General features: G+C 71.3%; 42 protein-coding genes, 2 rRNA genes, 2 pseudogenes and 1 riboswitch (2 of these 47 only partly in view). Of the genes and pseudogenes, 20 read left to right on the forward strand and 26 right to left on the reverse strand.

Annotated elements, in window-relative coordinates:
- A protein-coding gene (locus tag HB370_RS07910; protein WP_030775004.1) for a MerR family transcriptional regulator crosses the window boundary here: on the reverse strand, positions 1–27 show its start. 765 nt of this gene lie to the left of the window's left edge; 27 of the gene's 792 nt are visible here — the first part of the coding sequence; it begins with the start codon at positions 25–27; its stop codon lies beyond the left edge, outside the window.
- 211 nt (positions 28–238) lie between these two features.
- Between HB370_RS07910 and HB370_RS07915 the strand changes: the two genes are divergently transcribed.
- On the forward strand, positions 239–1405 hold the full coding sequence (locus tag HB370_RS07915) for a serine hydrolase domain-containing protein (protein ID WP_030775002.1): 1167 nt from the start codon (positions 239–241) through the stop codon (positions 1403–1405).
- Positions 1406–1602: 197 nt separating this feature from the next.
- Here the strand turns inward: HB370_RS07915 and HB370_RS07920 are convergent, their stop codons facing one another.
- Positions 1603–1758 carry a hypothetical protein gene (locus tag HB370_RS07920; protein ID WP_157855523.1) on the reverse strand — a complete coding sequence of 52 codons (156 nt, stop codon included), beginning with the start codon at positions 1756–1758 and terminating at the stop codon, positions 1603–1605.
- Between the two features lie 97 nt (positions 1759–1855).
- Entirely contained in the window at positions 1856–3148 is a 1293-nt protein-coding gene (locus HB370_RS07925) for an MFS transporter (protein ID WP_063766398.1), read from the reverse strand.
- 227 nt (positions 3149–3375) lie between these two features.
- On the opposite strand from HB370_RS07925, the gene HB370_RS07930 reads away from it, so the two are divergent.
- Positions 3376–3840 (forward strand): Rieske (2Fe-2S) protein, encoded by a 465-nt coding sequence (locus HB370_RS07930; protein WP_030774999.1) that lies wholly within the window; start codon positions 3376–3378, stop codon positions 3838–3840.
- Between the two features lie 11 nt (positions 3841–3851).
- Here the strand turns inward: HB370_RS07930 and HB370_RS07935 are convergent.
- Positions 3852–4320 (reverse strand): annotated as a pseudogene (locus HB370_RS07935) (isochorismatase family protein).
- A gap of 105 nt (positions 4321–4425) precedes the next feature.
- On the opposite strand from HB370_RS07935, the gene HB370_RS07940 reads away from it, so the two are divergent.
- Positions 4426–4896 carry a pyridoxamine 5'-phosphate oxidase family protein gene (locus HB370_RS07940; RefSeq protein ID WP_030774997.1) on the forward strand — a complete coding sequence of 157 codons (471 nt, stop codon included), beginning with the start codon at positions 4426–4428 and terminating at the stop codon, positions 4894–4896.
- A gap of 3 nt (positions 4897–4899) precedes the next feature.
- Here the strand turns inward: HB370_RS07940 and HB370_RS07945 are convergent, their stop codons facing one another.
- The gene (locus tag HB370_RS07945; protein ID WP_030774996.1) at positions 4900–5802 is read right to left on the reverse strand and encodes a LysR family transcriptional regulator; all 903 of its coding nucleotides are present in this window, start codon (positions 5800–5802) and stop codon (positions 4900–4902) included.
- Positions 5803–5840: 38 nt separating this feature from the next.
- Between HB370_RS07945 and HB370_RS07950 the strand changes: the two genes are divergently transcribed.
- Positions 5841–6830: a DMT family transporter gene (locus HB370_RS07950; RefSeq protein WP_037700012.1), complete on the forward strand. Its 990-nt coding sequence runs from the start codon at positions 5841–5843 to the stop codon at positions 6828–6830.
- A 152-nt stretch (positions 6831–6982) separates the two neighbouring features.
- On the opposite strand, the gene HB370_RS07955 is transcribed toward HB370_RS07950, so the two are convergent.
- A complete protein-coding gene (locus HB370_RS07955; protein WP_106980557.1) occupies positions 6983–8314 on the reverse strand; it encodes an aminotransferase class I/II-fold pyridoxal phosphate-dependent enzyme in 1332 nt (443 codons plus the stop codon).
- Positions 8315–8337: 23 nt separating this feature from the next.
- On the opposite strand from HB370_RS07955, the gene HB370_RS07960 reads away from it, so the two are divergent.
- The gene (locus HB370_RS07960; protein ID WP_244405468.1) at positions 8338–9042 is read left to right on the forward strand and encodes a pyridoxamine 5'-phosphate oxidase family protein; all 705 of its coding nucleotides are present in this window, start codon (positions 8338–8340) and stop codon (positions 9040–9042) included.
- A gap of 114 nt (positions 9043–9156) precedes the next feature.
- On the opposite strand, the gene HB370_RS07965 is transcribed toward HB370_RS07960, so the two are convergent.
- The 3 genes from HB370_RS07965 to HB370_RS07975 all read right to left on the reverse strand — a co-directional run bounded on the left by HB370_RS07965 (position 9157) and on the right by HB370_RS07975 (position 12102).
- Entirely contained in the window at positions 9157–10104 is a 948-nt protein-coding gene (locus HB370_RS07965; protein WP_030774991.1) for a DMT family transporter, read from the reverse strand.
- 194 nt (positions 10105–10298) lie between these two features.
- Entirely contained in the window at positions 10299–11303 is a 1005-nt protein-coding gene (locus HB370_RS07970) for an EamA family transporter (protein ID WP_030774990.1), read from the reverse strand.
- 46 nt (positions 11304–11349) lie between these two features.
- The gene (locus HB370_RS07975) at positions 11350–12102 is read right to left on the reverse strand and encodes a Clp protease N-terminal domain-containing protein (RefSeq protein WP_244405470.1); all 753 of its coding nucleotides are present in this window, start codon (positions 12100–12102) and stop codon (positions 11350–11352) included.
- 267 nt (positions 12103–12369) lie between these two features.
- Between HB370_RS07975 and HB370_RS07980 the strand changes: the two genes are divergently transcribed.
- Positions 12370–12804 carry an SRPBCC family protein gene (locus HB370_RS07980; protein WP_030774983.1) on the forward strand — a complete coding sequence of 145 codons (435 nt, stop codon included), beginning with the start codon at positions 12370–12372 and terminating at the stop codon, positions 12802–12804.
- Positions 12805–12871: 67 nt separating this feature from the next.
- Here the strand turns inward: HB370_RS07980 and HB370_RS07985 are convergent, their stop codons facing one another.
- Positions 12872–13507: a PadR family transcriptional regulator gene (locus tag HB370_RS07985; protein WP_030774982.1), complete on the reverse strand. Its 636-nt coding sequence runs from the start codon at positions 13505–13507 to the stop codon at positions 12872–12874.
- A gap of 253 nt (positions 13508–13760) precedes the next feature.
- On the opposite strand from HB370_RS07985, the gene HB370_RS07990 reads away from it, so the two are divergent.
- From HB370_RS07990 to HB370_RS08005, 4 genes are all read left to right on the forward strand, one after another.
- Positions 13761–14441 carry a class I SAM-dependent methyltransferase gene (locus HB370_RS07990; protein WP_030774980.1) on the forward strand — a complete coding sequence of 227 codons (681 nt, stop codon included), beginning with the start codon at positions 13761–13763 and terminating at the stop codon, positions 14439–14441.
- A 167-nt stretch (positions 14442–14608) separates the two neighbouring features.
- Positions 14609–15421 (forward strand): class I SAM-dependent methyltransferase, encoded by an 813-nt coding sequence (locus HB370_RS07995; RefSeq protein WP_037700008.1) that lies wholly within the window; start codon positions 14609–14611, stop codon positions 15419–15421.
- Between the two features lie 211 nt (positions 15422–15632).
- Positions 15633–16046 (forward strand): hypothetical protein, encoded by a 414-nt coding sequence (locus HB370_RS08000; protein ID WP_037700007.1) that lies wholly within the window; start codon positions 15633–15635, stop codon positions 16044–16046.
- 362 nt (positions 16047–16408) lie between these two features.
- A complete protein-coding gene (locus HB370_RS08005) occupies positions 16409–17221 on the forward strand; it encodes a PhzF family phenazine biosynthesis protein (RefSeq protein WP_030774975.1) in 813 nt (270 codons plus the stop codon).
- A gap of 24 nt (positions 17222–17245) precedes the next feature.
- Here HB370_RS08005 and HB370_RS08010 read toward each other — a convergent pair whose 3' ends face one another.
- The gene (locus HB370_RS08010) at positions 17246–18046 is read right to left on the reverse strand and encodes a type II CAAX endopeptidase family protein (RefSeq protein ID WP_030774974.1); all 801 of its coding nucleotides are present in this window, start codon (positions 18044–18046) and stop codon (positions 17246–17248) included.
- 190 nt (positions 18047–18236) lie between these two features.
- Entirely contained in the window at positions 18237–19754 is a 1518-nt protein-coding gene (locus HB370_RS08015; protein WP_030774972.1) for a hypothetical protein, read from the reverse strand.
- Between the two features lie 570 nt (positions 19755–20324).
- Between HB370_RS08015 and HB370_RS08020 the strand changes: the two genes are divergently transcribed.
- The 4 genes from HB370_RS08020 to HB370_RS08035 all read left to right on the forward strand — a co-directional run bounded on the left by HB370_RS08020 (position 20325) and on the right by HB370_RS08035 (position 25081).
- Positions 20325–20927 carry a hypothetical protein gene (locus HB370_RS08020; RefSeq protein WP_030774970.1) on the forward strand — a complete coding sequence of 201 codons (603 nt, stop codon included), beginning with the start codon at positions 20325–20327 and terminating at the stop codon, positions 20925–20927.
- A gap of 321 nt (positions 20928–21248) precedes the next feature.
- Positions 21249–21455, forward strand: a complete 207-nt coding sequence (locus HB370_RS08025) for a DUF5999 family protein (RefSeq protein WP_030603474.1) — start codon at positions 21249–21251, stop codon at positions 21453–21455.
- 421 nt (positions 21456–21876) lie between these two features.
- Positions 21877–22434: a hypothetical protein gene (locus HB370_RS08030; RefSeq protein WP_030774968.1), complete on the forward strand. Its 558-nt coding sequence runs from the start codon at positions 21877–21879 to the stop codon at positions 22432–22434.
- Between the two features lie 694 nt (positions 22435–23128).
- Positions 23129–25081, forward strand: coding sequence for an APC family permease (locus HB370_RS08035; RefSeq protein WP_030774966.1), 1953 nt, complete (start codon positions 23129–23131; stop codon positions 25079–25081).
- A 123-nt stretch (positions 25082–25204) separates the two neighbouring features.
- On the opposite strand, the gene HB370_RS08040 is transcribed toward HB370_RS08035, so the two are convergent.
- Complete coding sequence (locus HB370_RS08040; RefSeq protein ID WP_244406016.1) at positions 25205–25825, reverse strand: DUF1707 domain-containing protein; 621 nt, start codon at positions 25823–25825, stop codon at positions 25205–25207.
- A 118-nt stretch (positions 25826–25943) separates the two neighbouring features.
- On the opposite strand from HB370_RS08040, the gene HB370_RS08045 reads away from it, so the two are divergent.
- The 5 genes from HB370_RS08045 (at position 25944) to HB370_RS08065 (ending at position 29775) form a co-directional block, all read left to right on the forward strand.
- The gene (locus HB370_RS08045) at positions 25944–26348 is read left to right on the forward strand and encodes a helix-turn-helix transcriptional regulator (protein ID WP_030774962.1); all 405 of its coding nucleotides are present in this window, start codon (positions 25944–25946) and stop codon (positions 26346–26348) included.
- A gap of 215 nt (positions 26349–26563) precedes the next feature.
- Positions 26564–27385, forward strand: a complete 822-nt coding sequence (gene modA, locus HB370_RS08050) for a molybdate ABC transporter substrate-binding protein (RefSeq protein ID WP_030774960.1) — start codon at positions 26564–26566, stop codon at positions 27383–27385.
- The gene (gene modB, locus HB370_RS08055; protein ID WP_030774959.1) at positions 27382–28242 is read left to right on the forward strand and encodes a molybdate ABC transporter permease subunit; all 861 of its coding nucleotides are present in this window, start codon (positions 27382–27384) and stop codon (positions 28240–28242) included. Before modA ends, modB begins: the two co-directional genes overlap by 4 nt.
- Positions 28239–29327, forward strand: a complete 1089-nt coding sequence (locus HB370_RS08060; RefSeq protein ID WP_030774958.1) for an ABC transporter ATP-binding protein — start codon at positions 28239–28241, stop codon at positions 29325–29327. Before modB ends, HB370_RS08060 begins: the two co-directional genes overlap by 4 nt.
- A gap of 28 nt (positions 29328–29355) precedes the next feature.
- The gene (locus HB370_RS08065) at positions 29356–29775 is read left to right on the forward strand and encodes a TOBE domain-containing protein (protein ID WP_030774957.1); all 420 of its coding nucleotides are present in this window, start codon (positions 29356–29358) and stop codon (positions 29773–29775) included.
- A 66-nt stretch (positions 29776–29841) separates the two neighbouring features.
- On the opposite strand, the gene gcvP is transcribed toward HB370_RS08065, so the two are convergent.
- Positions 29842–32727, reverse strand: coding sequence for an aminomethyl-transferring glycine dehydrogenase (gene gcvP / locus HB370_RS08070; protein WP_030774956.1), 2886 nt, complete (start codon positions 32725–32727; stop codon positions 29842–29844).
- Between the two features lie 175 nt (positions 32728–32902).
- Positions 32903–32997, reverse strand: a riboswitch (glycine riboswitch).
- A 119-nt stretch (positions 32998–33116) separates the two neighbouring features.
- Between gcvP and HB370_RS08075 the strand changes: the two genes are divergently transcribed.
- Positions 33117–33488, forward strand: coding sequence for a PRC-barrel domain-containing protein (locus HB370_RS08075; protein ID WP_030774948.1), 372 nt, complete (start codon positions 33117–33119; stop codon positions 33486–33488).
- A gap of 290 nt (positions 33489–33778) precedes the next feature.
- Here the strand turns inward: HB370_RS08075 and HB370_RS08080 are convergent.
- From HB370_RS08080 to HB370_RS08135, 12 genes and pseudogenes are all read right to left on the reverse strand, one after another.
- Positions 33779–35107: pseudogene (locus tag HB370_RS08080) on the reverse strand (DNA polymerase IV); the annotation flags it as partial.
- A gap of 157 nt (positions 35108–35264) precedes the next feature.
- Entirely contained in the window at positions 35265–35948 is a 684-nt protein-coding gene (locus tag HB370_RS08085) for a MerR family transcriptional regulator (RefSeq protein ID WP_106980549.1), read from the reverse strand.
- Between the two features lie 262 nt (positions 35949–36210).
- The gene (locus HB370_RS08090; protein ID WP_026253112.1) at positions 36211–36684 is read right to left on the reverse strand and encodes a bifunctional nuclease family protein; all 474 of its coding nucleotides are present in this window, start codon (positions 36682–36684) and stop codon (positions 36211–36213) included.
- An 85-nt stretch (positions 36685–36769) separates the two neighbouring features.
- Entirely contained in the window at positions 36770–37507 is a 738-nt protein-coding gene (locus tag HB370_RS08095) for a MerR family transcriptional regulator (protein WP_030774943.1), read from the reverse strand.
- Positions 37508–37552: 45 nt separating this feature from the next.
- On the reverse strand, positions 37553–38383 hold the full coding sequence (locus tag HB370_RS08100; protein ID WP_189754592.1) for an FHA domain-containing protein: 831 nt from the start codon (positions 38381–38383) through the stop codon (positions 37553–37555).
- Between the two features lie 190 nt (positions 38384–38573).
- The gene (locus tag HB370_RS08105; RefSeq protein WP_037700066.1) at positions 38574–39455 is read right to left on the reverse strand and encodes a DUF881 domain-containing protein; all 882 of its coding nucleotides are present in this window, start codon (positions 39453–39455) and stop codon (positions 38574–38576) included.
- Between the two features lie 5 nt (positions 39456–39460).
- Positions 39461–39793 carry a small basic family protein gene (locus HB370_RS08110; protein ID WP_003988855.1) on the reverse strand — a complete coding sequence of 111 codons (333 nt, stop codon included), beginning with the start codon at positions 39791–39793 and terminating at the stop codon, positions 39461–39463.
- A complete protein-coding gene (locus HB370_RS08115; RefSeq protein WP_106980548.1) occupies positions 39790–40707 on the reverse strand; it encodes a DUF881 domain-containing protein in 918 nt (305 codons plus the stop codon). The genes HB370_RS08110 and HB370_RS08115 overlap by 4 nt, the downstream gene beginning before the upstream one ends.
- 166 nt (positions 40708–40873) lie before the next feature.
- Positions 40874–43369, reverse strand: a complete 2496-nt coding sequence (locus HB370_RS08120) for a mannose-1-phosphate guanyltransferase (RefSeq protein ID WP_030774936.1) — start codon at positions 43367–43369, stop codon at positions 40874–40876.
- Positions 43370–43482: 113 nt separating this feature from the next.
- Positions 43483–44091: a CDP-alcohol phosphatidyltransferase family protein gene (locus tag HB370_RS08125; RefSeq protein WP_030774935.1), complete on the reverse strand. Its 609-nt coding sequence runs from the start codon at positions 44089–44091 to the stop codon at positions 43483–43485.
- A 107-nt stretch (positions 44092–44198) separates the two neighbouring features.
- Positions 44199–44315: ribosomal RNA gene (gene rrf, locus HB370_RS08130) — 5S ribosomal RNA — on the reverse strand.
- Between the two features lie 84 nt (positions 44316–44399).
- Positions 44400–46653: ribosomal RNA gene (locus HB370_RS08135) — 23S ribosomal RNA — on the reverse strand (it continues 869 nt past the right edge of the window).

Raw genomic sequence — 46653 nt, forward strand, 5'->3', positions numbered from 1 at the left:
CCCGTTCGCCGGGTTGCGGTTGATCACAGCGGGGAGGGTAGCGGGCTTCCGCGCCAGTGCGGCACCCCCTTCGGGGACGCCGGCAGCGCAAGGTCATGGAAGAGGTTGACCTTGACCTCGGGTCAGGGTGAAGGCTCGTCTCATCGCCGCTTCGAAAGGGCCGGTGGCCGCCTTCCGCAGTCTCGTCACGCGGCCCGAGCGCTGCCGCGTACCTGCTGGCCTGAGACAAGGAATGACCATGAGCGAGTCCCTCCGCACCGCCCAGAACCCCGTCGCCGGACCGGATCGCCCGGAGCTGCGCAAGGCCCTCCAGGAGATCGTCGATTCCGGTATCACCGGAGTGCACCTGCGCGTGCACGACGAGCGGGGCGGGTGGGCCGGCAGCGCCGGGGTGGCCGAGTTGGGCGCGAACGCCGAGCCGCCGGCCGACGGGCACGTGCGGATCGGCAGCAACACCAAGACCTTCACCGCGACCCTGGTGCTGCAACTGGTGGCCGAGGAAAAGGTCGCGCTGGACGTCCCGGCAGCCGTTTACCTGCCCGGGTACGGGCTGGACGAGCGCATCACGGTGCGGATGCTGTTGCAGCACACCAGCGGGGTGTTCAACTTCACCGGCGAGTACTACGAGGACGGGACGGTGGCGCCGGGAATCATCCCTGCCACCGTCTCGGGCAAGGAATGGGTGGACAACCGGTTCCACACCTACCGGCCCGAGGAACTGGCACGGCTGGCGCTGTCCCGGCCCGCGCGGTTCGAGCCGGGCACGGACTGGAGCTACTCCAACACGAATTACGTACTGGCCAGACTGCTGGTCGAGAAGGTCACCGGCCGCTCGTGCGCCGAAGTGACACAGGAGCGGATCGTACGGCCGCTCGGTCTGTCGGGCACCAGCGTGCCGGGCACCTCACCGGAGATTCCCAGGCCGTACTCCCACGCGTACTACCGGTACGAGGACGCCGGCCGCCAGGAGACGGTCGACGTCACGCGCCACAATCCCTCCTGGATCTCCGCCGGCGGTGACATGATCTCCACCACCCAGGACCTCCACACATTCATCTCCGCACTGGCAGGCGGCCGGCTCCTGCCCGCCCCGCTGCTGGCCGAGATGGCGAAGCCGCACCCCAAGAGCGGTTTCGGTCTGGGACTGCGCGTACAGGAAGCGGGCCCCGGCGGCGGCACGCTGCTCTTCCACAACGGCGGCGCCGCCGGCCACGCGGCGCTGATGTACAGCACGTCCGACGGCGGCAAGACCCTGACCGCCTCGCTGAACTATGTGGACGACGCCGCATTGTCCCTGACCGGAGCATTCCTCAAGGCACAGGACAGGCTCGTGCAGGAAGTGTTCCGCGGCGGGCGGACCGGACCGGCCGACGAGGCGGCCGGGACCGCTCAGCCAGCGGTCTGAGGGCGGCGGGCCGCCTCCTGGGTGGGGCTTCCAGCCGCCCGGCCTGGTGGAGGGCGACGATCTGCGCACCTACGTCACGGAGTTGTCCGGTCGGAGGCGCGGACCTGCGAGATGTCGCCGGTCACAAGACCGCCGGGCAGGGCCGTGCCCGGCACTCAGGCTCAGGATGTCGGCCCAGGGCCGGCAGGGCAGGTCGGTCACGTTTCTCGTGGACGGTCAGCCGGATCGGCCGGGCGGGAGACCGCTGCCCGCACCGTCGGCACCTTGGAGTCCAGCCAGTAGTCGGCCCCTACGGCCACGGCCTTGGTGTCGAACTCGCTCTGCGAGTAGAGGGCGAAGGGCTGTCGGCGCACGCTCCTGATCAGCCGGTGGCCGTCGGATGTCTGGCTCTTGCGCTGTTCCTGGTGGAGGTCTTGTCCGGACAGGGCGCGCCGGGCGCCGGCACCTGTCTCACGGATCAGTCCGCTGGGCGGCGGCACGTGGGCGGGCGGCGCGGAGATGGGCGACGGTGACGACGGCGCTGACCGCGAGGGGCACCAGCAGCGCCGCGTTCATGGACTCCCAGCCGAGGGCGTCCAGCACCGGTCCCGCGGCCAGCGCGCCGACGGCGGACCCGCCGAGGGTGAAGACCTCGCCGATGCCCTGGACCAGGGAACGTTCCCGCGGCCGGTAGGAGTGGGCGACCAGCGCGGAACCGGAGACGTACATGAGGTTCCAGCCCACGCCGATCAGCCCCAGGGCGATCATGAAGTGCGTGTGGGACAGGCCCGTCAGGGCGGTCGCGGCGCCCAGTGCGCTGACGGCGGCGCCGATCAGAAGTGTCCGTCCCGCGCCGATGGACCGGGTGAGCGGTCCTGAGGCGAAGGCGGTGGCGTACATGCCGACCATGTGCCACTGGATGACCTGGGCGCCGTCGTGAACGGAGTGCCCGGCCCTGACCGCCGCGATGGGGGCCGCGGCCATCAGTGAGGTCATCGTGAAGTACCCGACGCAGGAGCCCGCGACGCCGGCGAGGAACACCGGCTGCTTCGCGATCTGCCCGAGGGTGCGCGGGGCCGCGTCCTCGGCGGCAGCCTGGGGCCCTGACGGGGCAGCGGCGGCCGCTTCGGTGTCCTCGGCCGTCAGCGTGGACAGCACACCGAGGGAGATCAGCGCCAGCACGGTGACCAGTGCGTAGGAGCCCGTGAACTCCACGGGACCGAGGTCCTTGACCGCCGTGGCGAGGAAGGGGCCGGCGACGGCCGCGATCACCCCGCCGGACAGAACGGTCGAGATGGCCTTGCCGCGCTCTTCGGGCGGGAACATGTCGGCGGCCGCGTACCGGTAATAACCCGCGAACGCCTGATGGACGCCGATACAGGCGATGCCGAAACAGAAAAGCACGAACTGCTCGGTGAGCAACGCGGTGACCGAGGTGATACCGCCGGTCAGCGCGGCACCGGAGCCGACCAGGAACCCGGCCTTGCGTCCGCGACTCCTCATGAAGCGGGACGCGGGGTAGGTGGCGGCCCAGGAGCCGACGCTGATGAGGGCGAACGGCAGGGTCGCCAGCGCGGGCACGGGAGCGAGTCTGAGGCCGGCCAGGCCGGTGAGCGTCAGGTCGATGCTGATGCCGAAGTAGTAGAGCATCTGGGCCGACGTCAGCACCGTCATGGCGCGGCGCCGGTGCGGAGTGCCGGGCACGGCCAGCGGCGTACCTCCTTCGGTGTCTCTCTGCTCGACTTCCTGGGAGGGCTGTGTCATCGGATTCACCGGATCGGGTGCAGTGACGCGAGGTCTGACAGTGCTGCGAGATCAAACGTGATTGGAACTCCCATCGAAAGGATAGGGAAGCGGGGCAACGCTTCTCGGAGAACGAGACAGTTGGACGCGGGAGCTCCCGCGCACCTGCTCCGCCTTCTGAACGGCCGCGGTCGTACGCCCGTATCCCAGGGCGGACCATGACCAGCTCCGCCGAAGGGAAACGTCCTATGAGCAGCGCCTCGTCCCACCCCAGCGCCGGTCCGGACCGTCGTACCGTCGTGGCAGCGGTCGGAGCCGCGGGGCTCGCCGCCGCGCTGACCGCCTGCGGCTCGGGCGACGACTCCTCCGACGCCGGGTCGGCCGACGCCGGTACCACGGCCACCGGGGCCGCGTCGGACGGCGGCGGCACCGCGCTCGCCAAGGCCGCCGACATCCCCGAGGGCGGCGGCAGGATCTTCAAGGACCAGGGCGTGGTGGTCACCCAGCCGACGGCGGGCACCTACAAGGCGTTCTCCGCCGAGTGCACCCACCAGGGCTGCGCGGTCGGCAGCATCGCGCACGGCATGATCGTGTGCCCGTGTCACGGCAGCGAGTTCTCCGTAGCGGACGGCAGCGTGAAGAAGGGACCGGCGACGAAGGGGCTGGCCCCGGCGCGGATCACCGTGTCCGGCGACGACATCAGGCTGGCCTGAACCGGCCCGGCTCAGCGCCGTTCCCGCGGCCCGCCGAGGCAGCCCGGTATCTCGTCGGTGGTCGTGACCGTGGCGACCAGCGCCAGCGTGTGGCGGAGCACCGCGGCCGTTGTAGTCGGCGGGTACGCCCGCGATGGCGTCGGCCGGGACCACGGCGGTGCAGCCGAGGTCGACGGCGTCGAACACCGCGTTGGGGACGGTCACGTTGGCCGACACCCCGGTGACGATCAGCACCCGGCAGCCGAGGTTGCGCAGCGGGGACAGCCCGTGCGGCCGCCGCAGAACGAAGTCCTCCTCGGCGACCTCGGTCGGCGGCGCGACCCGGACCGCCGCGGTACCGGCCGGCTGCCGCACGGGCAGCCGCTCGGCGGCCCGGAACAGCCGGGCGTTGCGGCCGACGACCCCCTGCTGGCACTCCACGGTGAGCAGGACGGTACCGGCGGGCTCGAGGAGTTCGCCGAGCTGCTCGTACGACGGCATGACGCGCCCCTTGAAGACGACCCGTTCTCTTTTCTGACGTCATGCCAGAGGATCGGCGGGAGCCGATAAGTCTCCGTTCCGACAGGGGAGAAGAGAGGGGGCCGCATGTCCGTCGCCCGTCAGCGCCGGGGCCGCAGGATCATGATGTCGCCGGCCGAGCTGGACGAGTTCCTCGCCACCCGGCGCACCTGCCGGATCGCGACCGTCTCGGCCGACGGCACACCGCATGTCAGCGCGCTGTGGTTCGCCTGGGACGGCACGTCGATGTGGCTGTACTCCGTGGTGCGCAGCCGGCGCTGGGCACAGTTGCGCCGCGATCCCCGGGTGGCGGTCGTGGTCGACTCCGGGGAGGAGTACGGCGAGTTGCGCGGGGCGGAGCTGTCCGGCCGGGTGGAGTTCGTGGGCGAGGTGCCGCGCCGGGGTGAGCTGTGCGCCGAACTCGACACGGCCGAGACGCTGTTCGCGCGCAAGAACTTCGGCCTGGAGGAGATGCCGCACGACGGCCGGCACGCGTGGGCCCGGCTGACCCCGGAGAAGATCGTGTCCTGGGACTTCCGGAAGCTGGGCGGGGCGTAGGGCTCAGTCGATCCGCCGGGCCGCCGTCCGCAGGGCCTCCACAGCCGCGCGGATGGAGGGCCGGCGGTCGGCGTCCGCCCGCCAGATCACGTACACATGGCGGCGCACCCGCTGCTTGAGCGGCACGAAAACCACACCGTCGGGCACCGGCTGCCGGCCCAGCCGCGGTGCGATGCACACGCCCAGCCCGGCGGCCACCAACCCGAGTTGGGTGTGGGTCTCACCGGCGCGGTGGCCGACGATCGGCTCGACGCCCTTGGACCGCAGGGTGAACAGCAGCCACTCGTGGCAGAACTCGCCCTCGCACCAGGTGATCCACTCGTCCTCGGCGAACTCGGTCAGGTCCACCTCCTCCCGGTCCGCGAGCCGGTGCCCCACGGACATGGCGACATCGGCGGGATCGTCCAGCAGAGGTGCCTTGACCAGGCCGTCGGGGACGGGCATCGGCTTGTTGTACCAGTCCAGCACCACCGCCAGGTCGAGATCGCCGCGGACGACCCCGGCGATCCCCTGCTCCGGTTCCAGCTCGCTGGAGCGCACCCGCAGCCCCGGGTGCTCGGTGCGCAGCGCGCCCAGCGCGGCGGGGAACAGGCCCCGGGCCGCGGTCGGGAACGCCGACAGCCGCAGTTCGCCGACGACCTGGCCGCGGTGCGCCTCCAGGTCGGACTCGGCCAGCTCGACCTGGGACAGGATGCGCGCCGCGTGCTCCGACAGCAGCCGCCCGGCGTCGGTGAGCCGCACGCCCCGGCCGTTCTTGGCGAGGAGCCGCTGGCCGACCTCCCGCTCCAGCTTGCCCAGCTGCTGGGAGACCGCGGACGTGGTCACGTGCAGCGCGTCGGCGGCGGCACTGACCGAGCCGTGCCGGGCCAGTGCGTCCAGGGTGCGCAGGCGCTCAAGGTTCAACATGTAAGTGATCCTAAGAGGTACCAGGTGGGAAATCTCGATTGTGCTACGAGGTTGCCTCCAGCATCGTTGTGGGCATGAGCACGATCAGCACCCGCGCCCGCAGCCGTACCCCCTCCCCCGCCACCGCCCCCGGCCCCGCCAGGAGCCGCGCCCGCCTGGACTGGCGGCTGCGCTTCGGCGTCCTGTCCCTGATCTGGGGCTTCAGCTTCCTGTTGATCAAGGTGGGCACCGAGGGGTACGCGCCGTTCCAGGTCACCCTCGGGCGGCTGGTGTTCGGCACGGCGGTGCTGGCGGCGACGATGGCCGTGAAGCGGGAGCGACTGCCGCGCGGGGCCCGGCTGTGGGGGCATATGGCGGTCGCCGCGTTCCTGCTGAACGCCCTGCCGTTCTCCCTCTTCGCCTACGCCGAGCTGACGATCCCGTCCACCCTGGCCGGCATCTGCAACGCCACCTCCCCGCTGTGGGGCATGGCCCTGTCCCTGGTCGCGCTGTCCGAGGACCGGCCGACCCGGGTACGCGTGGCCGGGCTCGGGCTGGGCTTCCTGGGCGTGCTGACCGTGCTCGGCGTCTGGCAGGGCTTCCACGGGCTGGACGCCGCGGGCACGGCGATGGCACTGCTGGCCTCGCTGAGCTATCCGGTGGGCTGGATCTACGTCCGGCGGACGCTGGCCGGTACGGGCAACTCCCATCTGTCCATGACCGGCGGGCAGTTGCTGCTCGCCACGGCCCAGCTCGCCGTGGTGACGCCCCTCTTCGCCGGCGTGCCCGGGCACTTCCCGCTCGTTCCGCTGCTGGCCGTCGCCGCGCTGGGCGCGCTGGGCACGGGGCTGGCGGTGCTGATCCAGTACGGGCTGGTGGCCGAGGTCGGGCCCACCACCGCCCAGATGGTCACGTACTTCATCCCGGTCATCGCCACGGCGGCGGGGGTGGCGATCCTCGGGGAGTCGCTGCGGTGGACGACGCCGGTGGGAGCGGTGATCGTGCTGGCGGGCGCGGCGCTTACCCAGGTGCGGGGGAAGGGTGCGTGAGGGAGTCGGGCGCGGGGGGGGCGTGCGCGGGTGCGAGTGCGGGCTCGCCGTGGCTCGTCGCGCGGTTTCCCGCGCCCCCTCTCCCGGTTCCCCAGTCCCCCGGTTCTCCCGTCCCTCCGGCTCTCCTCGCTCTCCCGGTCTTCCCGCCCGCCTCAGCCGTAGACGCGGGCCGGGGACGGGCGGATGGCCGCCGCCACCGCGTCGGCCAGCACGGTGATGTCCGCCTCGGTCAGCGGGGAGACCGTGATGCGCACGCCCTGCGGGGAGGCCAGGCGGAAGCGGGCGCCCGGGGCCACCGCCCAGCCTCTCTGGAGCAGCCGGGCGAGAGCGCCCGTCTCGTCGGGGACCGGGACCCAGACGTTCATGCCGCTGCGGCCGTGGGCGGTGACGCCGCGCTCCGCCAGCGCGTCGACGAGGGCGTCCCGCCGGGCGCCGTAGGACCGGGCCACCGCCGCCCGGTCCACCGCGCCGTGCGACCACAGGTGGGCCACGGCGCGTTGCAGCAGCAGGCTCACCCAGCCGGGGCCCAGGCGCTGGCGGCCCCGGAGCCGGTCCACGGTGACCGGGTCCCCGGTGAGGACGGCGAGGCGCAGGTCGGGGCCGTAGGCCTTGGCGGCGGAGCGGACGAAGGCCCAGTGGCGGGTGACGCCCGCGAGGGGGTGCAGCGGCAGGTCGACGATGCCGTGGCCGTGGTCGTCCTCGATGAGCAGGGTCCCCGGGTGCTCGCGCAGCACCGCGCGCAGGGCACGTACGCGGGTGGCGGTCACCGAGGCGCCGGTCGGGTTCTGCGCCCGGTCGGTGACGATCAGGGCGCGGGCCCCGGACTCCAGGGCGCGGCGCAGGTCCTCCGGGCGCGGTCCGTCGTCGTCCACGCCGACCGGGGCGGTGTGCAGGCCGAGCGCGGGGACGAGGTCGAGGAGGCTGCCCCAGCCGGGGTCCTCTACGGCGACCGTGTCGCCGGGTCTGAGGTGCGCGGTGAGGACGCGTTCGATGGCGTCGAGGGAGCCGGAGGTCACGGTCAGCGGGCCCGCGGGGACGCCGTCGGCGTCGAGTTCGGCGCGGGCGAGCCGGGCGAGGTCCGCGTCCACGGGGTCGTCGCCGTAGCGGACGGGCCGCCGGTCGCCCTGTTCGGCCGCCGCGGCGAGGGCCGGGGCCAGGCTGGGCAGCAGGGCCGGGTCGGGGTTGCCCGTGGACAGGTCGCGGCCGCCGGGGGGCACCTCGACGCGCAGCTCCTCGCGGCCGGTGGTGGCCGGCTTGGGGCGGACCCGGCTGCCCCGGCGGCCGGCCGTCTCGATCACCCCGCGTTCACGCAGGATGCGGTAGGCGGCGGCGACCGTGTTCGGGTTCACCCCCAGCCGCTCCGCCAACTCCCGCAGCGGAGGAAGGAGTTGCCCTGGCTCCAGCCCGCCCGATCCGACCGCCCGTTCGACGCTGGCCGCGATCTCGGCTGCGCCACGCCCTTCGATCCGATACTCTCCTAGCACAAAGCCCATTATGCACTAGTGCAATGAAGTTCGCCATGGAGGGGACCATGCAGGACGCCACCGAGGAATCGCGGCCCGCCGCCTACGCGCCGACCGACCGGACCGTGCCGACGCGTTCCGCGAAGCGGGCGTCGTACGACAAGGCGCTGGTGCACGCGATCCTGGACGAGGGGTACGTCTGCCACCTCGGCTTCGTCCGGGACGGCGCCCCCGTGGTGCTGCCGACGCTGTACGGCCGGGTCGGCGAGCGGCTCTACATCCACGGCTCGACCGGCTCCCGGCCGCTGCGGATGACCGGCCAGGCCGACCCGGGCCTGCCGGTGTGCCTGACGGTCACCCACGTCGACGGGCTGGTGCTGGCCCGCTCCACCTTCCACCACTCGATCAACTACCGCTCGGTCGTGGTGCACGGCATCGCGCACGAGGTCACCGACCCGGAGGAGCGGTGGCTGGCCCTGGACGCGCTGGTCGACCACGTCGTACCGGGCCGGGCCGCCGACTCCCGGCCCGCGAACAGCAAGGAGCTGGCCGCCACCGCGGTGATCCGCCTGGACCTGGAGGAGGTCTCGGCCAAGGTCCGCACCGGCGGTGCCAACGACGAGCCCGAGGACCTCGCTCTGCCGCACTGGGCCGGCGTCATCCCGCTCCGCAAGGGCTACGAGGCCCCCGTTCCCAACGACGACCTGACTCCCGGCATCGAGCTGCCGGACTATCTGGCGACGCTGTAACGGCGACGGCCCGCCCCGGGACCCACGGTCCGGGGCAGCCACCGGTCACACCACGGTCGGCTCCGGGGCGGCCGGGCAGTCAGACCCGGTCGCCCAGGAGGGCCGACCGGCCGGTCACACCACCGTCGGCTCCGGGCGGCCGGACGCGCGGGCCTCGCTCACGGCCAGGCCGGCGACGGCGCCGAGCATCAGCAGGGTGCCGGCCGCCGTGGCCGCCGTGAGCCGCTCGCCGAGCAGGAGCACGGCCAGTGCGGCCGCGGTCACCGGCTCCAGCAGCATGATCACGGAGACGGTGGCGGACCGGACGACCGCCGCTCCCGCGAAGTAGAACGCGTACGCGAGGGCCGTCGGCACGGCGGCGATGTAGAGCAGCAGGCACAGCAGCCGGACCGGGTGGGCGGTGTGCGGGAGCAGTCCCTCGTGGACGGCGAGCGGCAGCAGGCACAGGCTGGTCACGGCGAAGGCGCCCACCGTGGTGCCGGCGGTGTCGCCGCCGCCGTCCCTCCCCCACCAGCGGGTGAGCAGGGTCATGGCGCCGTAGCCCGCCGCCGAGACCACGGCGAGCAGCACCCCGGCCGGACGGACGGTCGCGGCGGAGCCGCCCAGGGTGAGCACGGCCAGCCCGGCGAGCGCGCCCACGACGGCCGCGGCACCGCCCGCGCCCAGCCGCTCGCCGAGCAGCAGCCGGGCACCCAGCGCTATCAGCACGGGACCCGCGCCGAGGGTCACGACGGTGGCCACGGCCAGCCCGGTCGACGCCACCGCCGCGAAGTACGCCGTCTGGAACACGGCGAGGGCGACACCGGTGGCCAGGACCCTCCTGACCGCGCGGCGCGCCGGCCGGGCGGGGGCGGTGCGGCCGGCGCGCGGACGCAGCAGGCGGCCGGCCAGCAGCAGGGCGAGCCCCAGCGCGCAGCGCCAGAAGGAGAGGGCGACGGCGCCCAGGTCGCTGGTCCGGTAGACCAGCGAGCCGGCGGCACCCGCGGTGCCCCAGGTGGCACCGGTGATGATCAGGTAGAGCAGGCCACGCCCGACGGGCAGGCCGGAGGAAGTGTTCGACAACAGAATCTCTCCGCAGAAGCGCGCATGACAGCGCGGAAGTTCGAAGGCGTCCCGGTTCGGCGGGGCGCGCTGACTTCATCTGCGGGCAGCACCGTCCAGCCCGGCGCGTGCGCGCGTCGGGCGAGTGTCCCGGAGGCCCGCCTCAGGCGGCCGGGGGCGGAAGGACGAGTGCGTTCTGCGGCATGATCGGGACTCTAGGCCGCGGTGCCCCGCGCGGACAACTCCCTTTCCGCGCCACCGGCGGCCACCGGCTCGGGAGTGCCCTTGCCGGAGCCGGCGAACTGGGCGATGAACGCGCCGACGAGGACGACCGCGCCGCCGGCGACCTGCGGCGCGGAGAGGTGCTCGCCGAGCAGCACCCAGGCCAGCACGGTCGCGATGACCGCCTCCAGGCAGGCGACGACGCCGGCGACCTGCGGCGACAGCCGGCGCACGGACAGCACCCCGGTGACGTACGCGATCACCGTGGCGACGAGCACGATCCAGGCGAGCAGGGCGGCGGCCGGTACGGCGGTGCCGTTCAGGTCGGCGGAGCCGCCCAGCACCGACCAGTCCATGTTCCAGGGGCGGGCCACCGCCGTCAGCACGGCGGCGCCGACGAGCAGCCCGTAGGCGATGACCCCGAGCGGGTCCGGTGCGGTCTCGCCCGCGTCGCCGCCCTGGTCGGCGAGGATGAAGTAGCCGACCTGGCAGCAGGCGGCGCCGAGGGCGAGCACCAGGCCGAGCGCGTCGAAGCTCAGCCCGGACCAGACCTCCACCACGCAGGCGAGGCCGCCGGCCGCGAGGACCACGCCGAGCGCGGCGGCGCGGGTGACGGGCCGCCGCTGCACGAACCGCACCCAGCCCAGCACCAGGGCGGGCGCCAGGTACTCGATGAGCAGGGCGACGCCTACCGGGATCCGGGAGAGCGCGGCGAAGTAGCAGGCCTGGACTCCGGCGACGGCGAGCAGTCCGAAGCCGGCGAGCAGCGCGGGCCGGCGGCGCGGCAGGGCGCGGTGGCGCACGGCGAGCGGCAGCATCACCAGGGCGGCGCCCGCCACCCGCAGCCACACCACGTGCAGCGGGTCGAGGCCCGCCTCGATCAGCGGCTTCGCGGCCACACCGGATCCGCCGAAGGCCAGCGCGGAGGCGAGGGCGAGGCCGAGCCCGGCTCCCTTGCCGGGACTGTCCTGACTGCTCACAGACGTATGCACCGGCACATGATGCCAGGCGCCGACAGGAGCGTCACCCCTGTTGACACCTGTCTCAGCCGGTGGACGGTCCGGGCCGTTCGCCGTCCGTCCGGTCGTCGTCGGCGCGTGTCCCGGTCCCGGCCTCGATCCGCGCGATCAGGTCGTCAGCCGCGATGCCGGCGCGTCCGAGCACCTCCACGGCCCGGGACCCCGGGTCGGCGGCGAGCGCCGCGAGCAGATCGGTACCGGCGACGCGGTGGGCGTTCCGCCGCCGGGCGCGGGCACGGGCGTCGACGAGCGCGGCGGCAGCAGCGGGCGACCAGCGGCCGGCGTCCCGGCCCGTGGCGTCGGCGTACCGGCCGACGGCGACGGCGTACCGGCCCATGCCGTCGGTGTCCCGGCCGGTGGCGTCGGTGTCCCTGCCCGCGGCGTCGACGTTCCGCTCCGTGGCGTCGGCGTACCGGCCCGTGGCGTCGGCGGGCGGCTGTCCGGAACGGGGGCCGGCCGGAGCGGTTACGACGGGGAGCGCGCCGGAGTCCTCGACGCCGGCCCGCCAGCGCAGTCCGTAGCCGATGCTGCGCTGCACGAGGTAGCCGAGGAGCCGGGCGAGCCGCCGCGGTTCGCCCACTGCGGCACGGACCTCGGGGTCGTGTTCCAGCAGGGCGTGGAGCAGATGGGCGGTGTCGGTCTGCCGGTCCCCGTCCCGGACGGCCCTCCTGCGGGCACCGGCGACCACCGCCGCCAGCTCCGCGTCGAGCCCGGCAGCGCCGTCCTGGTGCGGAACCGCTCGGTCGGGGGCGGTCCGGTCGGCTGTACGCGGTTGCACATCCCCTACCTCATCAGCCCCAACGGGACGGGACATCCGCGACAGGAACCATTTTCGCGTCCCACGCGGAGTGGACATCACCGGCCCGGATTTCATCCTCACGGAGGAGATCCGGCCGATGTGGCACGATTCCGCGCGCGCCGCCTTGCCGTACGTGCGCCGGCCCCGGAGTGCGGCTGACGGTTCGTCAGTGTTGAATGTTCGCGCCCCTGCGGCTACGTTCCGCGGCACCGCAGCCCGGTACGCCCGATCCGGAGGGGTGGTCGCATGGCCGAAGTCAGCACGGAGGCACGCGTCCAGGCGCCGGCCGGGGAGGTGTGGGCCCGGCTCACCGACTGGCCGTCGTACGGGGAGTGGAACGCGACCCACACCGGTTTTCCGCGGGGCGGCCCGGCGAACCTGGCCGCGGGCGGGACGTTCCGGGAGGACATGAAGCTGATGGGCTTTCCGGCGGAGGTCGACCGGACCATCGGGGAACTGGAGCCGGCCCGGGTCCTCGCCGCCCGCGGCAAGGGCCCGATGGCGGTGACCGTCGCCACCCGCCACACGCTGACCCCGGAAGACGGGGACGCCACGAAGGTCCGGATCGACGGCGAGTTCACCGACACCACCGTGTCCCTGACGGCGGCCAGGCTCGAGGACTCGGCGACGGCCGCGCTGACCGAGTCACTGCGCCGGCTCGGCGACCTGGTGACCTGGTGACCTGAGGGGGAGCTTCCACCCGGCCGGACCGCCAGGCGCCCAGCCGGGACCGGTCGCCGTATAAGCCTCAGTGCTCGTCGGCGAGGATCAGATACAGCTTCTTGCGGGCGTCGTTGAGGACGGTCAGCGCCTTCTCCCGCTGTTCCTTGCTGCCGGTCTTCCAGACCTGGCCGAAGGCCTCCATCAGACCGAAGCCGGCCTGACGGATCTCGCCGAGGGCCTCCCAGTCGACCCCGCGCGTGGCCTCCTCCCAGGGGGCGTCGGGACCCTCCTCGGCGGCGACGCGCCCGCTCTCGGTGAGCGCGAACAGTTTCTTGCCGCCCTCACTCTGGCTGGCGATCAGGCCCTCGTCCTCCAGCAGCTGGAGGGTGGGGTAGACCGAGCCGGGGCTGGGCTTCCAGGCGCCGCCGCTGCGTTCGGCGATCTCCTGGATCATCTCGTAGCCGTGCATGGGCCGCTCCTTGAGCAGGGCCAGCAGCGAGGCGCGCACATCACCGCGCCGCGCCCGCCCCCGCGGCCCGCCGCGCCCACGCGGCCCCCAGGGACCGGCCCCGAACCCGGGCCCACCGGGTCCGAACCCCGGCCCACCCGGACCGAACGGCCCGAAGGCCCCCCGCCGCCCCTCGAAACCGCCCATACCCCACCGCGCGGAACCCTCGTGCCGATGCCCACGCTCGAATCCCTCGAACCCATGGCCACGCATCATGATCACTCCATCCCATCGCTGATCAGTCACGTACGCATCGCGTATCGTTCGCGATGACTCAACGATATATCGGAAGAGAGGGAGTGCCAAGACCCCGCGTCCGCCCGGTGACCTGTGACAGCGGACCTCGCCCGAGTGCCACCGAAGTGCCACCGGAGATTGATTGACGACGGTTTGTGCCAGGGACGCCGTTTTGCAGGAGCGGCAACAGGAGTGGCGTGACCGGGCCGCGATGGGTGACGTTGGGCCCGTGACCGACAACATCACAGCGGGATCGCCCGCGTCTGACACTTTCTTGCCTGGCGACGGATACGTCGGAGACCCCGCGGTGCGGGCGGAGTGGGACAACCGGTACGCCGACCGACAGCAGCTGTGGAGCGGCCGGCCCAACGGTGCGCTGGTGGCCGAGGTCGCCGGGCTCACGCCCGGGCGGGTGCTCGACGTCGGCTGCGGCGAGGGCGCGGACGCCGTCTGGCTCGCGCGCGGCGGCTGGGACGTGACCGCCCTCGAGGTCTCGGGTGTGGCGCTGGAGCGGGCGGCCGGGCACGCGCGGGACGCGGGCGTCGCCGTTCGCTGGGTGCACGCCGAGCTGACGGAAGCGGCGCTCCCGCCGGCCTCCTTCGACCTGGTCTCCGCGCAGTATCCAGCCCTGCTGCGCACCCCCGACGCCGCAGCCGAGCGAGCGCTGCTCGCGGCCGTCGCGCCCGGCGGCGTGCTGCTGCTCGTACACCACGCGGGGATGGACGCCCAGCAGGCGCACGACAGCGGCTTCGACCCGGCTGACTACGTCTGGCCCTCGATGGTCGCCGCCCTGCTCACCGACGACTGGAAGGTGGAGGTGAACGAGCAGCGACCACGCGTGGCACCCGAAGGCGGCGCCGGCGCGCACCATACCGACGACCTGGTGCTGCGTGCGCGACGGCTGCGCTGAGCCCCTCCGCTCGCAGCACCCCGGCATCTGGGCAGAGTGGATGACCGAGCCGCCGAAAACGGGCTGCGGCCTCTCAACCTTCGGTGGCGATCGGCCACGGTTCGCCGTCACAGGTCATCTAGGCTGACGCGGTGACTGATGAGCAGCAGCGGGTGCGGCCGTCGGGAGTGTGGGCCACGGCGGTGGGGGTGGCCAGGGTGCGGGCGTTGGAGAACGAGCGGAAGAACGCGCTGTTCCGCGATCCGCTGGCGCAGGCCTTCGCCGCCGCCGGCGGCCTGTGGCCCTGCTCGCCGCCACCCGACGACGAGGCCGCGCGCCGCCGTCGGCTGGCGGTGTCGTTGTCCATCGTCATCAGGACGAAGTTCCTCGACGACCTGTTGCGGCAGGCCTCCGCGTCCGGGGTCCGGCAGGTCGTGCTGCTCGGCGCCGGGATGGACAGCCGGGCCTTCCGGATGGACTGGCCCGAGGGCACCCGGCTGTTCGAGGTCGACACCGCCGCACCACTGGACTTCAAGGCTTCGGTACTGCGCCAGGAGCGGGCCGTCGCACGCTGCGAACGGATCACCGTCGCGGTGGATCTGCGCGAGGACTGGCCGGGCGCGCTGGCCGCCGCGGGGCACGACCCGGCGTCGCCGACCGTGTGGATCGCCGAAGGACTGCTGATCTACCTGCCCGAGGACGCGGTCGAGCTACTGCTGGCCCGGATCAGCGCGCTGTCGGCGGCCGGCAGTCGGATGGGGCTGACCTTGGGCTCGCGCGGCGTGATCGAGCGCTTCGGCGCGGACGCCGAGCCGGGATCAGCGGCGTCCATGTGGGTCTCGGAGATGCCCGACGACCCGGTGGGCTGGCTGGCCGGGCACGGCTGGGAGGCCACCGGCCACACCCTGCGCGAGCGCGCCGCCGCCTACGGCCGCCCGTTCGACACCCCGCCGCAGCGCGAGGAGGGGCCCGGCGGGCTGATCTCCGCGGTCCGCCGGTAGCGCGCCCCCGGGCGGCGCCGCGCACACGACGCCGTCGGGCCGGGCTCGAGGCGAAGCGGGTGATGCCCCGCTTCCCTGCCTCGCCGCGCCGTTCAGCGCCCCGCCCTCCTCGAGTTCGCCGGGCTCGAAGCTCGTGGTTCCGCAACCCGGCCATGGGACAGGGGGCGGCGCCCGGCCGAGGTCCGCCCGCCGCGCCGATACGCTCGGCTGCGTGGCCCGTCATCGGAAGAAGCCCCGCCGCCTGGTCGCCGACGGGCGCGTGTACCTGTGGACGCTGCGCCACGGCCACCGCGTGCCGTACGGCGGCCGGCCCACGGAGTGCCGCCAGATCCTCACGCTGTACCCGCAGCCGGCCGGCACCGGCGGCCCGCTGCGCATCGTCTTCGCCGCCGGCCCGGGCCGGTATGTCCCCGGCGGGTTCCCCATGGGCTCGGGGGACGTGGGGCACGTACGGGGCGGTTCCCTGAACCTGCACGAACCGGGCGCCGTACGGGCCCTGCTCGACGCGGTGTCGGCCCAAGACCGGCGGCCGGGCGAGCGAGGGGCGGTGGAGATCGACGGCTGGCCGCTGCTGGAGGCGGTGACGGCCACGACGGCCGAAGACGCCGGCTCCCCAAACTCATAGGTTCCGTGGCGAGGGCCCGGCCGTCGGCGGTCCGGCGTCCCAGGTGGGGAATCCCCCCTGCGCGGGCGCGTCACGAGGAGTTCCGCGGACCGTACCCCGAATGCGTACACACGTTGCCCAATCGGACGTTTCCCCGAGACCGTAGCCGAACCGTGTCGCCGCTCTCGTGGCTCCACGCAGTCACCGGACCGCCACCACAGCGGCCGGCCGAGCCTCGCCGCGACCGACGTCCCCGCACCGGACGCCCACACCCGCCACGGCAGCCCGGAGAAACCCGGTCTGGCCCGTGGCCCGGAAAACCAGTCCGGTCCTCGTGAATTGGCCTTGGTCCCGGGGCCGTCGCTGCCGCTAGCGTCGGCGTCATGCGCATTCGAATCGTGGACGCCTTCGCCGACCGCCCGTTCACCGGCAACCCGGCCGGAGTCCTGCTCCTGGACGACGTCTTCCCGGACGACGACTGGCTCCAGAACGTCGCGATGGAGGTGAACCACGCGGAGACGGCGTTCGCCCACCCGCTGCCCGAGGGCGGTGACGCCGACTGGGCGCTGCGCTGGTTCACCCCCGTCACCGAGGTCGCCATGTGCGGGCACGCCACCCTCGCCACGGCCCACGTCCTGCACACCACCGGCGCCCACGAAGGGCCGGTGCGGTTCGCCACCCGCAGCGGCGTGCTGATCGCCACGCCCGGCGCGGACGGCTCCCTCACCCTGGACTTCCCGACCGCCCCGCTCACCCCCGCCGAACTGCCGGCCGGGGTCGCCGAGGCGCTGGGCGCGCAGCCGCTCGCCGCCTTCGACACCGGGCCCGGCATCGGCGACCTGCTGGTGGAACTGGCCGACGAGAAGACCGTGCTCGGGCTCTCCCCCGACCACAAGGCCCTCGGCGCCTACTCCGCGCGCGGCCTCATCGCCACGGCCCGCGCCGAGGAACCGGCCCGCGGCTACGACTACGTCTCCCGCTGCTTCTTCCCCAACGTCGGCATCGACGAGGACCCGGTGACCGGCAGCGCCCACACCGCGCTCGCCCCGTACTGGTCGCCCCGGCTCGGCAGTGACGACCTCACCGGGCTCCAGGCCTCCCGCCGTACCGGACTCGTCCGTACGGGCCTGCGCGGCGCGCGGACGCTGCTCACCGGCCACGCGGTGACGGTCATCGAGGGCGACCTGCGCGCCTGAGCGGCTCGCCGGCGGCCCGCGCGGTCAGGCCGTCGGCAGCCAGCCCACCTTGCCCGCGAGGAGGGCGTAGCCGACGAACGCCCCGATGTCGAGCAGGGAGTGGGCGACGACCAGCGGGCCGACGCGCCCCCAGCGGCGGTACAGCCAGACGAACACCACGCCCATGGCCATGTTGCCGAGGAAGCCGCCGACGCCCTGGTAGAGGTGGTACGAGCCGCGCAGGACCGAGCCGGCCAGCAGGGCGGCGCCCGGCCCCCAGCCCAACTGGCCCAGTCTGCGCAGCAGATAGCCGACGACGATGACCTCTTCGAGGACCGCGTTCTGCACCGCCGACAGGATCAGCACCGGGTACTTCCACCAGACGTCCGGCAGCGCCTCGGGTACGACGGTGAGGTTGAAGCCGAGGCCGCGGGCGGCCAGATAGAAGGCGATGCCGGTGCTGCCGATCACGGCCGCGACCCCGGCGCCCCGGGCCAGGTCGGGCCAGGGGCGGGTACGGTCGAAGCCGAGGACGCGCAGGCTCGCGCCCTCGCGCAGCAGCAGGTGGGCGACGAGGGCCACGGGGACCAGCGCGGTGGCGATGCCGAACAGCTGCCAGGCCAGGTCCAGCCAGGGGCGGCCCGGCGCGGCGGAGGCGTTGAGGGTGGCCGCCTGGTCCTTGAGACCGCCCGGCTTGGTGACCGAGCCGATGAAGCTGATCAGCGCGGACACCCCGCTCGCCCCGAGGGAGAGCGCCAGCACGAGCAGCGTCTCGTCCCGCAGCGTCCGCCGCGGGTCACGTGCCCGCACCGGGGAATCGGCCACCGCGTCAGCCTCCACCTGCACTCCCGCCTCCAGCCGGCTCATGGACCCGTGGCCCATCTTCGCCTGGCAAGGATCGCAGAAGCGCACCCGGACCCCACACACCAGCCCACACCCGAACGCACCCGACCCACGCACCAGCCGACACCCGGACCCCCGGCACCGGCCCGTACTGGTGGCCGGGCGGCGTCACGGTGCGACGGCCCAGCCGCCGTCACCCCAGCGGTACCGGCTCCGGCAGGCCCACCGGCCAGGTGTGGACCGGTTCCCCGCCGTGCATCAGCTCGGCGTACCGGCGGGTCGTCGCCGCCAGGGCCGCCTCGCGGGACAGGCCCCTCTCCAGCGCCCGGTGGAAGGTGGCCGCCTGCCAGGACGCCCCGTTGACCCGGCGCCGGCAGCGCTCCTCGATCACGCCCAGGTAGAGGTCCCGGTCGGCGGCCTCCACGCCCCACGCGTCCAGCCCGGCCGCGGCGAGCGGCAGCAGCTCGTCGCGGACCAGCGTCACCGCGTCGACCTCGCCCGTGCCGCCGTAGCGTCCCCGCCGGGGCCAGACGAAGCGCGCGTCGATCCCGTACCGGCAGGCAGCGTCGAAGTTCGCCTCGGCCGCGTCGAACGGCAGTCGCGTCCACACCGGCCGGGACTCCTCGGCGAGCGCCCGGACCAGGCCGTAGTAGAAGGCCGCGTTGGCGATGACGTCGGTGATGGTCGGCCCGGCGGGCAGCACCCGGTTCTCCACGCGCAGGTGCGGCAGGCCGTCCGCGATGCCGTACACCGGCCGGTTCCAGCGGTAGATCGTGCCGTTGTGCAGCACGAGTTCACCGAGCCGGGGCACCCCGCCGGCCTCGATGACCTCCAGCGGCTCCTCGTCGTCGCGGATCGGCAGCAGCGCCGGGAAGTAGCGCAGGTTCTCCTCGAACAGGTCGTACGCCGAGGAGATCCACCGCTCGCCGAACCAGGTCCGCGGCCGTACCCCCTGGGCCTGCAACTCGGGCGGCCGGGTGTCGGTGGACTGCAGGAACAGCGGGGGCCGGGACTCGCGCCACAGCTCGTGCCCGAAGAGGAACGGCGAGTTGGCGCCCACGGCGATCTGCGCGGCGCTCGCCGCCTGGGCCGCGTTCCACACGTCCGCGAACCGGTCCGGGGTGACCTGGAGGTGCAGCTGCACCGAGGTGCACGCGGCCTCCGGCACGATCGACTTGGACGTGCAGACGAGGTGCTCGACGCCGTCGATGTCGAGCCGGAAGTCCTCGCCGCGGGCGGCGACGATCTGGTCGTTGAGGAGGGTGTAGCGGTCGACCTCGGAGAGGTTGGAGGAGACCAGGTCGTCCCGGTCGAGGGTGGGCAGGATGCCGATCATCACGATGCCCGCGTCCACCTCGCCGGCCTTGCGGTCGGCATAGGCGAGCGAGGTGCGCAGCTCCTCGGCGAGCCGGTCGAACACCCGCCCGCCCAGCCGGTGGGGCGCGATGTTCACTTCAAGGTTGAACATGGCGAGTTCTGTTTGGAAATCACGGCTCGCGATGCGTTCCAAAACCTGACCGTTCAACATTTTCGGCATGCCGTCGGGCCCGGCGAGATTCAATTCTATCTCCACCCCCATGAGGTTCTTGGGGCGGTCGAATCGCTTCTCCCGCAACAATCGCTCCAGTCCCGTCAGACACTTCTGGAGCTTTTCGCGATAGCGCTGGCGATCGGACAGGTCGAACTGCCCCGCCACGACCTTTTCCCCCATCGAAGTGTCCCTCCTCGGATGGGCGGGCCGGCGCTCCGGCCGCCGGGCTCCCGGTCAGGGGGGATGATGCCCAGCCGAAGCGATCGATAACGTGCCCTGCCGGCCCGCCGCCCGTTACTCTGTCGGAATGTTCCCGGCGGCACATTCACGAGGCATGCCGCAGGGTGCACCCTCGGGTGCCCCGAACGCGTCGTGAAAAACGCCGATGACATCCGGCCGACCACTACCGGCGCGTAATGCGAGGTCAGCGGCGACCGGCCGGACCGGAAATCGGGATGAGTTCGGCAAATCGACGGCCTAATTCATCCTTGTTCCCGGAACCGGAATCGGATAGCCGAAACATCGGCCGAACAAACGTCGTATAAACTTCGTGCGCACGGCAGAGGTGGCACCCTCGGTCCTGGTTGCCGAGGCGTTACCGCCATCCCGGTTGACGGGGGGCGGACCGAGCCGCACCCTCGTTCACACCCGACCCGGGCCCCCACCTCTCCGGCCTTCCGTGAGCAGACAGCGCCGTCCGCCCCACCCCCTCCTCGCGCCGCCGCGCCTGTCGAATGAGAGGCGACCCACATGCCGCTGCACGTGCCCCCTGCCCCCGCGCCCGCCCTGCGCTCCGTCCTCACCGCCCTCGGTTCTCCCACCGCGGTCCGTGAGGCGCGTACCCCTTCCCTGCGCGCCGCGCAGGGGCCCGCGACACCCGAACTCCCACTGCCGGTCCATGTGTGGGACCGCATCTCCGAACAAGGCCTGTCCGCGACCCGGCTGGCCGGCTGGCGCTTCCTGATCCGGTGCGGCGACCGGGCGGTGGCCGCGGCCGACACCATGCTCACCCCCGATGGCTGGGCCTTCTCGCACTTCTTCGAAGGCCCGTACATCGCCTCCACCGAACGCGCCCTGAAGCAGGCCGATGCGCTGCAACTCCCGTACCAGCCAAGGCTGTTGTCGGTACCGGGGCTGTACATGCTCACCCTGTGGCTGCACGGCGACCACTCCGGCGACGGCACCGAAGGCCATCCGGCCGCCACCGATCTGCTCGTCCCGCTGGCCCCGGCCCCGCCTGGCATTCCGGCCCACCGTCCCTTCCGTGTCGCCGAGTTGCTTCCGGTGCTGACCCAGCGGGTGACTCCTCTCCCGCTGCTCGGCCCGACCGCGCTCGGCTCACCCGCCGCCTGACCGACACCCCGCCTACCCCGCTTCCCGCCCGGGAAGCGGGGTACGGCCGTTTCCGGGGCCCGGGCACCGCCGCGGCAGGGCCCGGGTAGGGCCGCTCCGGGGCCCCGGCCGGCCGGACTAGTCCCTTCCGGCCAGGGCGAACCACCCGAAGTGACCGGGGGGTTGGGCTGAACCGCCCGCGCGGGTGACGCGTCATGAACCTGTGAGAAGCGGTGGTGGGAAAACCCTGCGGAATGACACGCAGGAGAGAACACTGGACACAGACCGACTCTTTCATCACGGGGGACGGACATGATCACGACAGAGCGAAAGATCCCGCCCATGTGCCAGCACCAGCCGCCGTGCCCGCCAGCCGAATCCGCCGACCGGGAGTCCGCCCGCCTTGTGGCGCACCACCCGGAACAGGGCTGGAGCCTGCTGTGCAACGGCGTCCTGCTCTTCGAGGACACCGGTGAGCTGCTGCCCGACGGCCGCATCATCGCCCCGCACCGCCCGCTCGGTGCGGAGCAGGTGATGACCGCCGCCTGAGCAGGCACAACAATCCAGGGGCCGGCCGCACACACCCGTGCGCACCGGCCCCGACGCATGCCGGGACGCTCCCCGCGGGCGCCCCGCCGCCGACGCCGTCCGGCTGGTCGGATGCCTGATCCCGGGGGGCGGATGGAGACAAGGGGCCTCGACAGAGGGGCACCCAGCTCATGCCCGTACCCGTGATGCCGGTGCCCGTGCGGAACGCCTCGGCAGTGGCCCGGGTGGTGGCCGGGGCCAGCGGCACCTTGAGCAGCGTCACGGCCTGCGGTGGCCCACCGGCCGGGCATCGGGCTGTGGCCCGCCCCGGCGATACGGTCGCCGGCCCCGGCGATACGGTCCCGTCAAGAACGGCCGCCCGGCCGTCAGGGCGCCGTCAACGGGGGGCGCTCGGGCCGCCCGCGGGTCTACCGTTTTCCCCATGGAGCACCGCGACGACACCCGCCCCCTGGCGACCGGCCGGCACCCGTCCGGCACCGCGGCCGTGGCCTACGACCGCGACTGGGCCGGGGAGGTGCGCGGCGCGGTCCGCTACGCCACCGCGCTGCTCGGGCTGCTGCTGTGCCTGGACGGGGCGGCCGGCTCGCTGACCTGGTGGCGCGGTGTCCTGTGGCTGGTCACGGCCCTGCTGCTGCTCCTCGTCCTGTACCCGGCGCGCGTGTCGGCCGGCCAGGGCTGGCTGGCCTCCCGCCGCCTGGGGCGCACCCGCCGGGTCCGTACCGATCTGCTGATCGCGGTACGCCCGCTGGACGGTGTCAGCCGGCGGCTGGTGCTGCGCGACGCCCTGGGCCACCGGGTCGAGATCGACCCCGAGGTGCTGGTCCGCAACCCGGACCTGTGGTACCGGCTCGACGAGGGTGCCCGGCGCGCCGAGTCCGCCGGCATCCTGCTGACCGGTACGACCGCCCTGCACTCCCTCGCCCGCCGGGTGGACCGCGAGACCGCGCTGGGCGTGTTCCGCGCGTCGGACATGGAGTAGCGGCTCCCGATCAGAACAGCGGCGGCTGGGACGCCGAAGGCCCGGTGGTCATCGGCCTCACACACCCACGGTCTCGAGGCCCGCGCTCCGGCGACGGTGCGTGTCCCGTAGGCCCGGCCGGCCTCCCCCTCCGACGTTGTCCCGACGCTGCCGGCCCGCCCACCCGCTCCGACGATGGACATGTCCGGATGCCGTAGACCCACGGCCGACTCCGGCAATGTCCGGATGCCGTAGACGCCGCGGCCCGCTCCAGCCAGCGACCGTCCGGGTGCCGTACCCCGTGCCGCATGGCACCGGGCAGCCACGCCCACCCGGCGCGCGCCAGCCCTCGTACGCCATGACACCCGGTGACCTCACCCCCAGCCGACGCGCGCCCGCGCGCCCCAGACCATGACCCGCGGCAGTCCTCCCCCCAGGCGGCGAGCAGCCAAGCCTCGTACGCCATGACACTCGGTGGCCGTCGCCCAGCCGTCCCCGGCAGCCCCGCCACCCGGTCACCCGCTCGGCGCCGGCTCGGCGCACCGGTCCCGGCCTCCCCTTCTTCGTGCGCTCCCTGCGTTCCCGGGCCATTCTTAACGCAAGCTTGACGCCATCGGCGCGCCGATCCGCAGGCCCGAGCGTCACTCTCTGCTTACGCTGGTGCCGCCGTCCGGGTGATGGCCGGAAAGAGCCGCCGCACGTCAGGAGCACATCGATGGCCACGACCGAACGCCCTCCCAGTACCGGCCGCCTGCGCGCCTGGATGCTGGAGGGGCTGTCCGACCTGGCCAAGCAGCACCCGGGTCCGCACGCCGAACCGGAGCCCGCCCACAAGGGCCAGCGCTGGTGGCGGGTGATGTGTCTGACCGGTGTCGACTACTTCTCCACCCTCGGTTACCAGCCAGGCATCGCGGCCCTGGCGGCCGGCCTGCTGTCACCGGTGGCGACCATCGTGCTGGTCGTCGTCACGCTGGCCGGCGCCCTGCCGGTCTACCGGCGCGTGGCCGAGGAGAGCCCGCGCGGCGAGGGGTCCATCGCGATGCTGGAGCGGCTGCTCTCCTTCTGGAAGGGCAAGCTGTTCGTCCTCACCCTGCTGGGCTTCGCGGCGACCGACTTCCTGATCACCATCACGCTCTCGGCCGCCGACGCCTCCACCCATCTGGTGGAGAACCCGCATCTGACGGAAGCCCTGCAGGGCAAGCAGATGCTGATCACCCTGTGCCTGGTGGCACTGCTCGGCGCGGTGTTCCTCAAGGGCTTCCTGGAGGCCATCGGCGTCGCGGTCGCCCTGGTCGGCGTCTATCTCCTGCTCAACCTCGTCGTCGTGATCACCGGCCTGTGGCACGTCATCACCGCCGGGCATGTGATCACCGACTGGAGCGGTGCCCTGACCGCGGAGCACGGCAACGTCTTCGTGATGATCGGCGTGGCGCTGATCGTCTTCCCGAAGCTCGCCCTCGGCCTGTCCGGCTTCGAGACCGGCGTCGCCGTCATGCCGCACGTCCAGGGCGACCCTGGTGACACCGACGAGCGGCCCGCCGGCCGGATCCGGGACACCAAGAAGCTGCTGACCACCGCCGCGCTGGTGATGAGCTGCTTCCTGATCACCACCAGCTTCATCACGACGCTGCTCATCCCGGAGCGGGAGTTCAAGCCGGGCGGCGACGCCAACGGCCGCGCGCTCGCCTACCTCGCGCACGAGTATCTCGGCAACGCCTTCGGCACGGTGTACGACGTCTCGACGATCGCCATCCTGTGGTTCGCGGGCGCCTCCGCCATGGCCGGACTGCTCAACCTGATGCCGCGCTATCTGCCCCGCTACGGCATGGCCCCGCACTGGGCCCGCGCGGTACGCCCGATGGTCATCGTCTTCACCCTGGTCGCCTTCCTGGTGACATGGATCTTCGACGCCGACGTCGACAAGCAGGGCGGCGCCTACGCCACCGGTGTGCTGGTGCTGATCAGCTCGGCCGCGATCGCGGTGACCATCGCCGCGCGCAAGGCGGGCCAGCGCGGCTGGACCCTGGCGTTCGGGTCGATCTCGGCGGTGTTCCTCTACACGACCGTGGTGAACGTCATCGAGCGTCCGGACGGTGTGAAGATCGGCGCCTGCTTCATCGTCGGGATCATGCTGATATCGCTGCTGTCCCGGCTCGCCCGCGCCTTCGAGCTGCGCGTGACCCACGTGACGCTCGACCCGATGGCGGAGCGGTTCGTCCGGGACATGGCCCATCGGCGCATCCGTTTCATCGCCAACGAGCCGGGGCGGCGGGACCAGGCCGAGTACCGGGACAAGGCCGAGCAGATCAGGGCCGACAACGACATGCCGGAGCAGGAGGACTTCGTCTTCGTCGAGGTCACGGTCACCGACCCGTCCGAGTTCGAGGCGGGGCTGACCGTGCGCGGAGAGGTGCTGCACGACCGCTACCGGGTGCTGACGCTGGAGTCCGCCTCCATCCCGAACGCCCTCGCCGCGCTGCTGCTGCACGTCCGGGACGCCACGGGCTGCACCCCGCACATCTACTTCGAGTGGACCGAGGGCAATCCGTTCGCCAACTTCCTCCGTTTCTTCCTCTTCGGCCAGGGCGAGGTCGCCCCGGTCACCCGCGAGGTACTGCGCGAGGCGGAACCGGACCGGGACCGCCGGCCACGGGTACACACCGGCTGAGCCGCCCATCCGGCCCACCTGGCGTGGCCACCACCCTCGTCGGCCCCCGGCATGGCCACCGCGCGCGTCCGGTCCACCTCGGCTGGGCGCCGCCCGCGTCCGGCGCCCCGGCGCGACGACGCGTCACCCACCGCCGCCGCGCGGGCCCGCTCCCGTCACCCTTCTGCCGAGCCACCGTTTCCGGGGCCGCACCTCCAGCCGCCCGAAGCCGAGCCGGCCGTGTATCTCCACCCTCAGCACGGCCGGTGCCGCCGAGCCGCGGTCCGGCCGCACCCTGGTCTGGCCGTAGTCGATCACCAAGGAGTCGGCGTCCACGACCACGCCGGGCCGGGTGATCAGCCGGAGCGTGCCGGCCCGCATGTCCACGTCGATGCGGAGGGTGCCGTACGGGATCACCGCGTCACTGAAGTCCAGCGTCACGTCTCCCCAGGACGACTCGATCTCCATCCGGCGTGGCACGGTCCAGGCACCGCTCCGGGTGGCCGCGGCACCGCGCTGCTCGATGCGGACGATCTCCTTGGCCGGTGCCGGGCCGGCTTCCTCCGGCAGATCCGCCGTCAGCACCGCCAGTTCCCCGAGCGTGCGCGCGGTCAGCGCCGCCTCCACGCGTTCGTCCAGCTCCGCGGGCGTGAGCCGGCCGTCTCCCGCGGCGATCGTCAGCACCTCCACCACCCGGTCCCGATCCGTGTCCGAGGCACGCAGGCCGGGCGGCTCGCCCGTCCGCGCCGGTTCGGCCCTCATCATGCCCACCCCCGATTTCCACCACTTCCGGAGAAGCCTCGACCCGAGAAGTACACGCTATATCGCGTTATACCCCACGCGGTCGGCCCCACACACATGGTTTTCGGCACTTGCCTCTATCGTGACCGGCATGCAGTCCTACACCATCGGCCAGGCCGCGCGGCTGCTCGGCGTCAGCCCCGACACCGCCCGCCGCTGGGCCGACGCCGGCCGGGTGGCCACCCACCGCGACGAGTCCGGGCGCCGGCTCATCGACGGCAGGGACCTCGCCGCGTTCTCCGTCGAACTCGCCAAGGGCGACAGCGGCGAGGAGGAAACCCCGTACACCTCCGCCCGCAACGCCTTCCCCGGCATCGTCACCGCGATCAAGCTCGGCGACGTCGCCGCCCAGGTGGAGATCCAGGCGGGCCCGCACCGGCTCGTCTCGCTGCTGACCCGTGAGGCCGTGGAGGAACTGGGCCTGGAGGTCGGCGTGGAGGCCACCGCGCGCGTGAAGTCGACGAACGTGCACATCGACCGCGTCTGACCCGCACGCCGTCGACGCCCCCGTCGCCATCACGGCCGCTCCCCCGACGCCACGCCGTACGAACGCACATGCAAGCCGCAAGACTCTTACTCCCGGCTCATGCGATGCGACAGGAGACTTCTGCCTCGCGGATGCGGCAGTATCATCGCCGCACGGCCGATCAACGGGCGTGCCAGGGCGCGACCGTTGTCCAAGAACCGAGGAGTCGATCCGTGATGACCCGTTCCGTGCGCCGGACCCGGCGGACGCTGCGACTGGCCGGTGCCGGAGCCGCCGCCGCACTGGCCTTGAGCGCCTGCTCCTCCTCGTCGGACACGAGCGGCCAGTCCGGCTCCTCGAACGCGCCGGCTTCCCCGAAACTGTCCGGCACGGTCACCGTGTTCGCCGCCGCCTCCCTGAAGGAGAGCTTCACCAGCCTGGGCAAGGAATTCGAGCACCGGCACCCCGGGACCAAGGTCAGCTTCAGCTTCAGCGGCAGCGACACCCTCGCCGCGAGCATCACCGGCGGCGCCCCCGCCGACGTCTTCGCCGCCGCCAGCCCCAGGACGATGAAGACCGTGACGGACGCGGGAGCGGCGTCCGGCGCCCCGGTCACCTTCGTGCGCAACCAGCTGGAGATCGCCACCCGGCCGGGCAACCCCGCGAAGGTGTCCTCCCTGAAGGACCTCACCAAGTCCGGGCTGAAGGTCGTCCTGTGCGACAAGACCGTGCCCTGCGGCGCCGCCGCGCGAAAGGCCCTGGACGCCGCCGGGATCGAGCTCACCCCGGTCTCCTACGAACAGGACGTCAAGAGCGCCCTGAACAAGGTGCGACTGGACGAGGCGGACGCCGCGGTCGTCTACAAGACCGATGTGAAGGCCGCGAAGGGCACGGTGCAGGGCGTGGAGTTCCCCGAGTCCGCCGGTGCCGTCAACGACTACCCGATCACCGCGCTGAAGAACGGGCGGAACGCCGAGGCGGCCCAGGCGTTCATCGCCCTCGTGCGGTCCGCCGACGGCCAGAAGGTGCTGGGCGAGGCCGGGTTCCTCAAGCCGTGACCTCGCTCGACAAGCCCGGCGCCGCGCCCGGCCTCCGCACGGGCCGGCCGCGACGCCGCCGCGCCGGCGCGGGGGGCCGGCGCGGGGTGCCGTTGCCGCTGCTGCTGCCGGGCCTGCTGGCGCTGGCGTTCCTGCTGCTGCCGCTGCTCGCGCTGCTCGTCCGCGCGCCCTGGCGCTCCTTGCCGGAGCAGCTGGGCAGTACGGAGGTGTGGCAGGCGCTCCAGCTGTCACTGATCAGCGCCACCGCGGCGACCGCCGTGAGCCTCGTCCTCGGCGTGCCGCTGGCCTGGCTGCTGGCGCGTACGGACTTCCCCGGCCGTGGCCTGGTACGGGCCCTGGTCACCCTGCCGCTGGTGCTGCCGCCGGTCGTCGGCGGTGTGGCGCTGCTGCTGGCCCTGGGCCGCAACGGGGTCGTCGGACGGTGGCTGGACGCGTGGTTCGGGATCACGCTGCCGTTCACCACCACCGGGGTCGTGATCGCCGAGGCGTTCGTGGCGATGCCGTTCCTGGTGATCAGCGTCGAGGGCACCCTGCGCGCCGCCGACCCGCGCTACGAAGAGGCCGCCACCACGCTCGGCGCGTCCCGCTTCACCGCGTTCCGCCGGGTCACGCTGCCGCTGATCGCTCCCGGTATCGCGGCCGGCGCGGTGCTGGCCTGGGCGCGGGCGCTCGGCGAGTTCGGCGCGACGATCACGTTCGCGGGCAACTTCCCCGGGCGCACCCAGACCATGCCCCTCTCGGTCTACCTCGCCCTCCAGAACGACCCGGAGGCCGCCATCGCCCTCAGCCTCGTGCTGCTCACCGTATCGATCGCGGTCCTGGCAGCCCTCAGGGACCGCTGGATGACAACCCCATGACCCACACCACCCCCCACCCCGACGAACACCTCGCCAACAGCACCACCACCGGCCTGAACGCCCGCCTCGTGGTCGACCGCCCCGCATTCCGCCTGGACGTGACCCTGACGGCCGCCCCCGGCGAAGTCGTGGCGCTCCTCGGACCCAACGGCGCCGGCAAGACCACCGCCCTGCGCGCCCTCGCCGGACTCACCCCCCTCACGGACGGCCACCTGCACCTGGACGGCACCCCTCTGGAGCACACGCCCCCCGAGTCCCGTCCGGTCGGTGTCGTCTTCCAGGACTACCTGCTCTTCCCCCATCTGTCCGCCCTGGACAACGTCGCCTTCGGCCCCCGCTGCCAGGGCGTGGGCAAGGCCGAGGCCCGCGCCCAGGCGGCGGCCTGGCTGGACCGCATGGGTCTCGCCGGCCACGCGGCCACCAAGCCACGCCGTCTGTCCGGCGGCCAGGCCCAGCGCGTGGCCCTCGCCCGCGCCCTCGCCACCCGCCCCCGCCTGCTGCTCCTGGACGAGCCGCTGGCGGCGCTGGACGCCCGTACCCGCCTGGAGGTCCGCGCCGGGCTCCGCCGCCATCTGGCCGAGTTCGAGGCGGTCTCGGTCCTGGTCACGCACGACCCGCTGGACGCCATGGTGCTCGCGGACCGCCTGGTGGTCGTGGAGCACGGCCAAGTCGTACAGCAGGGCGCCCCCGCCGACATCGCCCGGCACCCGCGCACGGACTACATCGCCCGGCTCGTCGGCCTCAACCTCTACCGGGGACAGGCCGCGGGGCACACCGTACGGCTCGACGCCGGGCCCTCGGTCACGACGACGGAGGAGCTGTCCGGACCGGCCTTCGTGGCGTTCCCGCCGTCCGCCGTGACCCTGTTCCGGGACCGGCCCTCCGGTGTGAGCGCCCGCAACCTGTGGCGCTGCGAGGTCACCGGCCTGGAGACGCACGGCGACCGGATCCGCGCCGACCTCACCGGCGAGCTCCCGCTCGCCGCGGATCTGACGACGGTGGCCGCCGCCGAGCTGGGCCTGCGCCCCGGTACACCGGTCTGGGCGACGGTGAAGGCGACCCAGACCCACGCATACCCGGCCTGACCGGACCCGCGCCCTACGGTGGGTGCCCATGACCCTGAGCATCCGCAACCAGCTGCCCGGCACCGTCACCGAGGTCCACGCAGGCCAGGTCATGGCCACCGTCACGGTCCGGCTGGACGGCGGCCCGCACCTGCTGGCCGCCATCACCCTGGAGGCCGCCGAGCAGCTCTCCCTCGCACCCGGCCGGCCGGTGCACGCACTGGTGAAGTCCACCGAGGTCGCCCTCGCCGCCCGCCAGGCCGAGGGGCTGTCCATCCGCAACCGGTTCCCCGGCACCATCACCGAGGTCCGCCCGGGCGAGGTCATGGCCTCCGTGAAGATCGCCACGGCCGCCGGCGAACTCACCGCCGTCATCACCCGGGACGCGGTCGCCGACCTCGGCCTCTTCGTGGGCTCGGAGGTCATCGCCCTGATCAAGGCGACCGAGGTCTCACTGGCGTCCCCGTAGCAGCGGAAGGCCCCGCCCGGCAGAACCTGACGTTCCGGGCGGGGCCTTTCGAACAGCGCGGTTCGCTCAGTCCTCGTAGGCGTCCAGCGGCGGGCAGGAGCACACCAGGTTGCGGTCGCCGAAGGCCTGGTCGATGCGGCGCACCGGCGGCCAGTACTTGTCGGCGGCCGAGCCACCGGCCGGGAAGACGGCCTGCTCACGGCTGTAGGCGTGCGCCCACTCGCCGCTCAGCGCGGCCGCGGTGTGCGGGGCGTTCCGCAGCGGGTTGTCCTCCGCGGGCCACTCGCCCGAGCCGACCTTCTCGATCTCCGCGCGGATGGCGATCATCGCGTCGCAGAAACGGTCCAGCTCGGTGAGGTCCTCCGACTCGGTCGGCTCGATCATCAGCGTGCCTGCCACCGGGAAGGACATGGTCGGCGCGTGGAAGCCGTAGTCGATCAGGCGCTTGGCGACGTCGTCCACGCTCACGCCGGTCGCCTTGGTGATCGCGCGCAGGTCGATGATGCACTCGTGCGCGACCAGGCCGCCGGGGCCGGTGTAGAGCACCGGGTAGTGCGGCTCCAGGCGCTTGGCGATGTAGTTCGCCGACAGCACGGCCACCTGGGTGGCCCGCTTCAGGCCCTCGCCGCCCATCAGCCGGACGTACGCCCAGGAGATGGGCAGGATGCCCGCGCTGCCCCAGGGGGCCGCCGAGACCGGGCCCACACCCGTCTCCGGGCCGGCCTCCGGCTGGAGCGGGTGGTTCGGCAGGTACGGCGCGAGGTGCGACCGGACCGCGACCGGACCGACGCCCGGACCGCCGCCGCCGTGCGGGATGCAGAAGGTCTTGTGCAGGTTCAGGTGGGAGACGTCGCCGCCGAAGTGGCCCGGCTTGGCGAGGCCGACGAGCGCGTTGAGGTTGGCGCCGTCGACGTACACCTGGCCGCCGGCCTCGTGGACCCGGGCGCAGATGTCGGCGACGTGCTCCTCGAACACACCGTGCGTGGACGGGTAGGTGATCATCAGCACCGCCAGCTCGTCGCGGTGCTGCTCGATCTTGGCGCGCAGGTCCTCGACGTCGATCTCGCCGTCCTCTGCGGTCTTGACGACGACGACCTTCATGCCGGCCATCACGGCGCTGGCGGCGTTGGTGCCGTGCGCGGAGGACGGAATCAGGCAGACGGTGCGCTGGTCGTCGCCGTTGGCGCGGTGGTAGCCGCGTACGGCGAGCAGACCGGCCAGCTCGCCCTGCGAGCCGGCGTTCGGCTGGAGGGAGACCTTGTCGTAGCCGGTGACCTCGGCGAGACGGTCCTCCAGCTCGCGGATGAGGGTGAGGTAGCCCTCGGCCTGCTCGGCGGGCGCGAAGGGGTGCAGCTGCCCGAACTCGGGCCAGGTGACCGGCTCCATCTCCGTGGTCGCGTTGAGCTTCATGGTGCAGGAGCCCAGCGGGATCATGCCGCGGTCGAGCGCGTAGTCGCGGTCGGCCAGCCTGCGCAGGTAGCGCAGCATGGCGGTCTCGGAGCGGTGCTGGTGGAAGACCGGGTGGGTGAGGTAGTCGTCGGTGCGCAGCAGCGCCTCGGGCAGGGTGTCCTCGGCGGTCGCGTCCAGCGCCTCGATGTCGGCCTCGACACCGAAGGCGGACCAGACGGCGTCCAGCCCGGCCCGGTCGGTGGTCTCGTCACAGGCCACGGAGACGTGGTCGGCGTCGACCAGCCGCAGGTTGACGCCCTTGTCCCGGGCGGCGGCGACGATCCCGGCGGCCTTGCCGGGCACGCGCGCGGTGACCGTGTCGAAGAAAGCGCCGTGGACGATCTCGACACCGGCTGCCTTCAGGCCCTCGGCGAGGAGGGTGGCGTAGCGGTGCGTGCGCCGCGCGATGGTCCTCAGGCCCTCGGGCCCGTGGTAGACGGCGTACATGCCGGCCATCACGGCGAGCAGCACCTGCGCGGTACAGATGTTGCTGGTGGCCTTCTCACGGCGGATGTGCTGCTCACGGGTCTGCAGCGCGAGCCGGTAGGCCCTGTGGCCGTCGGCGTCGACGGAGACGCCGACCAGACGGCCGGGCAGGCTGCGCGCGAACTTCTCGTGTACGGCCATGTAGCCGGCGTGCGGACCGCCGAAGCCCATCGGCACGCCGAAGCGCTGGGTGGTGCCCACGGCGATGTCCGCGCCCAGCTCACCCGGCGAGGTCAGCAGCGTCAGGGCGAGCAGGTCGGCGGCCACGGTCACCAGGGCGCCCAGCTCGTGCGCCTGGTCGATGACGGGCTTGAGGTCCCGTACGGCACCGGAGGCACCCGGGTACTGGAGCAGCACGCCGTTGATCTCACGCTCGGCGATCTCCGCAGGGATGCCGGCGGACAGGTCGGCGACGACGACCTCCACGCCGGTCGGCTCGGCACGGGTCTCGATCACGGCGATGGTCTGCGGCAGCGCGTCCGCGTCGACCAGGAACAGGCCCTTCTTGTTCTTGCCCATCCGCCGGGACAGGGCCATCGCCTCGGCGGCGGCCGTGCCCTCGTCCAGCAGGGAGGCGCCGGAGGTGGGCAGCCCGGTCAGCTCGGCGACCATCGTCTGGAAGTTCAGCAGGGCCTCCAGACGGCCCTGGGAGATCTCCGGCTGGTACGGCGTGTAGGCCGTGTACCAGGCGGGGTTCTCCATGACGTTGCGCAGGATGACGGGCGGGGTGAAGGTGCCGTAGTAGCCCAGGCCGATCATGGAGCGCAGGACCTGGTTGCGGTCGGCGAGCGAACGCAGTTCGGCGAGCACCTCGGCCTCGGTGCGGGCACCCGGCAGGTCCAGGGAGTCGGCGTTCTTGATCACATCCGGGACCGCGGCCGCGGTCAGCTCGTCCAGCGAGCCGTATCCGACCTGCGCGAGCATCTTGGCCCGCGCCTCCTGGTCGGGCCCGATGTGGCGCTGCTCGAACGGGATGCCCGCTTCGAGTTCGGAGAGCGGAATGCGATGGGCGGTCATTGCGGAGGCCTCCTGGTCTGACGCGACCTGCGAGGGGCACCCCGGCGCGGGTACCCCGACGGCCTCCCCCTCTGTCATCTGCACCTGAGAGCTTCACCGGATACCCCGCGGGCTCCGGCTTTCACCGTCGGCGAGGGCGGGAGCCGTCGACGCCCGCCCTGCTTTCCAGAGTGACCTCGTCCGCGCGGTACGTGAGCCTGAGAGATTCCGGGGAGGAGTTGCTCCTTCGGCGCCTCCGAGGTGGTCGGAGGACTCTCCCGCGCGGGGTCAGCAGCCGCTGTCAGCCTACCAGCGAGGTCAATGGGGCAGCCTTCGAGTGGCCGCCTCCTCCAATGTGCTCTTTCGTAGTGCTTACGGATGAGTTGCGACCACGTGGAGGGAGAGGGACCGTGCAGACCGACATCGATCCGCGCAGCCTGATCGGCCGCAAGGCGTTCGACCGCGACGGCACCAAGATCGGCACCATCGATGAGGTGTACCTGGACGACGCGACCGGCGTGCCCGAATGGGCGGCCATACGCACCGGCCTGTTCTCCCGGGACGCCTTCGTGCCCCTGGAACCCAGCGAACTCGTCGACGGCGCCCTGCGCGTCCCCTTCGACCGCGCCCTGATCAAGAACGCCCCCGGCTTCGGCGTGGGCCGCCACCTCTCCCCCGAGCAGGAACTCCAGCTCTACCACCACTACGGCCTCGACACGGCCTCCTCTCCCCCGCTCCCCGACCACGACTTCGGCAGACTGGCGGGCTCGGAGGAAACCTGACCACGCGACTCCTCCCGCCCAGGCCCCTCCTCCCGCTCCCATATCCGGGTGTCCCCCCGAGCCCGGACCTCTCCCGGCACGGAGGCCCTTCCACCATCGCCGGCTTCTTCCGTGGCACAGACCTCTTCGGTCACCCGAACACCTCCAGAGCCACGGACCTCATCCGGCCCGCCACGCGACTCCGCCCGCCCGCGCGGCTCTTCCCGGTCGCGGCGCTCCTCCGGGGTCCGGGGCGGAACCCCGCGGCGGGCGCTGTTCGGCGGACCGGGACAGGTGGGCGGGTGGGAAGGATCCGCGACCAACGGCAACGGCTCCGCAGACGACAGGGCGGGATCGTCGACAAAGAACGTCCGCACACGCCCCGGCTCCGACTGAGGCGTCTCGAACCGCACCGTCACCCTCCCCAGCCCGCTCCCCTGCACCCAGCCGGGCCCGTACTCGGCATGCCGCACATCCTGCCCGGCCCGCCACTGCCGCTCCGCGGCCTCCGGCTGCTCCGCCTCGGCCTCGACGGCGGCCTCCTCCGGCTCCTCCACCACCCGCACCGGCATGGCCTGCGCGAACAGGTCCTCCTGGGTGTAGTCGGCGAGCCCGGACACCCCGACCCCGAGCAGCCGTACCCCACCGGTGGTGTCCACGGAGTCCAGCAGCCGCGCCGCCGCCTCGCGGATGACGGCGGGATCGTCCGTGGGCCCTCTGAGCGTCTCGGAACGGGTCAGGGTCGAGAAGTCGTACCGCCGTACCTTGAGCACGATGGTCCGCCCGGACAGCCCGGCCCCGCGCAGCCGCCGCACGCACCGGTCGGCCAGCCGCTGCACCTCCAGGCCGACCCGCAGCCGGTCGTGGATGTCCACGTCGTAGGTGTCCTCCACCGACACCGACTTGGCCTCCCGCTCGGCCACCACCGGCCGCTCGTCCCGGGCGTGGGCCATCGCGTACAGCGCCTGCCCGTGTGCCTTGCCGAGCAGCCGGACCAGTTCGTCCTCGCCCGCCTCCGCCAGCTCCCGCACCGTGGTGATCCCGGCTCTGCGCAGATGGTCCCCGGTGGCCGGCCCGACCCCCGGGAGCGTACGCACCGGCATGGGCGCCAGCATGTCCCGCTCGGTACCCGGCTCGATCAGCACCAGTCCGTCCGGTTTGGCCTGCTCGGAGGCGATCTTCGCGAGCATCTTGGAGGCGGCGAGCCCCACCGAACCGGTGAGCCCGGTGACCGCGCGGATGTCCGCCCGCAGCTTCTCCCCGGCCCGGCGCGCCGACTCCTCGTCCCAGGCCGTTCCCCCGGCCTCCAGGTCCACGAACGCCTCGTCCAGGCTGAGCGGCTCCACCAGCGGCGACAGCTCCCGCAGCAGCGCCATCACCTGCTCGCTGATCGCCCGGTACAGGGTGAAGCGCGGCACCAGATACGCGGCGTTGGGTGCCAGCCGGCGCGCCTGCGCCATGGGCATCGCCGAGTGGACCCCGAACACCCGTGCCTCGTACGACGCGGTGGCCACCACACCGCGCGGTCCGAGCCCGCCCACGACGACCGCCTTCCCGCGCAGGCTCGGCTTGGACGCCTGCTCCACCGCGGCGAAGAAGGCATCCATGTCGAGATGCAGGATCGTGGGCGCGTTTCTCACATCTCCGATGCTGCACCACGGCACTGACAACGCGGTGGCACCGGGGCGCCCCTCGGCGAAACCGGCCGGTCACGACGCCGGACGCCTGAGCGTGACACGTCACCCACCGCGTCACCCACCGGGACGTACTCGTGTCGGACGCCCGGACGCCGGCGCGTCAGACCGCCCGGTTGCGGCGCCGCGCCAGCTCGTCCGCGGGGTTGTGCCCGACCAGGGTCTCACCGGTGTCGATGCGCTCGCCGTGCAGCTGGGAGAGGGCGCTTTCCACATCCCGCCACACCACGCCGACGGCGATCCCGAAGACGCCCTGACCGCCCTGGAGCAGGGCGTGGACCTCGTCCGGCGAGGAGCACTCGTACACGGTGGCGCCGTCGCTCATCAGGGTCATCCGCTCCAGGTCACGGAAACCGCGTTCCCGCAGGTGCTGCACGGCCGTGCGGATGTTCTGCAGGGACACACCCGTGTCCAGAAAGCGCTTCACGATCTTCAGGACGACGACGTCCCGGAAGCTGTACAGCCGCTGGGTGCCCGACCCGTAGGCGGGCCGCACGCTGGGCTCGACCAGACCGGTGCGGGCCCAGTAGTCCAGCTGTCGGTACGTGATGCCGGCGGCAGCGCAGGCCGTGGGCCCGCGGTAGCCGATCTGCTCGGACGTCATGGACGCCACCCCTCCGCCGTTCGGCACCGCCGTCGGCAGCTGCGGAGCGTGCTCCACCGCGCCGCCGGGATGGGCATGTCCCCCGCCTGAGCGCAGCCGCGAACTCGGGGGCGGGTACGGACCGCTCTCCCCGAAACCGCGTCCCGGGGCACCCCCGACCGTACCGTCGCCGCTGGTTCTCACGCCGACCTCCGTCCTTGACCTGCCTTCTCGACGGTAGGCAGTCACCAGGGGTGCGTCAACGATCGCCACACTCGGCACGCCGAGTGATAATCACCCTAGGAGTGGTTTCCCGTGTCCCACCGCGGGGAAAGGCTAGCCGAATGCGCTCGCGGCGGGCCGTAGGACGCTCACACTGCCGCAGGCATGTGCCAGGACGCCGGCCGTGCCGAAGCCACCGGCCTCGTCGGGCAGAACCCCTGTTCCGACGGGCCGGCCGGGCCGCTCACTGGCTGCTGGTGCCGAAGTCCTCGGGGGAGATCTGGTCCAGGAACTCCCGGAACTTCTCCACCTCGTCCTCCTGCTCGTCGGGAATGGCGATGCCCGCGTCGTCCAGCACCGTGTCACTGCCGTAGATCGGCGTGCCGGTGCGCAGAGCCAGCGCTATGGCATCGGAGGGGCGGGCGCTGACCTCGACCCCACTGGCGAACACCAGCTCCGCGTAGAAGACACCTTCTCGCAGATCGGTGATGCGCACCTCGGTCAGCTCCTGGCCGACGGCCTCCAGCACGTCCTTGAACAGGTCGTGGGTCAGCGGTCGCGCGGGGGCCATGCCCTGCTGGGCGAAGGCGATCGCCGTCGCCTCCCCCGGCCCGATCCAGATGGGGAGATAGCGGTCGCCCCCCACTTCGCGCAGGAGCACGATCGGTTGGTTGGAGGGCATTTCGACCCGGACACCTACGACATCGAGCTCGTTCACACAGCAACCCTAGGCCGTGCCCGGGACGTTTGGGTAGTCGGGCCGGGAACAGGTGCCCGATCCGGCCGCCCGAGAACCCCCCGCTTCACGGGATCCGAAGCCCGAGAGCGGTCTTCACCAGGGCCGCGTGCAGCTTCATCGTGAGGTCCGCCAGCTCCTTCGTACGGGCCTCGGCGTGCGCGCGGGTCTGCGGGTTGCGGTGGCGCTTGAGCGGGGCCACGATCTGGTCGACCAGGCCCGCCTCACGGTCCGCGGCGGCCTTCATCACCCTGAGGTGGCGCGGCTCGATCCCGAACCGGCCCAGCTCGGCGACCAGCGCGGCCACCGTGACGGCCTCGGCGTCGTACGCCCCGTCCTCCAGCGGAGCGATGAGCCCGTAGGACTCCCACTCCTTCAGCTCGGCCTCGTCGATGTCCGCCGCGGCCAGCAGCTCGGCCCTGCCCACCCGGGCCACCGTGGGGCCCTCCACGGTCGCGGAGGCGTCCTGCGCGGTGCGCTGGCGCCCGACCAGGGGCAGCGGGGCGGCCTCGCCCCGCTCCATGGCGTCCAAGTGCTCCCGGATCACCTTGAGCGGCAGATAGTGGTCCCGCTGCATCCGCAGGATGTGGCCGAGGCGCTCGACGTCCCCGGCGCTGAACTTGCGGTACCCCGACGGGGTCCGCCGCGGCTCGACGAGCCCCTCCGACTCCAGGAAGCGGATCTTGGAGATGGTGACTTCGGGGAACTCGTCGCGCAGCACGTTCAGCACCGTGCCGATGCTCATCAGCCCACTGTCCCTGGCGGCGGTACCGCTTCCGGCACCGCCGCTCGGTGTTTGAAGCATGGACCTTCCCTCTGGGGTTCCCCCGGACAACCGTCCGGGGGCGGGTCAGTAGCCCTGCCGGCTCGCGTAGAACACCAGCCGGTACTTGCCGATCTGCACCTCGTCACCGTTCGACAGGGCGACCTGGTCGATGCGCTCGCGGTTGACGTACGTGCCGTTCAGGCTGCCCACGTCGGCCACCGTGAAGGAGCCGTCCGGAGAGCGCCGGAACTCCACGTGCCGCCGGGAGACCGTCACGTCGTCCAGGAAGATGTCGCTCTGCGGGTGCCGGCCGGCCGTCGTCAGGTCACTGTCCAGCAGGAAGCGGCTGCCCGAGTTCGGCCCCCGGCGCACGACGAGCAGCGCCGAGCCCGGCGGCAGCGCGTCCACCGCGGCCTGCGCCTCCGGGGAGAGCATCGGCAGCGGCGTCTGGCCGGTCGCCTCGGAGTCGTACGCCTCCAGCCCGGAGATCGAGATCGTGGACGTCGTCTCGGAGGCCCGCTCCGGCGTCAGCCCGGGACGCAGCGGCGCCCCGCAGTGGGAACAGAACCGCGCGTTCTCCGGATTGCGGTTACCGCACCTCGTACACACCAGGACCGACATCGACGGATCCTCCTGCCGCGGCTGCCCCGCCGGGGCATTGGACGCGTACGGGCCGGAGGCGAACCCTCCACCCGTACCTGAGGTTGACGGTTGCCCGAAACCTATGCCGCCGGACTGGGCAGGGTCAACTGACGCCGCGCCCTGACCTCCCTGAATGTCACCGCCCGGACCAGCGACCTGGTCCCGGAACAGCGGGCGCTGGCCCTCCGCGTCAGGCTGTGCGCGATGGCGAGCGGTCGCGTTGTCGCTGCCCTCTCGCGCGCTCTTGCCGAACAACTTCGCAAACAACTTCACGGGCGATTCCCCTTGACCGAAACAGACCCGCCCGTGGGGCAGGACGAACCCTGATTGCCTACACCGGCCGAGCCGGACATTCTCACAACGTCCGTATCCACCAGACAGTTTCCACCACGCACCACCCCTTCGGTGCGCCGACCCCCCGCAACCTCATGCCCCTGCCCGACGGGCCCCATGCACCGCCGGTTCACTGGGAGGACGACCGAGCGTAGTCAGGCCGCTCCGCCCGCCGCAAGGCGTCCACGACGATCTTGTCCGACCGCTCGACGGTCGCCGTGGCCTGCTCTTTCTCCAGAGTCTGCACCACGCCTCCAGGAATGTTCAGCGCCGGCTCCAGGTCCTGCGGCTTGCCGATGACCTTGAAACGATACGGCGCGTTGATCTTGTTCCCGTCGACGCTCACACTCCTGTCGGAGTCGGCGAAGTAGGTCCCGGCGACCACCCGGACCCCGTTGACCTGGATCGCCTCCGCGCCGGCCGCGCGCAACTCCTGGATCGCGTCGAGCAGCATGTCCGCCTTGACCGTCCCCTTCGTGTCCTCGATCGTCATGGTGATGCCGGGACCCTGTGCCGCCACGGTGCCCGCCAGGATGCCGAGTTGCCTCGCCTTCTCGGCGGTCTGCCGGCGTGCCTCCGCGGCCTGGTCGGAGCTGCTCTGCAGTTCCTGACGCTGCTTTTCGAGTCCCTGCTTCTCGTCCTCAAGACGCTGAGTACGCGAATCCAGTTCATCGAGGATGCGTACAAGATCTTCTTGACGTGCGCCGCGCAGCGCGCTGTCGGTGTCGCTGTTCGACGCCACCTGCACGGCCAGGCCGAAGCCGAGGCCGAACAGCAGCACGGCGACGATGAGTTGCGCCCGGGTGAAACGCGGCGGCCACAGGCCCTTGACGAGCCGCTGCCGGCCCGTCAGCGGCTGCGCGGGCCGCTCCTCGGCCCGCGGACCGGTTCCGGGCGCGGGCACCGGCACCTCGGCCGGCAGCTCCCTGCGCAGCCGGTTCTCCGGCCGCTCGTCCGGCTCGCCCTGGGGGTTCTGTCCGTTCCCGGTGTTCCGCTCGTTCTGGTCGCTCATGGAGGTCACGCCCGGAACACGTGCCGTCGGATCGCCGCCGCGTTGGAGAAGATCCGGATGCCCAGGACGACCACCACCCCCGTGGACAGCTGCGCGCCCACGCCCAACTTGTCGCCCAGGAACACGATGAGGGCGGCGACGACCACGTTCGACAGGAACGACACCACGAAGACCTTGTCGTCGAAGATGCCGTCCAGCATGGCCCGCAGACCGCCGAAGACGGCGTCCAGCGCGGCGACGACGGCGATCGGCAGATACGGCTCGACGACCGCCGGAACCTCGGGCCGGACCAACAGGCCGGCCACGACTCCCACGACGAGGCCCAGTACGGCGATCACGATGTGCCCTTCCCGGTTTTCCCGAACTTCGGCTGTGCTGTACGTACGATCACACTGGGGGCGGCGGGCAACCGGACCTCGCCCTCCGTCGAAATGGTGGCGCGGATGCCGTAGTTCTCCTCCAGGGCGTGCAGATACAGGCCGTCGGCGCTGTTCTGGAACCTGGTGCTCAACCTCTGCCCGTCCCCCACCGCCAGCACCGTGTACGGCGGCACCAGCGGCCTGTTGTCGACCAGTATCGCGTCCCCCGCGGCCCTGATCGCGGACAGGGCGGTCAGCCGCTGCCCGTTGATGGAGACCGCCTCGGCCCCGGACGCCCACAGTCCGTTGACGACGCGCTGCATGTCGCGGTCCCGGACCCGGCCGGTGTCGGAGAAGCCCGAGGTGTCCCGGGGGTTGGAGCCATCCGCGCCGCCGGCGTTCTCCTTGGCGTCGTTCACGACGAGTCTGACGCCGGGCCCGTGCACCGCGGTGGCACCCGACAGCAGGCCCACCAGATCCGCCTCGGCGCTGTCACCGCTCGACTTCAGGGCCGCCCGCCGGCGCGCGTCGACGTCGTCGCGCAGCTTGTCGACGGTGCTCTCCAGCCGGTCCGCGTCCGCGGTCTCGCTGTCGACGCGGTCGATCAGCTCCTGGCGCTCCTTGGCCACCACGGGCGCCGACACCCGCGCCTGGGCCGCCCCCACGGTCACCACCAGTGCCGCGAGGACCAGCCCCGCGGCCAGGCCCAGCTTGGCCCGCAGGGTCTTGGGCAGACCGCCCTCGCCCGCGGACTTCCGCCGGGCGGCGGCCTCGGCGTATCCGTCGTCGAGGCTGTGGTCCATGACGTTGGTGATCAACGACATGGAGGCGTCCGGGCGCTGCGGCCGCGCGGGGCTGCTCCGAACGGGGGGTTGCTGCGGCATGCCGCACATCGTCGCATGTCGCGAGCAGTACCTCCGAACGGCCCCACCGGCGTGCCGGACAGGCCCCCTTGGGGGACACTTGTCCGGCACGCGCGCGTGCGGAGGCTCCACGCCGTCCCGAGCCGTTCGGTATCGCCCGGGGCCGCCGTGCCGACGGCCCCGGGCCTGTGCCCGATCAGCGGCCGGCGCTGTCCACGACCGCCGACCACTCGTCCAGCAGGGCCTGCGCGGAGGCGTCGTCGGGGCCCTCCGCCCACAGATGGGTGACCGCCTCGGCCGGGTCGGGCAGCACCATCACCCAGCGCCCGTCGGTCTCCACCACGCGCACACCGTCGGTCGTGTCGACGAAGCGATCCCCGGCGGCCTCGACCACGCGCCGCATCACCAGGCCCTTGACGGCCCACGGCGTCGCCAGATCCCGCTTGAGGACGTGTGCCCGCGGGATACGGGCGTCGATCTGGCTCAGCGTGAGCTGGGTGCGCGCCACGAGCCCGATGAGCCGTACGAAGGCCGCCGTGCCGTCGTACACGCCGCTGAACTCGGGGACGATGAACCCGCCCTTGCCGTCGCCGCCGAAGATGGTGCCCTCCTCGCGCCCGACGCGCGTGAGGTCGTCCGGCGACGTGGTGGTCCACTCGACCTGGGTGCCGTGGTAGGCGGCCACCTGCTCGGCGATCCGGGTCGTGGTGACCGGCAGCGCCACCCGCCCGCTGCGCCGCTCGGCGGCCACCAGGTCCAGCATCACCAGCAGCGCCCGGTCGTCCTCGATGATCCGGCCCTTCTCGTCCACGAGCGACAGCCGCTCGCCGACGGGGTCGAACCGCACGCCGAACGCGGCACCCGAGGACGCCACTATCTCCCCGAGCCGCACCAGACCCTTGCGCCGCATCTCGGCCGTCTCCGTGGGCCGGGACTCGTCCAGACCGGGGTTGATGGTCAGCGAGTCCACTCCGAGCTTGCCGAGCAGGCTGGGCAGCACCAGTCCGGCGCTGCCGTTGGAGGCGTCCACGACGACCTTGAGCCCCGACTCGGCTATGCCGGTCGTGTCGACGTTGCGCAGCAGCGACCCGGTGTACGAGTCGAAGACGCTCGCCGGGAAGTACAGGTCGCCGATCTCGCCCGGGAACGCCCGCCGGTACTCCTGGCGCGCGAACACCCGGTCGAGCTTGCGCTGACCGCCCTGCGAGAGGTCCCCGCCCTGGCCGTCGAAGAACATGATGTCCACGGAGTCCGGGACACCGGGCGAGGTCCGGATCATGATGCCGCCGGCGCTGCCCCGCGCGGTCTGCTGCCGGGCCACGGGCAGCGGTACGTTCTCCAGGTCGCGTACGTCGATGGCACTGGCCTGGAGCGCGGAGATCACCGCGCGCTTGAGCGCCCGGGCACCGCGGGAGTGGTCGCGGGCCGTGGTGACCGTCGAGCCCTTCTTCAGGGTCGTCGCATAGGCGCCGGCGAGCCGTACCGCCAGCTCCGGTGTGATCTCCACATTCAGGATGCCGGAGACACCGCGGGCGCCGAACAGATGCGCCTGACCGCGTGACTCCCAGATCACCGAGGTGTTGACGAAGGCGCCGGCCTCGATGGTCTTGAACGGGTACACGCGGACGTTGCCCTGGACGATCGACTCCTCGCCGATCAGGCACTCGTCGCCGATGACCGCGCCGTCCTCGATCCGGGCGGCTCTCATGATGTCGGTGTTCTTGCCGACGACACAGCCCCGCAGGTTGCTGTGCTGCCCGACGTAGACGTTGTCGTGGACGACGGCCTTGTGCAGGAAGGCCCCGCTCTTGACGACGACGTTGGAGCCGACGACGGTGTGCTCGCGGATCTCCGCGCCGGCCTCGACCTTCGCGTAGTCGCCGATGTACAGCGGTCCGCGCAGTACGGCGTCGGGGTGCACTTCGGCCCCCTCCGCCACCCATACGCCGGGCGAGATCTCGAAGCCGTCGATGTCGACATCGACCTTGCCCTCGAGGACGTCGGCCTGGGCCTTCACATAGCTCTCGTGCGTGCCGACGTCCTCCCAGTAGCCCTCGGCGACATAGCCGTAGATCGGCTTGCCTTCCTTCATGAGCTGCGGGAAGACGTCACCGGACCAGTCGACGGGCACGTCCGGCTCGACGTAGTCGAAGACCTCGGGCTCCATGACGTAGATGCCCGTGTTGACGGTGTCGGAGAAGACCTGTCCCCAGGTCGGCTTCTCCAGGAAGCGTTCGACCTTGCCTTCCTCGTCGACGATGGTGATGCCGAACTCCAGCGGATTGGGCACGCGGGTCAGACAGACCGTGACCAGTGCGCCCTTCTCCTTGTGGAAGTTGATCAGCTCGGTGAGGTCGAAGTCGGTCAGGGCATCGCCGGAGATGACGAGGAAGGCATCGTCCTTCAACGCCTCCTCGGCGTTCTTGACGCTTCCGGCGGTACCGAGTGGCTTCTCCTCATTGGCATAGGTGAGCTCCATCCCGAGCTCTTCGCCGTCACCGAAGTAGTTCTTCACGAGCGATGCCAGGAACTGCACGGTGACGACGGTCTCGTTGAGCCCGTGCCTTTTGAGCAGCCGTAGCACATGCTCCATGATCGGGCGATTCGCCACGGGCAGGAGCGGCTTGGGCATGCTAGAGGTCATGGGGCGCAGGCGTGTGCCTTCGCCCCCGGCCATCACGACGGCCTTCATGTCGGAAGCGTCCTCCTCAAGAGACGACGGTCTAGCCGACTTCACCCGTCCAGATTGTCCCGCACTTTTACACCGCGGGCCATCGAGGCGTTATGTCAGGACAATCGCCGAGCTCAATCGACCATGGTGTCCGCCCGAACCAATCGGCGGACCTGAACCACGTAAAGCACTCCTGCCCACCAATACAGGGTTGTACCCCATCCGGCGAACGCCCATCCGAAAATAGCGGCGAGTGACGAGATCCAACCACTTCCGTCACTGAGGAGCAGGAGCGGGAAGGCGTACATCAAGTTGAACGTGGCGGCCTTCCCGAGGAAGTTCACCTGGGGCGGCGGATACCCGTGCCGGCGAAGGATGCCCACCATGACCAGCAGAACCAGTTCACGGGCGAGCAAGAGCGCGGTCAGCCAGATCGGCAGGATCTCCCGCCAGGTGAGTCCCAGGAGCGTGGAAAGCACGTAGAGGCGGTCGGCGGCGGGGTCGAGGAGCCGGCCGAGGCTGCTGATCTGATTCCAGCGCCGGGCGAGCTTGCCGTCGAGATAGTCGCTGACCCCGCTGAACGCCAGCACGAGGAGGGCCCAGCCATCACTCTTGGGGCCGCCGAACTCCGGCCTGAGGATCAACCACAGGAACAGGGGTACGCCGACGAGCCGTGCCATGCTGAGGATGTTGGGGATGGTGAGGACCCGGTCCGTTTGGACACGGGTCTCCTGGACCTCCACCCGGGGGCCTCCTGTGCGAAACGAGCCAATGATGCTCATTGACCTTACCTCAACGCAAAAAAGCTCCGGCTCCTGGGCAGTGCCCAGGAGCCGGAGCTTCAAAAGGAGTTCGGCGGCGTCCTACTCTCCCACAGGGTCCCCCCTGCAGTACCATCGGCGCTGTGAGGCTTAGCTTCCGGGTTCGGAATGTAACCGGGCGTTTCCCTCACGCTATGACCACCGAAACACTATGAAACTGAACGCCGCACCATGTGTGACACATGGGGCTGTTCGTGGTTTCAGAACCAACACAGTGGACGCGAGCAACTGAGGACAAGCCCTCGGCCTATTAGTACCGGTCACCTCCACACGTTACCGTGCTTCCAGATCCGGCCTATCAACCCAGTCGTCTACTGGGAGCCTTACCCCATCAAGTGGGTGGGAGTCCTCATCTCGAAGCAGGCTTCCCGCTTAGATGCTTTCAGCGGTTATCCCTCCCGAACGTAGCCAACCAGCCATGCCCTTGGCAGAACAACTGGCACACCAGAGGTTCGTCCGTCCCGGTCCTCTCGTACTAGGGACAGCCCTTCTCAAGACTCCTACGCGCACAGCGGATAGGGACCGAACTGTCTCACGACGTTCTAAACCCAGCTCGCGTACCGCTTTAATGGGCGAACAGCCCAACCCTTGGGACCGACTCCAGCCCCAGGATGCGACGAGCCGACATCGAGGTGCCAAACCATCCCGTCGATATGGACTCTTGGGGAAGATCAGCCTGTTATCCCCGGGGTACCTTTTATCCGTTGAGCGACGGCGCTTCCACAAGCCACCGCCGGATCACTAGTCCCGACTTTCGTCCCTGCTCGACCCGTCGGTCTCACAGTCAAGCTCCCTTGTGCACTTACACTCAACACCTGATTGCCAACCAGGCTGAGGGAACCTTTGGGCGCCTCCGTTACCCTTTAGGAGGCAACCGCCCCAGTTAAACTACCCATCAGACACTGTCCCTGATCCGGATCACGGACCCAGGTTAGACATCCAGCACGACCAGACTGGTATTTCAACGACGACTCCACCCACACTGGCGTGCGAGCTTCACAGTCTCCCAGCTATCCTACACAAGCCGAACCGAACACCAATATCAAACTGTAGTAAAGGTCCCGGGGTCTTTCCGTCCTGCTGCGCGAAACGAGCATCTTTACTCGTAGTGCAATTTCACCGGGCCTATGGTTGAGACAGTCGAGAAGTCGTTACGCCATTCGTGCAGGTCGGAACTTACCCGACAAGGAATTTCGCTACCTTAGGATGGTTATAGTTACCACCGCCGTTTACTGGCGCTTAAGTTCTCAGCTTCGCCCACCCGAAAGTGAGCTAACCGGTCCCCTTAACGTTCCAGCACCGGGCAGGCGTCAGTCCGTATACATCGCCTTACGGCTTCGCACGGACCTGTGTTTTTAGTAAACAGTCGCTTCTCGCTGGTCTCTGCGGCCACCCCCAGCTCAGAGCGTAAAGCTCATCACCAGGTGTGGCCCCCCTTCTCCCGAAGTTACGGGGGCATTTTGCCGAGTTCCTTAACCATAGTTCACCCGAACGCCTCGGTATTCTCTACCTGACCACCTGAGTCGGTTTAGGGTACGGGCCGCCATGAAACTCGCTAGAGGCTTTTCTCGACAGCATAGGATCATCCACTTCACCACAATCGGCTCGGCATCAGGTCTCAGACTATGTGCAAGGCGGATTTGCCTACCTTGCGTCCTACACCCTTACCCCGGGACAACCACCGCCCGGGATGGACTACCTTCCTGCGTCACCCCATCACTCACCTACTAACCGCTTGGTCCGGCGGCTCCACCACTTTCCATTCCCCGAAGGGTCCGGAACGGCTTCACGGCCTTAGCATCACGATGCTCGATGTTTGACGCTTCACAGCGGGTACCGGAATATCAACCGGTTATCCATCGACTACGCCTGTCGGCCTCGCCTTAGGTCCCGACTTACCCTGGGCAGATCAGCTTGACCCAGGAACCCTTAGTCAATCGGCGCAAACGTTTCTCACGTTTGTATCGCTACTCATGCCTGCATTCTCACTCGTCAACCGTCCACGACTACCTTCCAGTGCCGCTTCACCCGGCAGACGACGCTCCCCTACCCATCACAGCCTCCGTTGGGAGTACATGCTGCAATGACACGACTTCGGCGGTACGCTTGAGCCCCGCTACATTGTCGGCGCGGAATCACTAGACCAGTGAGCTATTACGCACTCTTTCAAGGGTGGCTGCTTCTAAGCCAACCTCCTGGTTGTCTCTGCGACTCCACATCCTTTCCCACTTAGCGTACGCTTAGGGGCCTTAGTCGATGCTCTGGGCTGTTTCCCTCTCGACCATGGAGCTTATCCCCCACAGTCTCACTGCCGCGCTCTCACTTACCGGCATTCGGAGTTTGGCTAAGGTCAGTAACCCGGTAGGGCCCATCGCCTATCCAGTGCTCTACCTCCGGCAAGAAACACACGACGCTGCACCTAAATGCATTTCGGGGAGAACCAGCTATCACGGAGTTTGATTGGCCTTTCACCCCTAACCACAG

Origin of the sequence: Streptomyces sp. DSM 40868, assembly GCF_011820545.1 — a bacterium.
Classification (GTDB): domain Bacteria; phylum Actinomycetota; class Actinomycetes; order Streptomycetales; family Streptomycetaceae; genus Streptomyces; species Streptomyces eurythermus.

Coding starts and splice junctions, on each gene's coding strand:
- HB370_RS08025 (WP_030603474.1), top strand. CDS start 21,249: ATGTGCCAGCACCAGCCGCCGTGCCCGCCAGCCGAATCCGCCGACCGG.
- HB370_RS08015 (WP_030774972.1), bottom strand. CDS start 19,754: ATGGGGGAAAAGGTCGTGGCGGGGCAGTTCGACCTGTCCGATCGCCAG.
- HB370_RS08105 (WP_037700066.1), bottom strand. CDS start 39,455: ATGAGCGACCAGAACGAGCGGAACACCGGGAACGGACAGAACCCCCAG.
- gcvP (WP_030774956.1), bottom strand. CDS start 32,727: ATGACCGCCCATCGCATTCCGCTCTCCGAACTCGAAGCGGGCATCCCG.
- modA (WP_030774960.1), top strand. CDS start 26,564: ATGACCCGTTCCGTGCGCCGGACCCGGCGGACGCTGCGACTGGCCGGT.
- HB370_RS08065 (WP_030774957.1), top strand. CDS start 29,356: ATGACCCTGAGCATCCGCAACCAGCTGCCCGGCACCGTCACCGAGGTC.
- HB370_RS07980 (WP_030774983.1), top strand. CDS start 12,370: ATGGCCGAAGTCAGCACGGAGGCACGCGTCCAGGCGCCGGCCGGGGAG.
- HB370_RS08040 (WP_244406016.1), bottom strand. CDS start 25,825: ATGATGAGGGCCGAACCGGCGCGGACGGGCGAGCCGCCCGGCCTGCGT.
- HB370_RS08060 (WP_030774958.1), top strand. CDS start 28,239: ATGACCCACACCACCCCCCACCCCGACGAACACCTCGCCAACAGCACC.
- HB370_RS07915 (WP_030775002.1), top strand. CDS start 239: ATGAGCGAGTCCCTCCGCACCGCCCAGAACCCCGTCGCCGGACCGGAT.
- HB370_RS07985 (WP_030774982.1), bottom strand. CDS start 13,507: ATGCGTGGCCATGGGTTCGAGGGATTCGAGCGTGGGCATCGGCACGAG.
- HB370_RS08005 (WP_030774975.1), top strand. CDS start 16,409: ATGCGCATTCGAATCGTGGACGCCTTCGCCGACCGCCCGTTCACCGGC.
- HB370_RS07930 (WP_030774999.1), top strand. CDS start 3,376: ATGAGCAGCGCCTCGTCCCACCCCAGCGCCGGTCCGGACCGTCGTACC.
- HB370_RS08035 (WP_030774966.1), top strand. CDS start 23,129: ATGGCCACGACCGAACGCCCTCCCAGTACCGGCCGCCTGCGCGCCTGG.
- HB370_RS08120 (WP_030774936.1), bottom strand. CDS start 43,369: ATGAAGGCCGTCGTGATGGCCGGGGGCGAAGGCACACGCCTGCGCCCC.
- HB370_RS07925 (WP_063766398.1), bottom strand. CDS start 3,148: ATGACACAGCCCTCCCAGGAAGTCGAGCAGAGAGACACCGAAGGAGGT.
- HB370_RS08030 (WP_030774968.1), top strand. CDS start 21,877: ATGGAGCACCGCGACGACACCCGCCCCCTGGCGACCGGCCGGCACCCG.
- HB370_RS08020 (WP_030774970.1), top strand. CDS start 20,325: ATGCCGCTGCACGTGCCCCCTGCCCCCGCGCCCGCCCTGCGCTCCGTC.
- HB370_RS07940 (WP_030774997.1), top strand. CDS start 4,426: ATGTCCGTCGCCCGTCAGCGCCGGGGCCGCAGGATCATGATGTCGCCG.
- HB370_RS08115 (WP_106980548.1), bottom strand. CDS start 40,707: ATGTGCGGCATGCCGCAGCAACCCCCCGTTCGGAGCAGCCCCGCGCGG.
- HB370_RS07960 (WP_244405468.1), top strand. CDS start 8,338: ATGAAGTTCGCCATGGAGGGGACCATGCAGGACGCCACCGAGGAATCG.
- HB370_RS07945 (WP_030774996.1), bottom strand. CDS start 5,802: ATGTTGAACCTTGAGCGCCTGCGCACCCTGGACGCACTGGCCCGGCAC.
- HB370_RS08095 (WP_030774943.1), bottom strand. CDS start 37,507: ATGCTTCAAACACCGAGCGGCGGTGCCGGAAGCGGTACCGCCGCCAGG.